The 53524-nt window shown below is 71.5% G+C and carries 43 protein-coding genes; 19 read left to right on the top strand and 24 right to left on the bottom strand.

All coding sequences use genetic code 11. From position 1 onward, the window contains the following. Nucleotides 1-90: 90 nt before the first annotated feature. The 6 genes from ACFWTE_RS15170 to ACFWTE_RS15195 form a co-directional block, all read right to left on the bottom strand. Nucleotides 91-1425 (bottom strand): M16 family metallopeptidase, encoded by a 1335-nt coding sequence (locus ACFWTE_RS15170; RefSeq protein ID WP_378779995.1) that lies wholly within the window; start codon nt 1423-1425, stop codon nt 91-93. A 118-nt stretch (nt 1426-1543) separates the two neighbouring features. Beyond that, nucleotides 1544-3859 carry a polyribonucleotide nucleotidyltransferase gene (locus tag ACFWTE_RS15175; protein ID WP_378779996.1) on the bottom strand — a complete coding sequence of 772 codons (2316 nt, stop codon included), beginning with the start codon at nt 3857-3859 and terminating at the stop codon, nt 1544-1546. A 309-nt stretch (nt 3860-4168) separates the two neighbouring features. Then, complete coding sequence (gene rpsO, locus ACFWTE_RS15180) at nt 4169-4438, bottom strand: 30S ribosomal protein S15 (protein WP_267948452.1); 270 nt, start codon at nt 4436-4438, stop codon at nt 4169-4171. Between the two features lie 274 nt (nt 4439-4712). Next, nucleotides 4713-5660 (bottom strand): bifunctional riboflavin kinase/FAD synthetase, encoded by a 948-nt coding sequence (locus ACFWTE_RS15185; RefSeq protein ID WP_378779997.1) that lies wholly within the window; start codon nt 5658-5660, stop codon nt 4713-4715. 169 nt (nt 5661-5829) lie between these two features. Then, nucleotides 5830-6114 (bottom strand): type II toxin-antitoxin system RelE/ParE family toxin, encoded by a 285-nt coding sequence (locus tag ACFWTE_RS15190; protein WP_378779998.1) that lies wholly within the window; start codon nt 6112-6114, stop codon nt 5830-5832. Next, nucleotides 6111-6401, bottom strand: a complete 291-nt coding sequence (locus ACFWTE_RS15195; RefSeq protein WP_378779999.1) for a type II toxin-antitoxin system Phd/YefM family antitoxin — start codon at nt 6399-6401, stop codon at nt 6111-6113. Before ACFWTE_RS15195 ends, ACFWTE_RS15190 begins: the two co-directional genes overlap by 4 nt. A 229-nt stretch (nt 6402-6630) precedes the next feature. Between ACFWTE_RS15195 and ACFWTE_RS15200 the strand changes: the two genes are divergently transcribed. Next, nucleotides 6631-7479 (top strand): alpha/beta fold hydrolase, encoded by an 849-nt coding sequence (locus ACFWTE_RS15200; RefSeq protein WP_378780000.1) that lies wholly within the window; start codon nt 6631-6633, stop codon nt 7477-7479. 13 nt (nt 7480-7492) lie between these two features. Here the strand turns inward: ACFWTE_RS15200 and truB are convergent, their stop codons facing one another. From truB to rimP, 7 genes are all read right to left on the bottom strand, one after another. Next, complete coding sequence (gene truB, locus ACFWTE_RS15205) at nt 7493-8380, bottom strand: tRNA pseudouridine(55) synthase TruB (protein ID WP_378780001.1); 888 nt, start codon at nt 8378-8380, stop codon at nt 7493-7495. A gap of 85 nt (nt 8381-8465) precedes the next feature. Further along, a complete protein-coding gene (gene rbfA, locus ACFWTE_RS15210; RefSeq protein WP_330091995.1) occupies nt 8466-8909 on the bottom strand; it encodes a 30S ribosome-binding factor RbfA in 444 nt (147 codons plus the stop codon). Nucleotides 8910-8911: 2 nt separating this feature from the next. Continuing rightward, nucleotides 8912-9208 (bottom strand): DUF503 domain-containing protein, encoded by a 297-nt coding sequence (locus ACFWTE_RS15215; protein ID WP_378780002.1) that lies wholly within the window; start codon nt 9206-9208, stop codon nt 8912-8914. A gap of 83 nt (nt 9209-9291) precedes the next feature. Further along, nucleotides 9292-12372, bottom strand: coding sequence for a translation initiation factor IF-2 (gene infB, locus ACFWTE_RS15220; protein ID WP_378780003.1), 3081 nt, complete (start codon nt 12370-12372; stop codon nt 9292-9294). Nucleotides 12373-12585: 213 nt separating this feature from the next. Next, complete coding sequence (locus ACFWTE_RS15225) at nt 12586-12909, bottom strand: YlxR family protein (RefSeq protein ID WP_378780004.1); 324 nt, start codon at nt 12907-12909, stop codon at nt 12586-12588. A 13-nt stretch (nt 12910-12922) separates the two neighbouring features. After that, complete coding sequence (gene nusA / locus ACFWTE_RS15230) at nt 12923-13936, bottom strand: transcription termination factor NusA (RefSeq protein ID WP_378780005.1); 1014 nt, start codon at nt 13934-13936, stop codon at nt 12923-12925. A gap of 24 nt (nt 13937-13960) precedes the next feature. Continuing rightward, nucleotides 13961-14443: a ribosome maturation factor RimP gene (rimP, locus tag ACFWTE_RS15235; RefSeq protein WP_378780006.1), complete on the bottom strand. Its 483-nt coding sequence runs from the start codon at nt 14441-14443 to the stop codon at nt 13961-13963. 359 nt (nt 14444-14802) lie between these two features. Between rimP and ACFWTE_RS15240 the strand changes: the two genes are divergently transcribed. Both ACFWTE_RS15240 and ACFWTE_RS15245 read left to right on the top strand, forming a co-directional pair. Next, nucleotides 14803-15315 (top strand): ferritin-like domain-containing protein, encoded by a 513-nt coding sequence (locus ACFWTE_RS15240; RefSeq protein WP_378780007.1) that lies wholly within the window; start codon nt 14803-14805, stop codon nt 15313-15315. Between the two features lie 93 nt (nt 15316-15408). Next, nucleotides 15409-15858 carry a ferritin-like domain-containing protein gene (locus ACFWTE_RS15245; protein ID WP_378780008.1) on the top strand — a complete coding sequence of 150 codons (450 nt, stop codon included), beginning with the start codon at nt 15409-15411 and terminating at the stop codon, nt 15856-15858. A 56-nt stretch (nt 15859-15914) separates the two neighbouring features. On the opposite strand, the gene ACFWTE_RS15250 is transcribed toward ACFWTE_RS15245, so the two are convergent. Beyond that, nucleotides 15915-17651: a proline--tRNA ligase gene (locus tag ACFWTE_RS15250; protein WP_378780036.1), complete on the bottom strand. Its 1737-nt coding sequence runs from the start codon at nt 17649-17651 to the stop codon at nt 15915-15917. A gap of 196 nt (nt 17652-17847) precedes the next feature. On the opposite strand from ACFWTE_RS15250, the gene ACFWTE_RS15255 reads away from it, so the two are divergent. The 7 genes from ACFWTE_RS15255 to ACFWTE_RS15285 all read left to right on the top strand — a co-directional run bounded on the left by ACFWTE_RS15255 (nt 17848) and on the right by ACFWTE_RS15285 (nt 25127). Further along, nucleotides 17848-18705 carry a spermidine synthase gene (locus ACFWTE_RS15255; RefSeq protein WP_378780009.1) on the top strand — a complete coding sequence of 286 codons (858 nt, stop codon included), beginning with the start codon at nt 17848-17850 and terminating at the stop codon, nt 18703-18705. Between the two features lie 823 nt (nt 18706-19528). Then, the gene (locus tag ACFWTE_RS15260; RefSeq protein ID WP_378780037.1) at nt 19529-19951 is read left to right on the top strand and encodes a pentapeptide repeat-containing protein; all 423 of its coding nucleotides are present in this window, start codon (nt 19529-19531) and stop codon (nt 19949-19951) included. Nucleotides 19952-19994: 43 nt separating this feature from the next. Further along, the gene (locus ACFWTE_RS15265; protein ID WP_378780010.1) at nt 19995-21218 is read left to right on the top strand and encodes a sensor histidine kinase; all 1224 of its coding nucleotides are present in this window, start codon (nt 19995-19997) and stop codon (nt 21216-21218) included. Beyond that, nucleotides 21215-21889, top strand: coding sequence for a response regulator (locus ACFWTE_RS15270; protein WP_378780011.1), 675 nt, complete (start codon nt 21215-21217; stop codon nt 21887-21889). Before ACFWTE_RS15265 ends, ACFWTE_RS15270 begins: the two co-directional genes overlap by 4 nt. Nucleotides 21890-22082: 193 nt before the next feature. Then, nucleotides 22083-23330 (top strand): cytochrome ubiquinol oxidase subunit I, encoded by a 1248-nt coding sequence (locus ACFWTE_RS15275; RefSeq protein WP_378780012.1) that lies wholly within the window; start codon nt 22083-22085, stop codon nt 23328-23330. 19 nt (nt 23331-23349) lie between these two features. Then, a complete protein-coding gene (locus ACFWTE_RS15280; RefSeq protein WP_378780013.1) occupies nt 23350-24282 on the top strand; it encodes a cytochrome d ubiquinol oxidase subunit II in 933 nt (310 codons plus the stop codon). A 494-nt stretch (nt 24283-24776) separates the two neighbouring features. Next, the gene (locus ACFWTE_RS15285) at nt 24777-25127 is read left to right on the top strand and encodes a hypothetical protein (protein WP_378780014.1); all 351 of its coding nucleotides are present in this window, start codon (nt 24777-24779) and stop codon (nt 25125-25127) included. A gap of 910 nt (nt 25128-26037) precedes the next feature. Here the strand turns inward: ACFWTE_RS15285 and ACFWTE_RS15290 are convergent. The 3 genes from ACFWTE_RS15290 to ACFWTE_RS15300 all read right to left on the bottom strand — a co-directional run bounded on the left by ACFWTE_RS15290 (nt 26038) and on the right by ACFWTE_RS15300 (nt 29523). Further along, nucleotides 26038-26307, bottom strand: coding sequence for a DUF6406 domain-containing protein (locus ACFWTE_RS15290; protein WP_378780038.1), 270 nt, complete (start codon nt 26305-26307; stop codon nt 26038-26040). Nucleotides 26308-26489: 182 nt separating this feature from the next. Further along, nucleotides 26490-28796, bottom strand: a complete 2307-nt coding sequence (gene secA2, locus ACFWTE_RS15295; protein ID WP_378780015.1) for an accessory Sec system translocase SecA2 — start codon at nt 28794-28796, stop codon at nt 26490-26492. Between the two features lie 112 nt (nt 28797-28908). After that, nucleotides 28909-29523, bottom strand: a complete 615-nt coding sequence (locus tag ACFWTE_RS15300; protein WP_378780016.1) for an ATP/GTP-binding protein — start codon at nt 29521-29523, stop codon at nt 28909-28911. Nucleotides 29524-30399: 876 nt separating this feature from the next. Between ACFWTE_RS15300 and hisS the strand changes: the two genes are divergently transcribed. The 4 genes from hisS (at nt 30400) to ACFWTE_RS15320 (ending at nt 38325) form a co-directional block, all read left to right on the top strand. After that, complete coding sequence (hisS, locus tag ACFWTE_RS15305; RefSeq protein WP_378780017.1) at nt 30400-31740, top strand: histidine--tRNA ligase; 1341 nt, start codon at nt 30400-30402, stop codon at nt 31738-31740. A 176-nt stretch (nt 31741-31916) separates the two neighbouring features. Continuing rightward, nucleotides 31917-34373, top strand: coding sequence for an ATP-binding protein (locus tag ACFWTE_RS15310; protein WP_378780019.1), 2457 nt, complete (start codon nt 31917-31919; stop codon nt 34371-34373). A 164-nt stretch (nt 34374-34537) separates the two neighbouring features. Further along, entirely contained in the window at nt 34538-37078 is a 2541-nt protein-coding gene (locus ACFWTE_RS15315) for a LuxR C-terminal-related transcriptional regulator (RefSeq protein WP_378780039.1), read from the top strand. Between the two features lie 398 nt (nt 37079-37476). Further along, on the top strand, nt 37477-38325 hold the full coding sequence (locus ACFWTE_RS15320) for an AMP-binding protein (protein WP_378780021.1): 849 nt from the start codon (nt 37477-37479) through the stop codon (nt 38323-38325). Nucleotides 38326-38414: 89 nt separating this feature from the next. Here ACFWTE_RS15320 and ACFWTE_RS15325 read toward each other — a convergent pair whose 3' ends face one another. After that, nucleotides 38415-38975, bottom strand: coding sequence for an ATP-binding protein (locus ACFWTE_RS15325; protein WP_378780022.1), 561 nt, complete (start codon nt 38973-38975; stop codon nt 38415-38417). A gap of 751 nt (nt 38976-39726) precedes the next feature. Here ACFWTE_RS15325 and ACFWTE_RS15330 point away from each other — a divergent pair. The 4 genes from ACFWTE_RS15330 to ACFWTE_RS15345 are packed head-to-tail and all read left to right on the top strand — an operon-like array spanning nt 39727 to nt 44860. Continuing rightward, nucleotides 39727-41319, top strand: coding sequence for an ABC transporter substrate-binding protein (locus ACFWTE_RS15330; RefSeq protein ID WP_378780023.1), 1593 nt, complete (start codon nt 39727-39729; stop codon nt 41317-41319). A 42-nt stretch (nt 41320-41361) separates the two neighbouring features. Next, on the top strand, nt 41362-42297 hold the full coding sequence (locus ACFWTE_RS15335; RefSeq protein ID WP_378780024.1) for an ABC transporter permease: 936 nt from the start codon (nt 41362-41364) through the stop codon (nt 42295-42297). Next, nucleotides 42294-43187, top strand: coding sequence for an ABC transporter permease (locus ACFWTE_RS15340; protein WP_378780025.1), 894 nt, complete (start codon nt 42294-42296; stop codon nt 43185-43187). Before ACFWTE_RS15335 ends, ACFWTE_RS15340 begins: the two co-directional genes overlap by 4 nt. A gap of 8 nt (nt 43188-43195) precedes the next feature. After that, nucleotides 43196-44860, top strand: coding sequence for an ABC transporter ATP-binding protein (locus ACFWTE_RS15345; protein ID WP_378780026.1), 1665 nt, complete (start codon nt 43196-43198; stop codon nt 44858-44860). Between the two features lie 75 nt (nt 44861-44935). Here the strand turns inward: ACFWTE_RS15345 and ACFWTE_RS15350 are convergent, their stop codons facing one another. From ACFWTE_RS15350 to ACFWTE_RS15360, 3 genes are all read right to left on the bottom strand, one after another. Beyond that, nucleotides 44936-46159, bottom strand: coding sequence for a Bcr/CflA family efflux MFS transporter (locus ACFWTE_RS15350; protein WP_378780027.1), 1224 nt, complete (start codon nt 46157-46159; stop codon nt 44936-44938). Between the two features lie 155 nt (nt 46160-46314). Further along, on the bottom strand, nt 46315-47157 hold the full coding sequence (locus ACFWTE_RS15355) for a GNAT family N-acetyltransferase (RefSeq protein ID WP_378780028.1): 843 nt from the start codon (nt 47155-47157) through the stop codon (nt 46315-46317). Between the two features lie 87 nt (nt 47158-47244). Continuing rightward, nucleotides 47245-48891: an alpha/beta fold hydrolase gene (locus ACFWTE_RS15360; RefSeq protein WP_378780029.1), complete on the bottom strand. Its 1647-nt coding sequence runs from the start codon at nt 48889-48891 to the stop codon at nt 47245-47247. Between the two features lie 143 nt (nt 48892-49034). Here ACFWTE_RS15360 and ACFWTE_RS15365 point away from each other — a divergent pair, with 143 nt between their 5' ends. Then, nucleotides 49035-49499 (top strand): Lrp/AsnC family transcriptional regulator, encoded by a 465-nt coding sequence (locus ACFWTE_RS15365; protein ID WP_378780031.1) that lies wholly within the window; start codon nt 49035-49037, stop codon nt 49497-49499. 271 nt (nt 49500-49770) lie between these two features. Here the strand turns inward: ACFWTE_RS15365 and ACFWTE_RS15370 are convergent, their stop codons facing one another. From ACFWTE_RS15370 to ACFWTE_RS15380, 3 genes are all read right to left on the bottom strand, one after another. Beyond that, nucleotides 49771-51486 (bottom strand): flavin monoamine oxidase family protein, encoded by a 1716-nt coding sequence (locus ACFWTE_RS15370; RefSeq protein ID WP_378780033.1) that lies wholly within the window; start codon nt 51484-51486, stop codon nt 49771-49773. A gap of 116 nt (nt 51487-51602) precedes the next feature. Beyond that, nucleotides 51603-52412, bottom strand: coding sequence for a carbon-nitrogen hydrolase family protein (locus tag ACFWTE_RS15375; protein ID WP_378780034.1), 810 nt, complete (start codon nt 52410-52412; stop codon nt 51603-51605). Nucleotides 52413-52772: 360 nt separating this feature from the next. Continuing rightward, a partial coding sequence (locus tag ACFWTE_RS15380; RefSeq protein WP_378780035.1) for an IS630 family transposase occupies nt 52773-53524 on the bottom strand: 752 nt, incomplete at its 5' end.

Raw genomic sequence — 53524 nt, forward strand, 5'->3', positions numbered from 1 at the left:
GGTCAGCCCGGGTCTGGCTGTCCAAGCGTGGTCGGCGCAGCGAGAGGCAGCCTGGCGGTTGCGAGCCCGGAATGATCCGCGGAACACGGCCTAGAAGACCCGGTCGGCCTCGTACGGGCCGATCACCGCGAGGGCGCGCGGCCGCGACAGCAGATCGGCGGCCACCTCGGCCACATCCGCCCCGGACACGGCGTCGAACAGCGCCAGGTCCTCGTCGATCGAGTAGTGGCGCGGCTTGTTCAGCTCGTGCGAGAGCAGCCGCCCCATCCGGGCGTTGGTGCCCTCGCTGCCGAGCACCATGGAGCCCTGGATCTGCCCCTTGGCGCGGGTCAGCTCCTCGGCGGTGATCCCCGACGCGGCGACCTTCTCCAGTTCGTCGCGGCACACGCCGATGACCTCGTCGGCCTTCTCCGGCAGGCAGCCCGCGTAGATCTGGAACATGCCGGTGTCGGCGTAACCCGTCTGGTAGGCGTGCACCGAGTACGCCAGCCCCCGCTTCTCCCGCACCTCCTGGAACAGGCGGGACGACATGCCCCCGCCCAGGGCCGCGCTGAGCAGCCGCAGCGCGTGCCAGCGCGGGTCGGTCCGGGTGATGCCCTCCGAGCCCAGGATGATGTGCGCCTGCTCGGTGTCGCGCGGCTGCACCACGGTGCCGCTGTTCGTGGCGACCGGGCCGCCCCCCGTGCGCGGACGGGCCGCACGGGCGTCACCGGCGGCGGCCGACTGGTCGGCGAACATCGCCCGGACCTGCTCCACCACCTGGTCGTGGTCCAGGCTTCCGGCCGCTGTCACGATCAGCTCGCCGGGCACGTACACGTTCCGGTACTGCTCGGCGATCCGGTCCCGGGGCAGTGCCCGGATCGTGTCGATGGTGCCCAGGATGGGGCGGCCCAGCGGGGTGTCGCCGTAGAAGTGCGCGGCGAAGACATCGTCCACCAGGTCGGCGGGCTCGTCCTCGTACATGGCGATCTCCTCCAGGATCACGCCCCGCTCCGTCTCCACCTCCCCCGCGTCGAGCACCGAGTTCGCGACCATGTCACCGACGACCTCGATGGCCAGCGGCAGGTCGCGGTCCAGCACCTTCGCGTAGTAGCAGGTGTGCTCCTTCGTGGTGTAGGCGTTGTGGTCCGCGCCCACACCGTCCAGCAGCGCGGAGATCTCCAGCGCCGACCGGGTCCGGGTCCCCTTGAACAGCAGGTGCTCCAGGAAGTGCGCCGACCCCGCGTGCGCGGAGTCCTCGTCACGGGAACCGGTGGTCGCCGAGATCCCGAACGCCGCGGACCGGCCACCCGGGATGTTCTCGGTGACCACGCGCAGTCCGCCGGGGAGGACCGTACGGCGCACCAGGCCGGAACCGCCGTCGGGCTCCAGCAGCGTCACGGTCGTGCCCGGATCCTGCTCGGCGGCGATGGGGACAGAGCTCATGAATCCTTCTTCTTCGCGTCGGAACATCGGCGGCCGGGCCACCGGGGCCCAGCCGAGAATACGCGCCGGGGGCGGCCGCACCCGTGGTGCGACCGCCCCCGACACGCGTCAATCAGGATCAGGTGTTCTCGGAACGCCCGCCCGAGCTGCGACGACGACGGCGACGCGGGGCGTCCCCGTCGGTGTCGCCACCGTTGTCCTCGCCCGCGGGGGCGTCGTCGGCCGGGGCCTCGGCCTCGACGACCGGAGCCGCGGAGGCGGCCTCGGCCTCGACGACCTCGACCGGGACCAGCGACAGCTTGCCGCGGTCGTCGATCTCGCGGATCTCGACCTGGACCTTCTCGCCGATGCCGATGACGTCGTCGAGGTTCTCGATCCGCTTGCCGCCGTGCAGCTTGCGGATCTGCGAGATGTGCAGCAGGCCGTCCTTGCCGGGCAGCAGCGACACGAACGCGCCGAACGTCGTGGTCTTGACGACGGTACCCAGGTACCGGTCGCCCACCTCGGGCATCGTCGGGTTCGCGATCTGGTTGATCGTGTCCCGCGCGGCCTCGGCGGACGGGCCGTCGGTGGCACCGATGTAGATGGTGCCGTCGTCCTCGATCGTGATCTCGGCGCCGGTGTCGTCCTGGATCGAGTTGATCATCTTGCCCTTGGGGCCGATGACCTCGCCGATCTTGTCCACCGGGACCTTGACGGTGAGGATGCGCGGAGCGTTCGGGCTCATCTCGGCCGGACGCTCGATCGCCTCCTGCATCACGTCGAGGATGGCCAGGCGGGCGCCGCGCGCCTGCTGGAGCGCGAGCGCCAGCTGCTCGGCGGGGATGCCGTCGAGCTTGGTGTCCAGCTGCAGGGCCGTGATGAGGTCACGGGTACCGGCGACCTTGAAGTCCATGTCGCCCATGGCGTCCTCGGCACCCAGGATGTCAGTGAGGGTGACGTACTCGTCGCCCTCGCTGATCAGACCCATGGCGATGCCCGACACCATCTCCTTGAGGGGCACGCCGGCCGCCATCAGGGACATGGTGGACGCGCAGACCGAGCCCATCGAGGTGGAGCCGTTGGACCCGAGGGCCTCGGACACCTGGCGGATGGCGTACGGGAACTCCTCGCGGGCCGGCAGCACCGGGAGCAGGGCGCGCTCGGCGAGGGCGCCGTGCCCGATCTCACGCCGCTTGGGCGAGCCCACCCGACCGGTCTCACCGGTGGAGTAGGGCGGGAAGTTGTAGTTGTGCATGTAGCGCTTGGTCTTGTCCGGGTTGAGCGTGTCAACCATCTGTTCCATGCGCAGCATGTTGAGCGTGGTGACACCCAGGATCTGGGTCTCGCCGCGCTCGAAGAGAGCGGAGCCGTGCACCCGCGGCAGGACGCCGACCTCGGCGCTCAGCCCACGGATGTCCTTGGGGCCGCGACCGTCGATGCGGACCTTCTCGCGCAGGACGCGCTCGCGCATGACCTGCTTGCTGAGCGAGCGGAAGGCACCGCCGATCTCCTTCTCGCGACCCTCGAAGTCCTCCGCCAGCTTCTCGCCGGCGACGGCCTTGACGCGGTCCAGCTCGGCGTCGCGATCCTGCTTGTCAGCGATGGTGAGCGCCTTGGAGAGCTCCTCGCGGACGGCGGCCTCGACGGCCGCGTACGCGTCGTCCTCGTAGTCGAGGAAGATCGGGAACTCGGTGACCTGGCGGCTCGCCTGGTCGGCGACGGCCTGCTGGGCCTTGCACAGCACCTTGATGAAGGGCTTGGCGGCTTCGAGGCCCTCGGAGACGGTCTGCTCGTTGGGGCCGACAGCGCCCTCGGCGACCAGCTTCAGCGTCCGGGGGGTGGACTCGGCCTCCACCATCATGATCGCCACGTCGCCGTCGTCGAGGACGCGACCGGCGACCACCATGTCGAAGGTGGCCCCCTCCAGCTCGGTGTGGGTCGGGAAGCCGACCCACTGGCCGTCGATCAGGGCGACGCGCACGCCGCCGATCGGGCCGGAGAAGGGGATCCCGGAGATCTGCGTGGACATCGAGGCCGCGTTGATGGCGACGACGTCGTACAGGTGCTCGGGGTGCAGGGCGAGGATCGTCTCGACGACCTGGATCTCGTTGCGCAGGCCCTTGCGGAACGACGGGCGCAGCGGCCGGTCGATCAGACGGCAGGTGAGGATGGCGTCCTCGGAGGGACGCCCCTCACGCCGGAAGAACGAGCCGGGGATGCGGCCCGCGGCGTACATGCGCTCCTCGACGTCCACCGTGAGGGGGAAGAAGTCGAGGTTCTCCTTGGGCCGCTTCGAGGCGGTGGTGGCCGACAGGACGACGGTCTCGTCGTCCAGGTAGACCGTCGCCGAACCGGCGGCCTGGCGGGCCAGGCGACCGGTCTCGAAGCGGATGGTACGGGAGCCGAACTTGCCATTGTCGATGACGGCTTCGGCTGAGTAAACGCCCTCCATGGGCGACCTCCTGCTACACGTTCGCGTTCGTCGCGCCGGGCACGGGTTTGTGCCCAGGGCGCTTCATGATTCGTATCCCGCGTCCGTGCCCCGGAGTTGATGACGGCCGGTCATCGATCGAAGCCCACGGCCCGCCCTGACGGGCGGTGTCCGGGGACCACTACCGAGGACCGGCCTCGACTCTGCGGCCGAGGGAGGGGCGCGGGTGATCTCTGTGAAATTAGGGCGAGCGGCGGTGTGTGTGACCGCCGTCGCGTCACACCTTACTAACAAAGCGGGAGCGGCCGAAGCCACTCCCGCCGATCACCTCTAGCGGCGCAGACCCAGACGCTCGATCAGCGAGCGGTAGCGGGTGATGTCCTGCTTGGCGATGTACTTGAGGAGGCGGCGACGGCGACCGACCATCAGGAGCAGGCCACGACGGCTGTGGTGGTCGTGCTTGTGGTCCTTGAGGTGCTCGGTCAGCTCGGTGATGCGGTGCGTGAGCAGCGCGACCTGGACCTCGGGGGAACCGGTGTCACCCTCGGTGGTGGCGTACTCGGCGATGATCTTCTCTTTGGTGGCGGTGTCGATCGACACGTCGCTCCTTCACTGGAAAGTCGGCACGCAGGGCGGATCCCGATACGAGACGGGGATCAGACGCGGTGACCGCGCGTGCGAACAGTCACCGTCGCGTGTGGTGCGCGCGGCCCTCCGCCGACGGCGTGGGTGCACCGCGCTCCCCACGGGAGCGGTCACCAGATTGTGACCGTCCGCGAGGCACACGTGGACGAACCCACCCTACCGCAGAGCACGAGGTGACGGGGCTGCCCCGCTGGTGCGCCCCGTCTCCCCGGGCCCCGCCCTCCGGAACTCAGGCCGCCCGGAGGACCTCGCGGCACAGGTCCACGTCCCTGCGCATGGCGACGATGAGCTCGTCGATGCTGTCGAAACGCTCCTGGCCGCGGATGCGGGCGGTGAAGTCCACGGTCATGTGGGCCCCGTAGAGCTCCAGGTCGTCGCGGTCCAGGGCGTAGGACTCCACCGTCCGCTCCGCACCGTCGAAGGTGGGGTTGCTGCCCACGGAGATCGCCGCGGGCCAGCGCGACTCGTATCCGGCCGGCGGTGCGACACGGCGCAGCCAGCCCGCGTAGACGCCGTCACCGGGGACCGCCGTGCCGGGCAGCAGGTCCATGTTGGCGGTGGGGAAGCCCAGCAGTTCGCGGCCGCGCGCCGCCCCGTGGACGATCTCGCCCTCGACCCGGTGCGGGCGGCCGAGCAGGTCGGCGGCCTCGGCCACGGCACCCTCGGCGAGCACTGAGCGCACCCGCGTGGAGGTGATGGCGTCGCCGTCCGCGACGAGCGCGACCCCGTCCGCGGTGAAGCCGTACCCGGCCCCGAGGTCCGCGAGCGCGGCGACGTCGCCCGCGGCGCGGTGCCCGAACCGGAAGTCCTCGCCCACGACCACGGCCGAGGCGTGCAGCCGGTCGACCAGCACACGGCGGACGAACTCCTCGGGGGTGAGGGAGGACAGGTCCTTGGTGAACGCCAGGACGCACACGGCGTCGGCACCGTGCTCCCCCAGCAGTTCCACCCGGCGCTCCAGCGGGGTCAGCACCGGAGGCGTGGTCCCGGTCAGCACCGCACGGGGGTGCGGGTCGAAGGTGACCGCGACCACCGGGAGGCCGAGCTCACGGCCGCGCCCGACGGCTGCCTCCAGGATGGCCTGGTGGCCTCGGTGCACCCCGTCGAACACGCCGACCGCCACCACGGAGCGCCCCTGCCCGGAGGGGATACCCTCCAGCCCGTCCCATCGCCGCACGTCCGACTCCCCTGCTCGTCGTTCCTCATGGCTCCGCGCCGAGCCCTGCCGCCATGGGCCACAGGGCTTTCAGGAACCAAGGGTGCCACGCCGGACGCACCCGCACCGACACGCGGGGTGTGTGGCCCGGCACACGCCCCGCACGCAGGCTTCGGTGGCTGCTCCCGGCTCAGCGTCCGCCTGAGTAATGGTAGGCATCGGCCCTGCCCTGTACATCGAGCACGGTGATTCGGCGCTCGGCCTCGTCGATCCGGTACCGCACGCGGTAGGACGAGCGCCTGGCGACCCACTGCCCGGAAAAGGGGGCGTTCAGGGGCTTTCCGACCGTGCGGGGTCTCTCGCGCAGGTCCCCGTTGACCAACTCCCAGACCGCCGAAGCGATCTTGAAGGGGAGTTCCTCGGTGAGCGCCCTGCGTGCGGGACGTGCGAGCACGAGGTCGTAGCGATCACTCACCCGGCATCCTCCAGCCTGGCCCGCTCGCGCATCAGGTCAGCCATCTCGTCCGCCGTTGTCAGGTCCCCTGCCCTCAGGGACTCCTCGGCCTCCCCCAGCCGCCGCTGCTCCTCAGGGCTGTCAAGGAGGGCGAAGGTCTCCGTCATCGACTCGTAGTCGTCCACGGAGATCACCACGACGCTGGGTCTGCCGTTGCGGGTGATGGTGACGGCGTCGTGGGTCCTCTCGACCTCGTCGACGATCTTGGACAGGTGGTTTCTGGCTTCGGCCAGCGGCATCATCGTCATGGCGAGAATTCTAGCCAATGAAACCCCTCCTGTACAGGATTCACGCCACCTTCCAACCTTGGGAGCAGCACGCGCAGGGGGCACAGGCCCGCGTGTCCTGCCTCGCGCTCCAGGAGGCGGGGCTCCGGCGGTCGTGAGCGCCGTGTGCGCGGGGCCGAGGCGCACGGCTCCGCTCCGCCGGTGGCGGACCGGGGTTGGCACACGGCCGGGCCACCGCTAACGTGCCCGGATGGCGATGATCGACACGGGTGGCACCCGACTCGCGTACGACGAGGCCGGCTCCGGCCCGGCCGTCGTGTTCGTACACGCGGGGGTGGGCGACCGGCGCATGTGGGACCACCAGTTCACCACGTTCGCGCGGACCCACCGGGTGGTCAGGTACGACTGGCGCGGGCACGGCGGTTCGGCCGACCACGAGGGGCCCGTCACCCACCACGAGGACCTGCTCGCCCTCATGGACGGGCTCGGGATCGAGCGCGCGACCCTGGTGGGTGCCTCCTACGGCGGCGCCTACTGCGCGGACGCCGCCCTGGCCGCACCCGACCGGGTCGAGGCCCTGGCCCTGGTGTGTCCGGGCATGTCGGGGCACGAGTGGCCCGAGGTGTTCGTACGCGAGTCCCGCAAGATGGCCCTGGCCGCGGTCCCCCACGAGCGCCTGGAGGTGTACCGGGCCGGCCGTGCCACGCCCGACCCCGCGGACGTCGCGGCGATGGCGCAGGCCCAGGCCCGCTTCGTGGTGCTGGGCCCCGGGCGGGACCCCGAGGACATGCCGCCGGAGGCATGGGACCTGTCCCTGCTGATGCTGCGGGAGCTGTTCGCGCGCCAGTGGTCGGGGCCTGTCCTCACGACCCGCCGGCCCGGCAGGCCCTCCAAGGCGCGGCTCGGCGACGTGGCCGCGCCCACCCTGGTGGTGAAGGGCCTGTCCGAGCCCGGCCCGGTCCAGGAGGTCGCCGACCTGTACGCGGAGGGGATCCCCGGCGCACGCCTCCTGGAATTGCCGGACACCGGGCACCTGCCGTCCGTCGAGCGCCCCGCGGAACTCACCGCCGCCCTCGCGGACTTCCTCGGCGCCCCCTGAGCCCGAAGCGGGATCAGGCGGGTTCGAACACCACCAGGGGCTTCATGTGGTCCCTGCGGTTCTCACCGAGCGCGATCACCCGGCCGTCGGGGGCGAACAGCCCGACGGGGCCGGAGCCCAGCGAGCTCGGTTCGATCCGGTTGCCGTTCTGGACACGACGGGTCTCGTCGTCGGTGAGCATGCGCACCGGGAAGGCGACCGCGACCGCGCGGGCCAGTGGCACCTGCGCGAACTCCACGGCCAGCTGGTCGAGCGTGCGGGCCTGCGACAGGTCGTAGGGGCCCACCCGTGTGCGGCGCAGCGCGGTCAGGTGGCCGCCCACGCCCAGTTCCCCGCCCATGTCGCGGGCGAGCGCGCGGATGTAGGTACCGCTGGAGCACGTGACCACGGCGTCCACGTCCACGAACACGCCGTCGGCGTCCTCCACCCGGCGGATGTCGGTGATCTCGAACCCCGCGACGGTGACCGTGCGGGGCTTGAGCACGACCTCCTTGCCCTCGCGCGCCGACTTGTAGGCACGCTTGCCGTCCACCTTGATCGCGCTGACCTGCGGCGGAACCTGCTGGATCTCACCGGTCAGCCCGGCCACCGCCGCACGCACCGCCTCGTCCCCGACCCCGGAGGCGTCCACCCGGGCCCCGGGCTCGCCCTCGGCGTCGTCGGTGTTGGTCACCAGTCCGAGCCGGATGGTGGCGTCGTACACCTTCTCCGTCAGCGTCAGGTGGCCGAGGAGCTTGGTGCCCTTCTCGATCCCCAGGACGAGGACCCCCGTCGCCATCGGGTCCAGGGTGCCCGCGTGGCCGACCCGGCGCGTGCGCGCCAGCCCGCGCGTCTTGGCGACCACGTCGTGCGAGGTCCAGTCGGCGGGCTTGTCGACGACGACGACGCCGCTCTCGGCCATGGGAATCCTCGGATCATCGGAAGGGGAAGGAAAAGGGGACGGCGGCGGCGCGACCGCGCCGCCGCCGGTGGTGCTCGGCGGGACTCTACTCGTCCTCGTCCTCGTCGTCCTCGCGGGGAGCCTTGTACGGGTCGGCCTCGCCCGCGTGCTGGGCGCCGGTGGCCTTCTCGGCCACCTCGGCGTCGGACTGGCGCGCCTTGACCAGCAGTTCCTCGATGTGCTGGGCGTTCTCCTGCACCTCGTCGATGACGAAGGTGAGGCTCGGCGTGTGCCGGATGCCCGTCTGGCGTCCCACCTCGCTGCGGATGACGCCCTTGGCGCTCTCCAGAGCGGCGGCGGAGGCGGCCTTCTCCTCCGGGCTGCCGAACACCGTGTAGTACACCGTGGCGTCCCGCAGGTCAGCGGTGATGCGCGCGTCGGTCACGGTGACGAATCCCAGGCGTGGGTCCTTGATCCGCCGGTCCAGCATCTCGGCGACGATGCGCTGGATGCGGTCGGCGATCTTCCGCGCGCGTGCGGCGTCAACCATCGTCAGTCTTCCTCTTCGTTGAAGAGCCGCTGCCTGGCGGAGAGCAGCTCCAGTTCGGGACGTCCCGCGACGAAACGCTCGCAGGTGTCCATCAGTTCACGGGCGTGCGCCGCCGTCGGCGCGACCACCGCCACGCCGATCTTGACCCGTCGGTGCAGGTCCTGGTCCCCGACCTCGGAGACCGAGACGGAGAACTTACGGCGCAGGTCGGCGATCACCGGCCGGACCAGCGAGCGCTTCTGTTTGAGCGAGTGGACGTCACCGAGAAGGACGTCCAGGGTCAGCGACCCGACGTACACATGATCACCTGTGGTGTTGTGCGGAATGAGTACGGGGCCCCGGCCTCACGGCCGGGGCCCCTTCGGATCAGGCTCCGCGAGGGTTAGTCGCGGGACTTCTCCTGCATCTCGTAGGTCTCGATGACGTCCGCGATACGGATGTCGTTGTAGCCGACACCGATACCGCACTCGAAGCCCTCGCGGACCTCGGTCGCATCGTCCTTGAACCGCCGCAGGGACTCCACGGTGAGGTTCTCGGAGATGACAACCCCTTCGCGGATGATCCGTGCCTTGGTGTTGCGGCGGATGAGGCCGCCACGGACGATCGAGCCCGCGATGTTGCCGATCTTCGGAACCTTGAAGACCTCGCGGACCTCGGCGCTGCCGAGCTGGACTTCTTCGTAGACCGGCTTGAGGAGGCCCTTGACCGCGGCCTCGACCTCGTCGATGGCCTGGTAGATCACCGAGTAGTACCGGATGTCGACGCCCATGCGGTCAGCCAGCTCGCTGTTCTTGCCCTCGGGCCGAACGTTGAAGCCGATGATGATCGCGTCGGCGGACGACGCCAGGTTGATGTCGTTCTGCGTGATCGCACCGACACCGCGGCCGATGACGCGGATGTTGACCTCGTCACCACCCGAGTCGATCTTGAGGAGCGACTCCTCCAGCGCCTCGACCGAACCGGACATGTCGCCCTTGATGAGGAGGAGCAGCTCGGAGCGCTCACCCTCCTTGAGGGCGTCCTGCCAGGTCTCGAACGTGACGCGGCGGGCCGAACGCGCCTGCTGGGCGAAGCGCTCGCGCGCCTCACGCTGCTGGGCGATCTGCCGGGCCACCCGGTCGTCCTTGACGACCAGGAAGCTGTCGCCGGCGCTGGGAACGTTGGTCAGACCCACCACCTGCACCGGGCGCGACGGCTCGGCGCTCTGCACGTTGTCGCCGTGCTCGTCGAGCATGGCGCGAACGCGGCCGTAGGCGTCACCGCAGACGATGGAGTCGCCGACGTTGAGCGTGCCTCGCTGGACCAGCACCGTGGCCATGGAACCGCGACCGCGGTCCAGGTAGGCCTCGATGGCCAGACCCTGGGCGTCCATGTCCGGGTTGGCGGTCAGGTCGAGCGACGCGTCGGAGGTCAGCACGATCGACTCGAGCAGGCCGTCGATGTTGTCGCCCTTGAGCGCGGAGATGTCCACGAACTGGACGTCGCCGCCGTACTCCTCGGCGACCAGGCCGTACTCGGTGAGCTGCGCGCGGACCCGCTGCGGGTCGGCGCCCTCGACGTCGATCTTGTTGACCGCGACCACGATCGGCACGTCGGCCGCCTTGGCGTGGTCGATGGCCTCTGCCGTCTGCGGCTTGACGCCGTCGTCGGCCGCGACCACCAGCACCGCGATGTCGGTGACCTTCGCACCACGGGCACGCATGGCGGTGAACGCCTCGTGACCGGGGGTGTCGATGAAGGTGAGCTTGCGCTCCTCGCCGTCCACCACCGTGGAGACCTGGTAGGCACCGATGTGCTGGGTGATGCCGCCGGCCTCGCCGCTGACGACGTTGGTCTTGCGGATGGTGTCCAGCAGTCGGGTCTTACCGTGGTCGACGTGACCCATGACGGTGACCACGGGCGGACGGGGACGCAGGTCCTCGGCCGTGCCGTCGTCCTCGCCGAACTCGATGGAGAAGGACTCCAGCAGCTCGCGGTCCTCGTCCTCGGGACTGACGACCTCGATGCGGTAGCTGAGCTCCTCGCCCAGCAGCTGGAGCGACTCGTCGGGCAGCGACTGGGTCGCGGTGACCATCTCACCCAGGTGCATCATGACCTGGACGAGCGACGCCGGGTTGACGTCGATCTTGTCACCGAAGTCCGACAGCGAGGCGCCGCGGGACAGGCGGATGACCTGGTTGTTGCCGCCAGGGATCTTGACGCCGCCGAAGGACGGGGCCTGGAGGTCGTTGAACTCCTGGCGCCGCTGCTTCTTGGACTTGCGGGCACGCCCGGGACGACCGCCCGGACGACCGAACGCACCGGCCGTACCGCCGCCGCGACCGCGACCGCCGCCACCGGGACGGCCACCGAAGCCACCCGGACGACCGCCACCGGCACCGCCGCCGCCACCGGGACGCGGACCGGCGCCCGCGGGGGCTCCCCCGCGGCCACGGCCTGCGCCGCCACCGGGACGACCGCCGCCGCCACCGCGACCGCCGCCCGCAGGCGAGGCCGGTCGGGAGGAGGGCATGTTCATCGGGCTGGGACGCGGACCGCCGGGACGGGGTCCGCCTGCGCCGCCACCGGGACGCGGGGGTCCACCCGCGGCACCACCCGGACGCGGGGCGCCCGCGGCGCCGCCGGGACGCGGGGCGCGCTGGTCGCCACCGCCCTGCGGGCCGGGACGCGGACCCGGGCGGGGACCGCCCGGACGCGGGGCACCGGCACCGGGAGCACCGGCACCCGGAGCGCCACCAGGACGCGGAGCGGGCTTGGAACCCATGCCGGAGGCGTTGGACGCGAACGGGTTGTTGCCCGGACGCGGACCGGACGTGCGCGGACCCGGACGGGCTCCGCCACGCTCGGGACGGTCGCCGCGCTGGGGACGCTCACCACGCTGGGGGCGCTCACCGCGCTCGGGACGCGCACCTTCGGAACGGCCGCCCTCGGGGCGCCCTCCCTCGGGACGCGCACCCTCGGGACGGCCGGTCTCGGGGCGCGCAGCCTCGGGACGTGCGGCCTCGGGGCGCGCAACCTCGGGGCGGGGCTCCTCGGAGCGCACACTCTCGGGGCGACCTGCGGGACCACCGGGCTTGGGCGCGCCGCCGGGGCGGGCACCTGCCTCACCGCGGGGGGCCTTGGGGCCGGGCTTGGGCGCACCGGGGCGCGGGGCGGACTCGCCCTGCGCGGCCGACGGCTTGGGCGCGGCGGGAGCCGGCTTCGGACCCGGCTTGGGGGCGGGACCCGGCTTCGGGGCCGCACCCGGCTCGGACGCGGCGCGCGGGCCGGGCTTGGGAGCCGGGCCCTTCTTGCCGCCGTCGGAACCGTTGTTGAAGGCTTCTTGGAGGCGTCGCACGACGGGGGCCTCTATCGTCGAGGACGCCGAACGGACGAATTCGCCCATCTCGTTGAGCTTGGCCAGCACGGCCTTGCTCTCTACACCGAACTCTTTGGCGAGTTCGTACACCCGGACCTTCGCCACTACTCTCCTTCAGCTTCGGTCCGGGACATGGGCTTATGCCGGACCGTCGTTAACTCGAGTTACTCATCGCTGCGTACTCATCAGGCGCTCATCGCGATCTCGACCTGCTTCCTCATCGCTACACAACAATGGGTCGGTACTCACGTGCCGACACAGCACTGGTACGCCGACCTCGGTTATGACAACCCAGAGACCGGCCCAGACATTCCAACCCTATCGGGAACGGTGACCCTGTCCGCCACGCGGGGCGGCATCGAACAGGGCCTCCACGGGTGAGAGGTCCCACCCGGCGTCACCCGCTCCCCTCCGGTAGGCGCGAGGCCAGACCCTGCGACGTTCGGCGAGCTCAAGGCACCGCCGGTCGTCGTGGAGGTAGGCGCCACGTCCCGGACGTCGACCCCGGGTGTCGGGCGTAATGGCCGTGCCCACAGCCACCAGCCGCACGAGGTCGGACTGGACTGCCCGTGACCGGCACCCTACGCAAGTGCGCACGGGGCCGTCGGGACCGTCTCCGGCCACCATATCGCGTCGGGACATCGCCGCGACCCGATCAACCGACCGCGGCGTCGCCGTCGCCGTCGGTTCCGTCACCGTCGACGGTACCGGCGACGGGCTCGGCGTCGGAGCGGATGTCGATGCGCCAGCCGGTCAGACGGGCGGCCAGGCGGGCGTTCTGGCCCTCCTTGCCGATCGCCAGGGACTGCTGGTAGTCGGGCACGATCACGCGCGCAACACGCGCGGCCATGTCAAGGATTTCCACAGAATTGACCCGCGCCGGCGAGAGCGCGTTGGCCACGAACACGGCCGGGTCCTCGGAGAAGTCGACGATGTCGATCTTCTCTCCGTGGAGCTCCGCCATCACGTTGCGGACACGGCTGCCGAGCGGGCCGATGCAGGCGCCCTTGGCGTTGACGCCGCCCCGGTGCGAGCGGACGGCCATCTTGGTGCGGTGGCCCGCCTCCCTGGCGATGGCCGAGATCTCGACGGTGCCGTCGGCGATCTCGGGCACCTCCAGCTCGAAGAGCTTGCGCACCAGGTTCGGGTGGGTGCGCGAGAGGGTGACGGACGGACCGCGGTGCCCCTTGCGCACCTGCACCACGTAGGCGCGCAGGCGCTCCCCGTGGGTGTAGGTCTCGGTGGGCACCTGCTCCTGCGGGGGAAGGATCGCCTCCAGCTTGCCGAGGTCGACCAGCACGTTGCGGGGGTCCCTGCCCTGCTGGATGATGCCGGAGACGATGTCGTGCTCGCGTCCGGCGAACTCGCCCAGGGTCAGCTCGTCCTCGGCGTCACGCAGACGCTGGAGGATGACCTGCTTGGCGGTGGAGGTCGCGATACGGCCGAAACCGGACGGGGTGCCGTCGGACTCGCCGACGACCCCGCCCTCCTCGTCCGTCTCGGACACCCACACGGTCACGTGTCCGGTCGAGCGGTTGAGCTCGACCCGGGCCTTCTTGTCGGGCCCCTCCTCGCGGTGGTAGGCGATCAGCAGCGCGTCCTCGATGGCCTTGGCGACCAGCTCGACCGCGATGTCCTTCTCGCGCTCCAGGCTGCGTAGGACACTCATGTCAATATCCACGGGGCTCCCCCTCTAGTCCGCCGCGTCGGTGTCGGCTTCGCGACGGAATTCCACCTGGACCCTGCCCGGGCCGAGCTCGGCGTGGGCGAGGGTGCGGGGCCGGCCCTCGACGTCGAGGGTGACGCCCTCGTCGTCGGCACCGGTGACCCGGCCGGTGACGTCGCCGCCCTCGGCGAGGGCGGCCTTGACCAGCCGGCCACGGGAGCGCCGCCAGTGGCGCGGCTGCGTCAGCGGTCGGTCCACCCCGGGCGAGGTGACCTCCAGGACGTAGGGCAGTTCGCCCATGACGTCGGAGGCGTCCAGGGTGGCGTTGACCTCCTGGCTGACCTCACCGACCCGGTCCAGGTCCACCCCGTCGTCGGAGTCGACGACGACGCGCAGGACCCGGCGCTTGCCCGCCGGTGTCAGCTCGACGGCCTCCAGGTCCAGTCCGGCCTCGGCCAGTACCGGCTCCAGCAGCTCGGCGATGCGCTCTTCGCGTGCCTGCGCTCCCATGTGGTGTGCCCCTCCAGCGGAGAAATCCCGCCCGTGCGGCCTCCGGCCGGTGTACGGGGCGGTCCAGCTCTGTACGTAGTTTGCGACTGAACGGCCCGCTCCCCTGAGGGACGCGGACCGGCCGCGCGTCGCGTGCGACGGCGGTTGTGCTGCAAGGGTATCCACACCCGGGCGCGGTCCAGGTCGCCGTCGGTGCCCGGAGCGCGTCACCGCGTGGCCTCCAGGACCGGGAAAGCCCGCGTGGCGGGGTGTGTCGGCGCGGGCAGCTCCCCGCGCGGACCGTGGAAAGATGGGGCCGTGGCCGTCCCGGACGGCCGCCGGGCCGACGAGGGACGGTCCGGGGTACGGAGGGAGAGCACGTGGGCCAGGTGAACGGCTGCGTCATCAGCCGCCGGACGGCGCTGGGCGCGGCGGTGGCCGGAGCGGCGGTCGCGGGTCTGGCCGGGTGCGGCGAGGCCGAGTGGTACCCCGCGGACATGACCCCGGACGAGTACGTCCTCCGGTCGGTGATCCGTGAGAAGGAACGGATGGTCGTCCGCTACGAGACGGCGATCGCCGAGGGGTCGGGGCCGGCGGAACTTCTGGAACAGCTGCTGGGCCACCACCTGACCCATATGGACGCGCTGGTGGAGTCGCTGCCCGCGGACGCCTCCCCCTCCCCGCCCGCCGACCTCGCGGCCGGAGAGGGCACCGCTCCCCCGGAGGCGCCCGACGCGGTGACGGACACCGCCGGGCTGCGGCTGCTGGAGTCGGCGGCGACGAGCGCCCGCCTCGACCAGGCCGGGGCCGTCTCCGACCCCGGACTGGCACAGCTGATCACCGGCATCGGCGCCTGCGAGGCAGGACACGCGTACCTGCTGGCCAGGGCCTAGGGAGAGTTTTTTTGGAAGGCTTCCGGGCCGGTCGGCGGCCGACCGGCCGGGCGATCTTCCGACCGGTCATCCACGAACGTGAAGGCGGTACTGGTGAGCGAGAGCCCCGCGTCCACCCCGGACGGGTCGGACCCCGGCCCCGAGGCGCTGGCCGAGGCGCTGAGCGCCGAGCACGCTGCGGTGTACGGATACGAGTTCGTCGGCGGAGCCGCCGGGGACGAGGACCGGCGCGAGCGGGCCCTGGAGGCGGCGCAGCAGCACAAGGCCCTGCGTGACGCGCTGCGCGCGGCCGCGGTGGAACGCGGCATCGAAGCGCCGTCCGCGCCGGCCTCGCACCCGCTGCCGGAGGAGCGCGGGGGCGAGGCCCTCGACGCCTTCGCGGTCGGGTTGGAGGAGACGGCCGCGCGCGCGTACCTGTGGCTGGCGGCGTCGGCCGACACCGGCCTGCGGCTGGAGGGCGCACGCGCCCTCCAGGAGACGACGCTGCGCGGCCTGGAGTGGGGCGGGGAGCTGGACGCCCTTCCCGGCTTCGAGAGCGCCTGAGGGCAGTACACGCGCGGGGCCGGGGATCCCTCCCCGGCCCCGCGCGGTCGTGCTCGCTAGCTACGGCAGGCGGCGACGGTGCGCTCCACGATCTCGGCCACGGCGACCTCCTCGCGGTCGCCCGTGGCGCGGTCCCGCAGCTCCACCAGCCCGTCCTTGAGCCCGCGGCCGACGATGACGCCGGTCGGAACACCCAGCAGCTCCGCGTCGGTGAACTTCACGCCCGGTGAGACTCCCTTGCGGTCGTCCACCAGGACGCGCAGGCCACGGGCCTCCAGCTCCGCGCCGATCCGCAGGGCCTCCTCGATCTGCTCACCCTTGCCGGTGCCGACCACGTGCACGTCGGCGGGGGCGATGGCGCGCGGCCAGACGATGCCCTTGTCGTCGTGGGACTGCTCGACGACGCAGGCGACGGCGCGCGAGACGCCGACCCCGTAGGAGCCCATGGTGATGCGCTTGGGTTTCCCGTCGGCCCCGAGTGCGTCCACCTGGAAGGTGTCGGTGTACTTGCGGCCGAGCTGGAAGATGTGGCCGATCTCGATACCGCGTGCGGTGTAGAGCGTGCCCCGCCCGTCGGGCGAGGGATCGCCGTCGCGGACCACGGCGACGTCGATGGTGCCGTCCGGGGTGAAGTCGCGCCCGGCCACCAGGTCGATGACGTGGTGGTCGGTCCTGTCCGCGCCGGTCACCCAGGCGGTGCCGGTGACCACGCGCGGGTCGACCAGGTAGCGGACCTTGTTGTCCAGCAGGGCCCGGGGGCCGATGTAGCCCTTGGCCAGGAACGGGTTCGCCGCGAAGTCGGCCTCGTCCAGGAGCGCGACCTCGGCGGGTTCCAGTGCGGCCTCCAGGCGCTTGAGGTCGACGTCGCGGTCGCCGGGCAGGCCGATGGCCAGCAGCTCCCAGTCCTGGGAGCCCGGTGCGCGGGTCTTGACGAGGAGGTTCTTGAGGGTGTCGGCCTCGCTGAAGTCGCGGCCCGTCCCGGCCCCGTTGAGGAAGTCCACCAGCGTCTGGATCGTGGCGGTGTCCGGGGTGTGGTGCACCACGGCCTCGGGCAGCCCCTCGACGGGCAGGGCGGGGGGCGACGGGACGGCGACGGCCTCGACGTTCGCGGCGTAGTCGGACTCCGTGCTGCGCACGAAGGTGTCCTCGCCGTTCGCGGCCACGGCCAGGAACTCCTCCGAGGCCGAGCCGCCCATGGCGCCGGACGTGGCGGAGACGATGACGTACTCCAGTCCGAGCCGGTCGAAGATCCGGATGTAGGCCGCGCGGTGGGCCTCGTAGGAGGCCTGGAGGCCCTCGTCGTCGATGTCGAAGGAGTAGGAGTCCTTCATGTGGAACTCGCGGCCGCGGAGCACCCCCGCCCGGGGGCGCGCCTCGTCGCGGAACTTCTCCTGGATCTGGTACAGGACGACGGGGAAGTCCTTGTAGGAGGAGTACTCGCCCTTGACCAGGAGCGTGAACAGCTCCTCGTGGGTGGGGCCGAGCAGGTAGTCGGCGCCCTTGCGGTCCTTGAGGCGGAACAGGGTGTCGCCGTACTCCTCCCAGCGGCCGGACGCCTCGTAGAACTCCTTGGGCAGGAGGGCGGGGAGGAGGACCTCCTGGCCGCCGATGGCGGCCATCTCCTCGTGCACGATCCGTGCGACGTTGTCCAGGACCATCTTGCCCAGCGGCAGCCAGCTGTAGATGCCGGGGGCGGCGCGGCGCACGAAACCGCCGCGGACGAGGAGCTTGTGGCTCGGCACCTCGGCGTCCGCCGGGTCCTCACGCAGGGTGCGAAGGAACAGGTTCGACATCCGCAGCAGCACGGCCACTCCTCGGTGAACACGCCCGTGGGGCGTGGGAACTCAACTATGGGGAGACCCAGGCTAGCGGTAGTGCGGACGCGTTCGCGCGTGGGTTGCGCGAGTGGTCCCGCCGCTACCTAGGCTGGAGGATCGGCGAACCGGGCGCGTGCGCGGCCGGCCGGCACGGCCGACGGACGGGGAGATCATGGGCAGACGCGGTACGCGGGAGTCGGAGCGCGACGGGGACGGGGAGCCGGCGGGTGCCCCGGGCACGGAGCTGCTCGCCGACGCCGACCGGTCCGACTCGTGGTTCCTCGTGGTGGAGGGCACCCCGCAGTCCCACGTGGACCTGGCCGACCCGTCCTACCTGGACTTCTCGTACATGCGCAGGATCGCGCACGCCGCCGACCTCGTCGCGCCCGCGGGCGAGCCGGTCGACGCGCTGCACCTGGGCGCGGGGGCACTGACACTGGCCAGGTACGTGGCGCACACCCGTCCGGGTTCGCGGCAGCGCGCCGTGGACGTCGACGCCCCCCTGGTGGAGATGGTGCGGCGGCGGCTGCCGTGGGACCGCCGCGCCCAGCTGCGGGTGGGCATCGGCGACGCACGGGAGTGGATCGCGGCCCGGCACGCCGACAGCGCGGACCTGATCGTCAGCGACGTGTTCGCGGGTGCCCGGACCCCCGCGCGCCTGACGTCGGTGGAGTACTACACGGAGACGGCGCGCGTGCTGCGCCCCGGAGGCCTGTTGGCGGTGAACATCGGCGACGGCCATTCCCTGGAACACACCCGGGCCCAGGCGGCGACCGTCCGTGCGGCGCTGCCGTACGTGGCGCTGACGGCGGAGCCGGGGATCCTGCGCGGGCGCCGGTTCGGCAACCTCGTCCTGGTGGCCGGCCACCGGCCGCTCCCCTCGGAGGAGCTGGGCCACCGTGCGCACCGCGACCCGGCGATGGCCCGGATGCTGGAGGGCGAGGACCTGGACCGCTTCACCTCCGGTCGCGCGCCCGTCCGCGACGCGGACGCGGTCGACTCCCCCGCCCCGCCGGACGACGTGTTCTGAACCCGCCACGAAATTCCGACACAAGTGGCCGGGACCGGACAATGATCTCCTCCGAGGCTCCCGTACCTCCTACCGTGGCCCCATGCGAGTCTCCCCCGAGCTTCACGTCGGCACCGAGGTCCCCCGAGCACGGAAGGCGGAGCGGCCTCCCCTGCTGTGGCTCCACATCGTCGGCGCGTGGACCGTCGCCGCCGTCGGGGTCGCACTGGTCGGGGCCGTGATCCTGTGGTTCCTGGGCTTCCCGGAGATCAACCGCCCCGAGGAGATCGCCGTATCCGCCCTGGACGGGATCGCGGCCCGCGCGTTCGCCGTCGTCGCCGGATTCAGCGGTATCGCGCTCCTGGTGATCGCCTACCACCGGCAGCGGAACAACGACCAGGAGAACCTGAGAGCCCGGAAGGCGGCCGAGCGGGAGGACCTCAAGCTCTTCAACGACCGCTTCACCGACGCCTACACGGAACTCGGCGGTGAGCAGGCCGCGGTCAGGCTGGGAGCCGTCCACGCCCTGGCCCACCTGGCCGACGACGCCCCCGACCACGCGCTCAGACAGACGTGCGTCGACGTCCTCTGCGCCTACCTGCGCATGCCCTACGATCCCGAGCCCCCGCCGCTCCCGGAGGACGCCCCCGAGTCCCTGGTCGAGGAGCACCACGCCAGGCGGGCGCGGTTCGCCTCCTTCCGGGAGGTCCGCCACAGCATCGTCCGCGTCATCGGTGGGCGCCTCCAGGACCCGGACGGGCCCTGGCAGGGCCACACCTTCGACTTCGGCGGCGTCGTCTTCGACGGCGGCAGCCTCCGGGGAGCGGTCTTCTCCCGGGGAACGGTGAACTTCAACGGCGCGCGGTTCGTCGGCGGGGAGTTCGACCTCCGCTACACGCGGTTCACCGGAGCCAGGGTTTCCTTCCGCAGGGCGGACTTCACCGGTGGAACGGTCAACTTCCGCCACGCGCGCTTCCAGGCGGGCAGGGCGGACTTCTACCGTGCGCGCTTCCGGGGGAGCCGTGTGCTGTTCCACGACGCCCTGTTCGGTGAGAAGACCTCCCTCTTCGTGGAGGCGAGATTCGACGGGGGGAGCGTGGAGTTCGCCAAGGACGGCGAGGAGGAGGCGGTCGGGGCGCCTCCCCCCGGGCTGTCGGACGCCGCGGCCCGGGGTGCCCCGGGGGTGGCGGTGCTCCCGGAGCCGTGGAGCCGCCCGGAGGGCGCGTACTCCGGAGGGAGTACGCCGACGGCCGAAGATCAGCCCTGAGGACGACGCGCTGCCCCGAGGTGCTGCCCGTACTGTCAGTGGTGTGGCAGCACTACTCCCGCGCCCCACGCGCACCGACTCCTGGATCACCCTGGCACTGCTGGTCCTGTCCATGGGCAGCACGCTCGTGAGGGAGTGGGTCGTTCCCGTCCCCACGGACCGCGAACTCTGGCCGTGGGGGTGCGTCCTGATCCTGGCGGCGTGCCTGCCGCTCCTGTGGCGGACCGCCTTCCCCCGCGCGGTGGGCCTGGTCTCGGTCACCTCCGCGACCGTCTACTACCCCCTGGGCTTTCCCGACGGCATGGTCATGGTGTGCACCGCCGTCACGCTCTACGCCCTGGTCCGCCGGGGGTACCGCGTGTTCGGGTGGACGCTGGGCATCGGCCAGTTCGTCGCGGTCAACGCCTACGAGCTGTGGGCGGTCGGCAGTTACCGCTTCGAGGCGGTCGGCATGGTGGCGTGGGTCCTGCTGCTGCTGTGCACGGGCGAGGTCGTGCGCTGGCGCCAGGAGTACCTGCGGGCCGACCGGGAGCGTGCGGCCGAGGCCGGCCGCACGCGGGAGGAGGAGGTGCTCCGCCGGGCGTCGGAGGAGCGCGTCCGGTTGGCCCGCGACGTGCACGACACCGTCGCGCACAACATCTCCCTGATCAACGTGCAGGCCGGCACCGCCCTGTACCTGATCGAGACCGAACCCGAGCTCGCCGCGGAGGCCCTGGCCACCATCAAGCAGACCAGCAAGGACACCTTGACCGAGCTTCGCGGGATGCTCGGCGTCCTGCGCGCCGTGGACGAGGCCGCGCCGAGGTCCCCGGTCCCCGGGCTCGACCGGGTCGGCGAACTGGCCGAGGGCACGCGGGGGGCGGGACTCGACGTGGACGTCGAGATCACCGGTGCTCACAGGCAGCTGCCCGTGAGCACCGACTCCGCCGCCTACCGCACCGTGCAGGAGGCGCTCACCAACGTGGTGCGCCACTCCGGTGCGACGAGCGTCCGGGTCCGGATCGAGTACGGGGCGTCGTCCCTGATGGTCGAGGTGAGGGACGACGGACGCGGCACGGTCGGACCGCCGGTACCCGGCAACGGCATCACCGGAATGCGCGAACGGGCCGCGCTGGTGGGCGGCACGGTGGACGCGGGCCCTGTGGAGGGTGGAGGATTCCGGGTGCGGGCGCGGCTGCCGGTGGGGCGCTCCGAGCCCGGCCGACCGGATGCCGCTCCGCAGGACGTGCGCGACACGTCCGGCACCGACGAAACGAGGACACCGTGATCAGGGTGCTGCTCGCCGACGACCAGGCCCTGGTGCGCGCGGGTTTCCGCGCGCTGCTGGACAGCGCACCCGACATCGAGGTGGTCGCCGAGGCCCGTGACGGCGAGGAGGCCGTTCGGCTGACCCGCGCGGAGCGCCCCGACGTGGTCCTGATGGACATCCGCATGCCCGGAGTGGACGGCCTGGCCGCCACCGAGCGCATCCTCGCGGACCGCGACCTGTCGGGGACCAGGATCGTCATCCTCACCACGTTCGACCTGGACGAGTACATCTTCGAGGCTCTGCGCGCCGGGGCCAGCGGGTTCCTGGTCAAGGACACCGAGCCCCGTGACCTGTTGCAGGCGGTGCGGGTCGTGCACGGCGGCGAGGCGCTGCTGTCACCGGGGATCACCCGGCGGCTGATCGCCGACTACGCCCGCCGCCCACCCGACGCGCCGGAGCCGTCGGTCCGCCTGAACGGGCTCACCGACCGCGAGCGCGAGGTGGTCGCGCTGGTCGGGGGCGGCCTGTCCAACGAGGAGATCGCCGCCCGCCTGGTGGTCAGCCCGGCCACCGCCAAGACCCACGTGAGCCGCTCCATGGTGAAGCTGGGCGTGCGGGACCGCGCGCAGCTGGTCGTCATCGCCTACGAGACGGCCCTGGTCACGCCGCGGTGGAGCCAGGGCACCTGACCGCGCCGACCCCGGCCTCCCCCCACGGGACGCCGGGGTCGCCCCGGGGTCCTCCCCTACACCCACGGAAGCAGCCACCGGACCGCGCGTACCCCCGAGGAGGGTCGCCGGGAGCCCCCGCCGGGACGATGTGCCGGCCGTGACCGTCGTCGGATGCTTGGCGTGTTCCCACCGCCGATCGCGAGGCCCGACGATGCTCGAAGACCCTCTTCTCCTTGCGCGGCTCCAGTTCGCGCTGACCTCCGCCACGCACTACATGTTCGTGGCGCTGACGCTCGGGCTGGCCCCGTACATCCTCACCACCCAGTTCCTGTCCGCCCTGCGCGGTGACCGTTCGCGGATGACCGCCGTGCGCTTCTGGGGCGGCCTGTACCTCGTCAACTACGGCATGGGCATCCTGTCGGGCCTGGTGATGGAACTTCAGCTCGCCCTCAACTGGAGCGGCCTCCACGAGACGTTCGGCTACACGTTCGCGGCGCCGCTGGCCCTGGAGACGATGACCGCGTTCTTCATCGAGTCCACGTTCCTCGGGCTGTGGATCTTCGGATGGGACCGGATGGGCCGGTGGACGCACCTCGCCTGCTTCGCCGTGGTCACCGTGACGGCGTACGCCTCGGCGTGGTGGGTGCTGGTCTCCAACGGGTTCCTGCGCAACCCGACCGGATTCGAGATGGTGGACGGTGTCGCGCAGCTGACCGACCCGGTCGCCCTGATGACGAACCCCGCCGCCACGATGGCGTTCGGGCACATCGTCAGCAGCGCCATGACGGTCGGCGCCCTGGTGGTCGCCGCGACCAGCGCCTACCACCTGGTGCGGCGCGACGACCCGCACGGGATCTTCCGGCGCGGCATCCGCTACGCCGCGATCGTCATGAGCGTCGTACCGATGTTCGTCGTGGTCTTCGGCGGCATCCAGTTCGAGCTCTTCGGACAGGCCCCGCCCACCAGCGGGCTCACCTACACCGCCGAGGAGATCGAGGCGATCGAGGCCGCCTCCCCCGGCGGCCCGCTCCTCAACGGCGTCAACGCGACCGCCGACGTGCTCATGATGGGCCTGTGGGCGGTGCTGTTCTTCCTCGGCCCGATCATGCTGCTGGTCTGGCCCTTCGGCGGACTCGACCGGTGGCGGTGGTTCCTCGCCCCGCTGGTCGTCACCCCCTTCGCCCCCTACCTGGCGAGCGTCGGCGGCTGGGTGTACCGCGAGACCAACCGGCAGCCGTGGACGGTGGTGCACCACCTGACCACCGCCGACGCGGTGACTCCCATGTCGCCGGGCGCGGCCGTCGCCTCCTTCACCTTCTTCACCGTCGCGTTCGCGGTCCTGGCGGCCGTCACCTACTGGCTCCTGGTGCGGTATGCCCGGCGCGGCCCCGGGGGCGGACCCCTCGCGGAGCGCCGCGAGGAGCCCGAGGAGCCCGCCGACCCCGTCCACACGTTCTGACACAGGGAGACTCTCAGCCATGGACGTCCTGTCCCTCGCATCCTCAGCGCTCCTCGCCGCGTTCGTCGTGGGCTACTTCGTCCTCGCCGGGTCCGACATCGGCCTGGGCATGCTGATGCCGCACGTGGCGCGCGGACCAGGCCAGCGCCGACACGTGGTCTCCGCGATCGCCCCCTACTTCCTCGCCTCGGAGGTGTGGCTGGTCGCCGCCGCCGGGGTCCTGGCCGGCCTGTTCCCCGTGTTGGAGCACCACGTGGTCGCCGGGCTGTGGCCAGTGCTCACCGCCCTGCTCGCCGGATGGCTGGTCCGCGACGCCGGGTTGTGGCTGCGCGCACGTGTGGACCGGGCCCTCTGGCGCCTGGTCTGCGACTCCGCGATCGTCGCGGGCAGCTGGACGGTCGCGGTGACGTGGGGTCTGACGGTCTCGGGGCTGCTCGCCGGCGGCCTCACGGCCAGTGCGTTCACCGTGCTGTGCACCGCCGTGGTGGTGGCCCTGTTCGCCCTGCGCGGGGCGGCCTTCGGTGCGGAGCGGCTGGTGGGCCCCGTGGACGCGGAGAGCGCGGACGTGGCGGCCCGGGTCACCCGACCGCTGGCGCGGACGGCTCTGGGCGCGACGGTGAGCGCCGCTGCCGCGGCCCTCCTCCCCGGCGGTCCGGAGCCCTCGTCGGCGGCGCTCGCCGTGGTCCTCGCGGTGGTGCTCGCGGCAGCGTTGGCGGCGACCAGCGGACTGGCGGGGCCGATGCTGTCGCGCCACACGTCGGCACTGGCCATCGCCGTGCCGGGGCTCCTGGTCGCGGTGGCGGCGCAGCTCCCGTCGTCCCCGGTGCCGGTCGGGACCGGGGCGTTCGTCTGGATGACCCTCCTGCCCGCAATTCCGGTCATGCTCATAGGCCAGGTCTGGCTTTACCGAATAACACGCCGCCCAGCGGTCGAGGCGACCTTCTTCGCCTGACCCTGTGAGCCGCGGCTTCCCAGTTCGACCCGGGTGGGCCGGCCCGGAACGCAGACGGAGGGCGCCCGGTCACGTGTTGGCAGGGTTCTCGTCGCGGATTGGGAAAGCCGTGGACGGGGCACGCCAGGTTCCGGGAAGCACGCCCGCGGCGCCCCTCCTGTCCTGGGAGGATTCCCGGCGTGATCGCGCGCGGGCGCTGCCGAGCCCCGAGGAGTGACTGTGACCCACCCCCTGATCACCGTCCCTGACCTGAGCGGATGCAGCTGCGGTTCGGGCTGCGGCTGTGGCTGCCAGAGCGGCGGATCCTGCAGCTGCGGCGGCAACTGCTCCTGAGTCCCACCCCCCGCCGACGGGCCGCCCCTCCCCTTGGGGGCGGCCCGCACCTTTCGCTTCCCCTGGCCCCACACCCCGAGAGATCGCGACAAGGCGCGACACCGGGTATACGCTGTGTCACTACGTGAGGCTGCGTATCCACCCATCGGGGGAGATCAGCGATGTCGCCGTTCGCCAGACCAGCGCCACGGAGGGGAAACCTCTCAGAGCACGCGCGGCTGCTCCAGTGCGTGCAGGGCATCCAAGAGCGCTCCGTCCGAGCGGTCCCCTGGGAGCCGGACACGGTCGGCATCCCGGACGCCGGCTCCGACAGCGCCCTCGCCCGGATCAACGACGTCGCCTTCTACGCCAACGCCCGTGCCGAGGTGGCCGCGCTGGCGGGCGTCTGCGCCGGCCTGCTGCGACTGCACCGACCCGAGGAGCGGGACGAACCGGGCCGGCACCACTGCCGGGCCTGCCGCCTGCCCTGGCCCTGCCCCACCTTCGGCGAACTGGCCCGCCTCCTGAGCTGACCGGGGCCGAACGGGCGTCGCCCGCCGACGCCGGGGCGCGATCCGACGTCGACGGGCGACGGTCCTCTCACCTGCCGTCCGCTGACGACCGGCGACCGAACCGCCGGACGCCCTCACCGGGCCAGGTATAGGCAGAGGTTAATACTGGAACACGTTCTACCGCAAGCCCTGAATGCAAGACACCTACAGACAGGACCGGCCTCTCGACCAATCCCTGCCACGGTGGAACATGATCTACCCAAGGGCGCGTCGACGGCAGGGGCGGGTACCCAACGGATCAGGGGACCACGGCAGACCCCTTCCGGGGCGGCACAGGAAACGGGGCGGAACCCGGTGGAGGCGAGGGCGCCGGGGCGACGCGGGCCCGGCAGGGGCCGAAGATCCACAGGGCCGTCGAGGGGCGCGAACGCGAACCGGCACCGCGACGGTGCCGCTCCCCCGCCGAACGCGGGGGGCGGCCAGGCCCAGGGGCGGGGGACAGCCCCTGGGACCGACCGCGGGGGCGGCAAGGCGCAGCGACCCGGAAACCGCCGAGAGTAGTGCCCTCCCCGTGCGCCGAGGCGCGCCCTGCACCACTGACGTTAACGATTCAGCGGTAACACCAACAACCTCCATCAGATAACCGGAACGTCTCGATTTTTTCCGGCCATATCAGGAGGCACACGCTGAACTGCGGTGACACAGAGCCACACCTCCGTTTCGCTCCCGAAACCCCAGAAATCACAGAGCTAACGGGAGCCCCAGTGGGGGCCGCCACGATCCCACGAGGCGGGCCCCACCGACAAAAGGCCGACATCCACAAAACCGGGAATGGAAACAATCCGTGACTTCTCCCGGAAAGGTTGCACGGGGTTGCGTTTCCCGGTCCGGGCAAGTCGAATGCGTCCCGGGGCAGCCGCCCGGGGCGCGCTCAACTTATTCGCATGGCCAGCAGATAGGCGGAGGGGCTGTCCGCGTCAACGATATCGGTGACTCTCCACACCTGCCCTCCCACACTGAAGACATCTCCCACGTGGACGTCGATCATGGGCGTGGGGCGCCACTCCTTCGGGCCGCCGATCTTGGCCACCGGTCGGCCGTCATCGTCGATCCAGAAGCTCCCCCCACCGACCGGACCGCCCGCGAAGCGGTCGTTCCGGCCGTAACTGATCTTCTCCTGCGCGCCGACTTCGTGAACCACAGTGGATTCAGTCCCAACCGTCTCGGATTCTGTTGAAAACGCAGCCATGTTAACGCGGCCAGGGCAATTGCGCATGGCGATTTCGCGTCCGGCCAACGCTTCAGAAGAATAGCTGACAAAGGTAATGCGCGGGCCGGGACCAAAGTCCCGACCCGCGCAGGAAACCGTCCCCGCCTGAATTCTCAGTCCCGGTCGGCCGTACCCCGCCCGCCCTTGAGCCGGCCCACCAGCGTCTCGAACGCCGAGCTGAAGGGGTGGTCGTGCACCATGTACGTCCACGTCATCGACGGGCGCTTGACGCCGACCCCGCTGACGTCGAGCTCGCCGTCCTCGGCCTCCAGCCCCTCGAAGCTCTCCGCCGCACGGGCGCGCGCTTCGTCCAGGAACCCCTTGAACACCGGCACCGCGTCGCGGTTGAACTCGTCCAGGGGGTCGCGGCGTCCGAGGAACCGGAGGTGGATGCCCTCCCGCAGCTCCGCCAGGAACGCGTTGTGGTCGGTCCAGCCCCGGTCCAGGTGGTAGAGGGTGATGAGCCTGGCCGCCTGGGCGACCTTCTGCTCGCCCACCTCGTCCACCAGCTCCGCGTGCTGCTTCTTGCGGTCCAGCCTGACGTGCCGGTCGCCCTGGTCCCCGGTCAGGACCATCTCGCGGTGTTCCAGGACCACGTCGCGCTGGACGTCGATCAGCTGGTTGTACCGCCAGGTGTTGCGGTGGATCTCCAGGAGCTGGCCCTCGGCGATCCGCTGGGCGTGGTCGACCATGTGCAGCCAGCCCGCGTCGGTGATCTCGCCCTCGGCCGTGGTCTCGTACCCCGTCGTGTCGGGGGCGTTGTTCACCACCAGGTCGTCGTCCATGCTGACGAAGAAGATGGAGTCGCCGGGGTCGCCCTGACGGCCCGCGCGCCCGCGCAGCTGCCCGTCCAGGCGGCTGCTGGGGTAGCGGCCGAAGCCCATCACGTACAGGCCGCCGGTCTCCACGACCCGCTCGCGGTCACCCATGTCGCTGCCGCCCAGCCGGATGTCGGTTCCGCGACCTGCCATCTGGGTGGACACGGTGACGGCGCCGTGGGTGCCCGCCTCCGCGATGATCGACGCCTCGTCGGCGTCGTTCTTGGCGTTGAGGACCACGCAGTCCAGACCGGCGTCGCGCAGGCGACCGGCGAGCAGTTCGGACTCCGCCACGTCCTGGGTGCCGATGAGGATCGGCCGGCCGGTCTTGTGCACCTCCTCCGCCTTCGCGATGAGGGCGTCCTCCTTCTCCTCGCGCGTGGCGTACAGGCGCGTGCCGTGGTCCTCCCGGACGTTCGGCTTGTTGGAGGGGATGACCGCCACCTCCAGCTCGTAGAACTCGCGGAGCTGCTCGGCCACGGCCATCGCGGTACCGGTCATTCCTCCGCGCGTGGGATAGCGGAGCACGAGCGACTGGACAGTGATGGAGTCCAGGACCTCGCCGGTCTCGCTGGCGGCGACCTTCTCCTTGGCCTCGACCGCGGCCTGGAGCCCGTCCGGCCAGCGCTGGAGCAGGGCGATGCGGCCCCGGGACTCGTTGATGAGCCGGACCTCGCCGTCGCGCACCACGTAGTGGACGTCGCGCTGGAGCAGGACGTGCGCGTGCAGAGCCAGGTTGACCTGGGGGAGGATCGACGTGTCGTCCTCGGAGTACAGGTCGACCCCGCCCAGTGCCTTCTCGACCGCGTCGATGCCGGTATCGGTGAGCTGGACGTTGCGTCCCTCTGCGTCGATCTCGAAGTGCAGGCGGGGCTTGAGCGCGCGGACGACGTCCGCCATCTCCACGTCGGCGGCCACGCTCTCGGCGGCCCCGGCGAGGACCAGCGGAACGCGGGCCTCGTCGACCAGAACCGAGTCGGCCTCGTCGATGATCGCGATGTTGGGCGGCGGTACGACCCGGTCGTCGATGTCGGTGACCATCCGGTCGCGCAGGACGTCGAAGCCCAGCTCGCTGACGGCCGCGTAGGTGACGTCGCAGGTGTAGGCGGCGCGGCGCTCCTCCGGGGTGGAGTCCTCGGTGATCCACCCGACGGTGACACCGAGCATGTCGTAGACGGGGCGCATCCACTCGGCGTCGCGCCGGGCCAGGTAGTCATTGACGCTCAGGAGGTGCACGCGCTGGCCGCGCAGTGCGAACCCGGCCGCGGCGAGGGTCCCGGCGAGTGTCTTGCCCTCACCCGTCGCCATCTCCGCGACGTGGCCGTCGAGCAGCGCCATGACACCCAGGAGCTGCACGTCGAAGGGGCGCTCGTCCAGTGTGCGCCGGGCGGCCTCGCGGCCGACGGCGCACAGCGACACGAGGTCGTTGCGATCGTAGGGGAGTTCGGCGTTGCCGAGTTCGATGGCCTTCTCCGTCAACTCGGCGTCGCCGAGCTCACGCAGACCATCCTCCTCGGCCTCGATCGCCGACAGGAGCTTGGTATAAGGCCGCAGGTCCACCGCACCGGGCTTGCCCAGTAGGCGGCGGACGCTTTCCGCCATTCGTCCGAACACCACCACAGGGTAACGCCGCACACAACCCCTCGGAGAACCCCGGGCGCCCGTATACCGGGCCGGACGGGTCGATCCGGCTCTCGGACGGGTCGCCCGGACCTCAGACGAGCTGGCGCTTCGTGCGCTGGCGGGCCTCGACGGCCATGGCGTGCTTGACGAGGGTCACCAGCACCCGGACGACGGACTGTTTGTCGCGGGCGTCGCAGTAGACGACGGGGACCTCCGGGGGCAGGTCGAGTGCGTCGCGCAGCTCCTCGGCGGTGTAGGGGGCCTCGGGGTCGAACTCGTTGACGGCGACGACGAAGGGCAGCCTGTACTGGCGCTCGAAGTAGTCGAGTGCCTGGAAGGTGTCCTCCAGGCGGCGCGTGTCGGCCAGGATCACGGCGCCCAGCGCACCGCGGACCAGGTCGTCCCACATGAACCAGAAGCGCTGCTGTCCCGGGGTGCCGAACAGGAACAGGGTCAGGTCGGTGTCCAGTGAGATGCGCCCGAAGTCCATCGCGACGGTGGTGCTCGTCTTGTTCGGGGTGTGGGAGAGGTCGTCGACACCGGCGCTGGCGGCGGTGACCGCGGCCTCGGTACGCACGGGAGGGATCTCCGAGACAGCGCCGACGAACGTGGTCTTCCCGACCCCGAAGCCCCCGGCGATGATGATCTTGGTGGACAGCTCGGTGGGTGCGTGGACGTTGTTCGTGCTGTTGGCTGGATCGATCACAGTTAGTCCTAGCGAGAGTGCCGGGCCAGTACGGACGATGCGGCTCACAGGGCCCGGTCCTGAGGGGTGCGGCACTCCCGGGGTCCGAACCGTCACGGGAGGTGTCGCTCCTGGAACCTAACACCGCAAGGGCACCGGAGACGGCGTTTCGGGACAGTGGTGCAAGAGACCACATTCCCGACGGTGCAGGCCCTGCCGTCGCCAAGGCAGCAGGAACGGCCACGGGCGCTCGGGGCTCCCCGTGGCGGTGAGTCTTCTTCCCGAAACTCACCGTGATCAGGTAAGCACAGACTTCTACCCCGGAAGGTCGACTTTACGACATTGCGAGCGGCCATTTTCGGCCGCTTTCGGCCGCGTCGATCCCTGTGCGGCACCGCCCCCGGAGTCTACGGTGGAGGGCAGGGCCCCCGCGCCACAACGCGGTCGCGGTACGGACTCCTGGCACGAGGACGCGACCGCCCGCGGGAGCCCCCGCGGCGCCCCGGGGCGGGCGACCACGCACCGACGTCCCGCTCTTCGACGTCGGTCCGGTCGACACCTCAGGTCGGCGTTCCGGCGCCCCACCGGCCCACAACCGTCCACGTGGGCCGGTGGAGGCTGGCTGCCCCGCCCACGCGACCCCGCCGGCCCTGCCGTGAACGGGCTCCGCGGACCCCGGCGCCTCCCACACGCCGCGGGACCGGGTACGGGCACGGCGCGGGCCGACCACGGCTTCCCCACGGTCCTGCCAGGGCCGGGGCCGGGGCCCCTCCCCCGGGTTGGCCGTAGGATGGGCTCGCCCTCCCCGCGCCGGACCAGCACGTGCGCACACGCGCCCGCGTCCGGCCGAGGGCGAGCCACCCGAAACGACCCTCCCAAGGGAGCCGAGAACCCCACATGTCCGATCAGCGCGTCGTCCGTCCCACTCCCATCAGCGGTTTCCCCGAGTGGACCCCACAGGTCCGGGCCGTGGAGCAGCGCTGGCTGGACCATATCCGCGCCGGGTTCGAGTCCTTCGGCTTCGCGTCGGTGGAGACCCCCTCGGTGGAGAACCTGGACGTGCTGACGGCCAAGGGCGAGACCTCCCAGGAGGTCTACACCCTGCACCGGCTCCAGGCCGACGCCAAGGACGACTCCGACTCGCGGCTGGGGCTGCACTTCGACCTCACCGTGCCGTTCGCCCGGTACGTCGCCCAGCACTTCAACGAGCTGACGTTCCCGTTCAAGCGCTACCAGATGCAGCGCGTCTGGCGGGGTGAGCGGCCGCAGGAGGGGCGCTTCCGCGAGTTCACGCAGTGCGACATCGACGTCATCAACGTCGACTCCGTCCCCCTGCACTTCGACGCCGAGCTCCCCCGTATCGTCCACCGGGTGCTCAGCGGGCTCGACATCCCCGCGTGGACGCTCAACGTCAACAACCGCAAGGTGCTCCAGGGCTTCTACGAGGGGCTGGGGGTCAAGGACCCGGTCGCCGTGATCCGCGCCGTCGACAAGCTCCACAAGATCGGTGACGGCGGCGTGCGGGACATCCTCCTGACCGAGGGCCTCAGCGGGGAGCAGGCCGACGCGTGCCTCGCCCTGGCGCACGTCAAGGGGTCGGGCGAGGACGTCGCCGCACGCGTGCGGGAGCTCGGCGTCGCCTCCGACCTGCTCGACGAGGGCCTCGACGAACTCGTCTTCGTCATGGACGACCTCGCCGACCTGCCCGAGGGCGCCGTGGTCGCCGACCTGTCCATCGCCCGCGGTCTGGACTACTACACCGGCACCGTCTACGAGGCCTCCTTCGACGACGACCCCGGTTACGGCAGCATCTGCGCGGGCGGGCGGTACGAGAACCTCGCCGGACAGTTCATCCGCCGGAAGCTGCCCGGGGTCGGTATCTCCATCGGCCTCACCCGCATCTTCGCCAAGCTCGTCGCCGAGGGGCGGATCGGGGAGGGGCGGACCTGCCCCACCGACGTGATGGTCGTGGTGCCCGACGCCGAACGCCGCCGGGACGCCCTGCGCACCGGTGAGCAGCTGCGCGCCCGCGGGTTCAACACCGAGGTGTTCCACTCCACCGCCAAGGTCGGCAAGCAGATCCAGTACGCGTCCAAGAAGGGCATCCCCTTCGTGTGGTTCCCCCCGTTCGACACCGACGGCGGCCACGAGGTGAAGGACATGGGGTCGGGCGTCCAGGGACCGGCCGACCCCGGCACCTGGTCCCCTGAACCCTCCGTGTCGGACAGCGCAGGGTAGTCGACCCGTAGCACCTGATCGACCGTCATGGGCGGTTTCCGGCTGCTCGTGCCGGAACCGGCCATTGGCGAGACAGCCCTGGCCGCCGGGTGCCAGACTGGGAACGGCTTTCTCCGCGTCGACGCGCCCCCCGGGCGCGGCCCGCGGGCCGATTCGGAGTCCTACTGATCGAGGCCATGTCTCATCCTCGCCACAACCTGCCCCTGTCCGCCGGCGAGTTCATCAGGTTCGTCGGACGCGAGCGCGACATCGTCGACCTGAGCCGTCTCCTCAACACCGCCAGGATGGTCACCCTGACCGGAACCGGCGGCATCGGTAAGACGCGCCTCGCCCTGCACCTGGCCGAGCGCGTCATGCGCCGGTTCCCCGACGGCGTCCGCTTCATCGACCTCAGCGAGGCCTCCACCCACGACCAGGCGCTGCGCACGGTGGCCAACAGCCTCCAGGCGGTGGAGGACGACGAGCGCACGATGACCGACGCCATCATCACGTCGCTGCGCACCCGCGACCTCCTGCTCCTCCTCGACACCTGTGAGCACGCCGTGGGGCCGATGGCCCAGCTGTGCCAGGCGGTTCTGCGCGACTGCCCCCGGGTGCGGATCCTGGTCACCAGCCGCCAGCCCCTGCACGTGGCCCAGGAGAGCATCTGGCGGGTGCCCCCGCTGTCCCTGCCCGCACGCGCCACGCCCACCGACCCGTACGCGGCCGATCCGGCTCCCATCCCCCGCCGCGACACCCAGCGCTACGAATCGGTGCGCCTGTTCGTCACCCGCGCGCACGCCGCCCGCGCGGGGTTCGAGATGACCAGGGAGAACTCCGGCTACATCGCGGAGATCTGCCGGATGCTGGACGGTATGCCCCTGGCGATCGAACTGGCGGCGGCCAGGGTGCGGGTGCTGTCGGTCCAACAGATCCTGCGGCGGCTCGACGACCGGTTCCAGCTCCTGACCAGTGACGGCTCCGGGGACCTGCCCCCGCGCCAGCGCACCCTGCGCGCGGTGCTGGAGTGGAGCCACGACCTGCTGTCCGAACCGGAGCGGCTCCTCCTGCACCGGCTGTCGGTCTTCTCCACCTGGTACCTGGAGACCGCCGAGGACGTGTGCTCCGGCGAGGGCGTCGACTCCGCCGACATCCTGCCGCTGCACTTCTCCCTGCTGGACAAGTCGCTGGTGGTGATGGACACCGAGATCGACGGCACCGCGCACTACCGGCTCACCGAGACGGTGCGCGCCTACGCCGCGGAGCGCCTGGCCGAGGACGGCGACCTCGACGCGCGCTGGGAACGCTACCTCCGCTTCTCCGTCGCCCGCCTGGAGGAGTGGGCCAAGAGCTTCTGCGCGCCGCTGGCGTGGGGTGAGCGGCTGTCGTACCTGAGGTTGCTCGACCACCACCGGGAGAACCACGCCCGGATGGTGGAGTGGGCGCTCTCGCAGGGACGCGTGGACGACGCCCTGAGGGTGTGTGTGGCGCTCCGCCCGTACTGGATGGTGCGCGACCTGGCCTCCGAGGGGAGCCGCGTCCTGGTGCGGGTCCTGGCCGCGGACCCCGACGCCCAGTCGCCGGCCCTGCGGGCACGCGCCCTCGCCCTCCACGCGGAGCTGCGTCTGGACCTGGACCCCGCCCCGCGCGTGTCCACACTCGCCCAGTGCGCGCTGGAGGCGGCCCGGGCCTGCCGGGACGCGGGGGGCGCGGCCTCCGCCCTCACGACCATGGCCGCACTGGCCCTGCGGACGGGCCGTCTGGAGGAGTCGCTGGAACACGCCGAACGCGCCGGGGGGTGGGCCGAGCGGATCGACGACCCGATCACCGAGGGGACGACGCTCGGTGTGCTGGCACAGGTGGCCCGGCGCAACGGGGAACCCGACCTGGCCGTCGCCCACCTGGAGCACGGCATCACGTTGGCGGAGAGCCTGGACGACCGCTGGAGCGTGGCCCGCGGCCTGCACGGGCTGGGCACGATCGCCGCGGAGCGCCGGGACTTCGCACGGGCGCGCGAGCTGTTCACCGAGGCACTGTCGGTCTTCGGCGAGTTGGAGGCCGCTCCTGCCACCGCGCACTGCGCGCGGGACCTGGGCCGCCTGTTCCTGGCCGGGGGCGAGCCCCTCCGTGCGCGTGAGCCGCTGTCGACGTGTCTTCGGGTGAGCTTCACGTCCGGGCAGCGGATCGCGGTGGCCCGTGCGCTGGAGGCGCTGGCCGAGCTGGCCCTGGCCGAGGACGAGGCCGAACGGGCCGCCGCCCTGGCGGGTGTGGCCGCCGGCCTGCGCACCTCCCTGGACCGGCCCTCGGCGGAGACGCTGCGGCTCCGCTCCACCGTGGAGCGCCTCGTGGGCGGGGCCCGGACGTCCGAGGCCTGGAACGCCTGGCGGTCGCTGCCCCTGGAACAGGTGCGCGACCGGGCGCTCGCCTTCCCCCGGCCGCCGACCCCGTCGGCGTCGGGGCCGGAGTCGCTGACACCCCGGGAGCGCGAGATCGCCGATCTCGCCGAACGCGGCCTGTCCAACCGGGAGATCGCCGAACGGTTGACCATCAGTCAGGCCACAGCAGCCCGACATATAGCGAACATCTTCAGAAAACTCTCCATTTCGTCCAGGACGCAGTTGACCGGTTGGGCTGCTCCCCTGGACGGTGGCTGAGAGGGCTCCGATCGCCCGGTAGCACTTGCACAGTGCGCGTGCACCCGCTAAGACAGAAACCCCGACCACCACCACCCTTCTCGATGACGCACCCCTTGCCTACCGCCCCCTCAGCCCTGGTGAGGAACCCCCGACCGCCCCTACCTGTGAAGGCCATGGCACCTTTGACCGCGCCCGCGCGGCACAACCTCCCACGACCGGGCACCGGCTTCGTCGGCCGCGAACGGGACCTGAGCGACCTGCTCCGCCTGCTCGGCTCCAGCAGGTCCGTCACCCTGTGCGGAACCGACGGCATGGGCAAGACCCGGCTGGCGCTGCGCGTGGCCGAGCAGTCGACCGTCTCGTTCCCCGACGGGGTGTGGCTCGCCGACCTCACCGACGCGCACACGACGCTGGAGGTCTACGCGCGGGTCTGCGCCGCGGTGGGCGTGATCGAGGAACCCGGACAGCCGCTGTCGGCCACGGTGGCCGAGGCCCTGCGCTCCCGGCGCCTCCTGCTGGTGCTGGACTCCTGCGAACACGTCCCTGGCCAGGTGAAGGAGGTCGGCGAGGCCCTGCTGGCCGCCTGCCCGGCGCTCTGTATCCTCCTCACCAGTGAGGAACCCGTCCGCCTCTCGGGCGGGACCGTGTGGCGGATGACCCCGATGGCGCTCCCGGTGGCCGCGCGCAACGCGCCGCCGCCGGATCCCGCGACGTCCGACGCGGTCCGGCTGTTCCTCGACCGCGCCAGGGCACGGGACCCCCGCTTCTCGGCCACGCCGGAGGAGCTGGAGACCGTGGCGGTGGTGTGCGACCTGACGGGCGGGGTGCCGCTGGGGATCGAGGTGCTCGGCGCCCTCGCACCCGTCGTCGGTCCCGATGCGCTCGCGGCGGGCCTGCGCGCCCACCTGGCCTCGCCCGAGTTCCAACCGGGTCCCGGACAGGCGATCTCCCGCAGCCAGGTGCTGCCGCTGGTGCTGGACTACGTGTACCGGAACCTGTCGGAGGCCGAGCAGGTGCTGCTGCGCCGCCTGGCGGTCTTCCGGGGCTGGGACCTCGAACTCGCCGAGCAGGTGTGCGCGGACGACTCCCTGCCGGAGTCGGCCGTCCTGGACCTGCTGACGTCGCTGCTGGACCGCTCGCTGATCACCGTGACCGGCGAGTTCGAGGGCCGTGTGCGCTACAGGCTCCCGGAGGCGGTGCGCAGCTTCGCCGCCGGGCGCCTGGTCGCCGCGGACGAGGCCGACCTCTACCACGAACGCCTGCTGGACCGGATGCTGCGCCTGGTCGAGGACCTGGGCCGCAAGCTGGAGTCGAGCCGGCCGATGCCCTGGAGCGAGCGCGACGCGGGACGCCAGAGGGTGATCGCCGAGTACGACACCCTGCGTTCGCTGTTGCGCTGGACCCTGTCGCGCGGTGCGGCGGAGTCCGGGCTCCGGCTGTGCGTGAGCCTGGTCGCGCACTGGGTGAGCCACCAGTCCCACGCCGAGGGCGCGCACTGGATGGACCGGCTGCTGGAACTGGAGGAGTCGGGCAAGGCCCCCTCACGGGCGCGGGCCCTCGTCGCACGGGCACAGCTGGCGCGGGTGCGGCGCGACCACGGTCTGGCCGTGTCGCTGGGCGAGGAGGGGCTGCGGCTGTGCCGCGAGGCCGGGGACGACGCGTTCGTGCGCACCGCTCTCAACCTGCTGGCCCTGGTGGAGGTGCGCGACCACGTGTCGGACCAGGCCGCGGTGCGGGTGGAGGAGGCGCTGAGACTGTGCCGGGAGACCGGTGACCAGTGGGGCGAGGCGATCGCCCTGGGCACCCGTGCCGCCCTTGTCGCCCAGCAGGGCGACTATCTGACGGCGGACCACCACTACAACGCGGCGCTGACCCTCCTGCGGGGTATCGACCACCGGTGGGGTGTAGGTGTCACCCTCATCGGCCAGGCACGGGCCGCGGAGGCCAACCACGACCTGATCACCGCGGACCGCTGCTACCGCGAGGCCCTGGACACCCAGCGGATGATCGGGGCTGCGGCCGAGGAGGCGCGCTGCCTGGCCGGGATCGGGCGGGTGGCGCACGCGCAGGGCTCCACGGGCCAGGCCTACGACTACCTGAGCGAGGGGCTGCTGCTGAGCCACTCGACGGGGCAGCGGGCCGAGGCCGCGCGGGCGCTGGTCGCCATCGCCCGCGTGGTGTTCGGCGCCGGGCTGCGCGAACCCGCCTGCAGGCTGGCGGGCGCCGCGGTGGGCGTGCGCGAACAACTGGGCCTGTCCGTCCACGGAGCGCCATGGCCCTTCGCCGACGTGGAGCGGGCCCGTCGGCAGCGCCGGCACATGGTGACGTGGTGGGAGCAGGGCCGCGGACTGGAACTGTCGGAGGTGGTCCGCGAGGCCGAGCGCCTGGCGGAGGAGGGGCGGCGTCCCCCGACGCGGCGGAGCGCGCCGCCGGCGCAGGCCGCCACCCGCAAGCCCGCGGCGGCGCGCGGGCGAAGGCGTCGGCCCGTGGACGGCCCCGTACCGGCACCCGGGTCGGTCACCCCCCAGCAGCGGTTGACCAAACGGGAGCTGGAGATCGCGAGGCTGGTGAGTTCGGGACGGAGCAACCCGGAGATCGCGCGGACCCTGTTCATCACGCCGTCGACGGCCGCCAGGCACGTCGCGAACATCAACCGCAAGATGGGCTTCCACTCGCGGACGCAGATCACGGCGTGGATGGAGCAGCACAGAGCCGCGGACTGATCGCCCGGTCTGCCCGTTTACGCCCCTCTCGCACGGGCGTTCCTTCCCCGTCGGCCAGAATCTACATATGCATCTGCATAGCAATATGCATGTGCATCTGACTGTGAACGCGCTAGGCTTCAAGCCATGGGACACCACGTTCGTGGCACCGCGGTGACACGGTTCCGTGGGTCCTCGAAGCGGCCGCCGGAGCCCGATCCGAACACGGGATTCCGACGGACCGTCAGCCCCGGGAAGCTTCCCGGGGCCGGTGGAGAACCGCACCGGAGCGGGGTGCGTCCTGGGGAGGGACACCGCACCGACCGCCCGGCGCGGCGCTGGCCGGGCTCGCCACGTGGAGGGGGCGCGACGAGCCCGGTCAACGAAACCACCGCCGGATGGGCCGACTGGGGGTACGTATGGGGGTAGGGCTGTCTTCAGGAACCGGACGACCGGGGCGACACCTGCCGCGGCGGGACGACCCGATCGGATCACTGACCGGCGGCCTCTGCGAGCGGCTGCGGTTGCGCTCCACGCGGCCGGGAACGCTGCGGGCCGTCGGACACCGCGTGGACGCGCTGACGTTCGCCGCTACCGTCGAGCAGGCCGCCGCGGGGCTCAGCCGTCGGGGCATGTGCTTCGGTGACGTCGTGGGGGTCCTCGCGCCCGTCTCGCCCGACCGGTTCCTGGCCACCTACACGGTGATGGCAGTGGGCGGCCGGGCACTGCCCCTCTCGACCTCGTCGGACCTGGACACCCAGTGCGCGGTCCTGGCCGAGACCGACGCGCGGCTTCTCCTGGTCAGCCCCGAGCTGGCGCAGACCGCCCTCGAACTGGCGGAGCGCTCGCGGGTGCGGCAGATCATCTCGTTCGGACCGGCGCTGGGGACGACACCCTTCGACGACCTCTTGCAGCCCAGCCCCGACGGCAACGGGTACAGCCCGGCGCGGGGCCTGTTCGACAACGGCATCCTGGGCTACGAGAGGACCAGCGGCGGGCTGCTGACCACCCTCTACCCGCACAACGACCTGATGGTCCGCTTCTCCGAGCTGCGGAACCTGCTGGATCTGACCGCGGACGACGTCGTGGCGGTGGACGAGCGGGGCGACGAGGCGACGCGGGTGGCGCTGGTGGCACTGGCACTGTGGACGGGGGCCTGCGTGGTCACCGGAGCGGACTGCCCCCCGCCCGAGGGGCGGCAGGTGACCGTGCTCTGCGCGCCCGAACCGACGCGGGTCGCCTTCCCGCACCACGACAGCGTGCTCTGACGCACCGAACGGGGTACCGGGGCCGGAAAAGCGGCTCCGGGTCCTCGCCGTGCGCGGACCCGGAGGAGGGGTGCGGGTCCGTCCGGGGGTCAGTCCCCGGGCTCGGCGAACTCCGTGGACGCGGGCTCCCCGTCGAACGCGGAGACCGGTACGTGGCCCTCCTCGATCTCGAACCAGGCCACGTGGGTGGCCTCGCTCCAGTACTCGCCGCTGCGGGTGGCGCAGCTGTCGACGATGAGCTTGCCCCGGCCGAAGTCGTCGCCGTCCTCGCGCGTGTGCACGCCCTCGCCGTCACGCTCTCCCTGGTCGGCCACGGCGACGCGGAGCCGGCCGGCGTCGGAGCGGATGAACAGCGTCATGACGCCTCCGCTCTGCCCGGAGCGGGAGTGCAGCAGCGCGTTGGTCGCCAGCTCGCTGACGGACAGCTCGGCGTCGTCCAGGGTGCCCTCGGCGTGCCCCATGCGGGTGAGGAACTCCCGCACGCGCGCACGGATCGACCGTACTGCCGTGAGGTTCCCGGCACAGCTCCAGACCGTGTGGTCCGTGGACCCTCCTGTGAGGTCGCCCGCCTCGAACCCCGGTGTCGTGGGAACCGTGCTCTCCGGTACCTCCGCGGGCACGTATTCCCGGAGTTGCCTCGCCTCAGCCATCCGGTCACTCCAATCACCCGCGACGGGCGCGCGGGTTGCGCCGCCTGCACTCACCTTAGACAAGGGTGTGCTGGGTCCAGAACAGCACACCTGCGTTGCCCCCGCCTTGTATTGGCCACAAAACCCCGTCACGTGTCATCCCCGATGAGGACAAAGGAAACAGTCCGGACCCCAGAGTCCTCCATGTGAGGTGTAACACGTTGGCAATGCACGCCCCGGGCGGGCGGATTTCCCGACGGCGGCAGGGGCGGAACCGGCCCCCGTTCCCGAGCACCCCACCTGGCCGCCCGCCCTGGGTCGCTTGCGCCGACTCGGACCGCACCCGGCCCGGCCCGCACCCATCTAAAAAGACATATAGCTCACTACGACCACAAAACGGATATTTCTCGCATTAAACGCCACGGTTTCGCTTCCCCCCGACATCGATTGGGGCACAACCCGGGCGACCCCCGGAGCGTCGTTCGCCGCGAACGGGCGGTGGGCGCCACGCGCACACGGCCGCGTGGGGAAGCCGCCGAACAGCGCGCAAAACCGCAGGCCAGAGCGGGTTCGGGCGGACCTCCCGCTCCTTTCCCCGTTACCGTGCCGCAACACCGTGTTCACGATCCACACCCCTTCCGACCTCGTTTGACGCTCCGTGAAGGGCGAACAAGTATCGATCAGGTCCGATGCCGGGCCGCGCCCGTACCCCGAGCGCCGCCCCTTCCCGGCCTCGGACGCCCCGCGGTTCCCGTCCCACACGAGGTGTCCCTTGTCGTCCCTGTCCGAAGGCCCCCGCTTCTCCGCTCCCAGCCGCCGATCCCTCCTCAAGGTCTCCGCCGCCGGTGCCGTGGTCGCCCCGGTCCTGGCCGCCTGCGGGTCGGAGTCCGACTCCGGGGGTTCGGGCGGGGGTGAACCCCAGCAGGGCGGGCGTCTGCGCGTCGGCGTCGCGGGCGGCGGTGTCAACGACACACTCGACGCACACGACCCCACCGACAACGTGGACATCGCCCGTAACTACGCGCTCTACGCCGGGCTGCTGCGCTACGCCAACGACGGCACCATCGAGAACAACCTGGCCGACTCCGTCGAGCCCAACGAGGACGCCACCGAGTGGACCGTGGTGCTCAAGGAGGGCCTCACCTTCCACGACGGCTCCCCCGTCACCGCGGACTCCGTCATCTACTCCCTCCAGCGCATCCTGGACCCGGACAACCCGCTGCGCGGCGCCGGCGACATGGCGGGCGTCGACGTGGACGGGCTGGAGGCGGTGGACGAGCGCACGGTGGTCATCCGGTGCGACGATCCCACGGTCACCCTCCCCGAGGCCCTCGCCGAGTACTACAACTGCGTCGTCCCCGAGGGGTACGACCCCGCGGACCCGATCGGTTGCGGCCCTTTCCGCAGCGTCGAGTTCGTGGCGGGCGAGTACAGCCTCTTCGAGCGGCACGAGGGCTACCACGAGGAGGGCCTGCCCTACGCGGACGAGCTGGAGATCGTCGACTTCCCCGAGGACGACGCGCGCGTCAACGCCCTCAACAGCGGCAGCGTGGACCTCATCACCCAGGTCCCGCACGCACAGGTGGCGGTGATCGAGGGCAACCCCGACCTGGCGATCATGGAGTCCGAGACCGGCATGTGGCTGCCGTTCACCATGCGGGTGGACCAGGCGCCCTTCGACGACGTCCGCGTCCGTCAGGCGTTCCGGCTCATCGTGGACCGCCAGGAGATGATCGACCAGGCCCTCTCCGGGTACGGCCAGGTCGGCAACGACATGTACGCGCGGATGGACCCGTCCTACCCGGACGACTTCGAGCAGCGCGAGCAGGACATCGACGAGGCCAGGCGCCTGCTGGCCGAGGCCGGGCACGAGGACGGCCTGGAGGTGGAGCTGGTCACCTCCGACATCAGCGCGGGCGTGGTCGCCGCCGCCGAGGTCTTCCAGGAGCAGGCCCGCGAGGCCGGGGTCACCGTCGAGCTCCGCCGCGTGAACCCCAGTGACTACTGGAACGAGGAGGAGGGCTTCCCCTACGCCTTCGGCCAGGACTTCTGGAGCGCGCGCAACTACATCACCCAGGCCGCGCAGGGCTCGGTGGTGGGCGCTCCCTACAACGAGACCATGTGGGGCGAGAACGAGGAGTGGCTCGGCCACCTGGAAGAGGCCCGCCGCACCGCGGACGAGGACGAGCGCAACGAGCTGATCCGTCAGGCCCAACAGGTCGAGTACGACGAGGGCGGCTACATCGTGTGGGGCTTCGTGAACCTCCTCGACGGCCACAGCACCGCGGTGCACGGCCTGGAACCCGCCGTGTCGGGCCACCCGCTGGGCTCCTACGCGTTCCACCGGGCCTGGCTGGAGCAGTAGCGGTTCCCCCAGGACCCGACCGACCGCTACCGAAAGCGCACCATGTTCCGACTCATCGTCGTCCGCCTCCTCTTCGGCGCGCTGACGCTCTGGGCGGTGTCCCTCGTGGTCTTCGCGGCCACGCAGGCACTGCCCGGTGACGCCGCCCAGATGATCCTGGGCCGCGACGCCACGCCCGAGCGCGTGGAGGTCCTGCGCGACCAGCTCAACCTGCACGAGCCGGTGGCCGTGCAGTACCTCCACTGGCTGCAGGGCCTGCTCCAGGGCGACCTGGGCACCTCCTACTCCAACCGGTTGGAGGTCACCGAGGTCCTCGCCAAGCCGGTCCTGAGCTCGCTGACCCTGATGGGGCTGGCGGCCCTGGCCGCCACCCCCCTCGCCCTGCTCGTGGGCGCGGTCAGCGCGCTGCGGCGGGACCGCGCCTTCGACCACACCTCGTCCATGGGGACCCTGGTCGTGGCGTCCATCCCCGAGTTCGTGGTCGGCATCCTGCTGATCCTGCTCCTGGGACCCGGCGGACTCGGGTGGTTCCCGTCGGTGTACTCCCGCGTGGGCGGACCCGACCAGTGGGTGCTGCCCGTGCTGACGCTGGCTCTCGCGGTGGCGCCGCCGATCATCCGGATGATGCGGGCCACGATGATCGAGGTCCTGGAGAGCGAGTACGTCCAGCAGGCCCGGCTCAAGGGCGTGGACGAGCGCGCGGTCCTGTGGCGGCACGCCGCCCCCAACGCCATCGGGCCGGTGGCCCAGGTGGTCGCCCTCCAGCTCGCGTGGCTGGCGGGTGGCGTGGTGGCCATCGAGTTCCTGTTCAACTTCCCCGGTGTCGGCAAGGTCCTGATGGACGCGATCGAGAACCGCGACGTGCCCCTGATCCAGGCCGTGGTCCTTCTCATCGCCGGCATCTACATCCTCGTCAACCTGCTCGCGGACGTGATCGGGCTGGCGGCCAACCCGAAGGTGAGGGTGGCGAACCGATGAGCGCTCCCGTGAACGCGGGCGTGGAGCCCGTGACCGTCGTACCCCGGAGCCGCGGAGCCGGACTGTTCCGGACCGCCTGGGGCTTCGGCCGGACCAGGGTGGGCGTCGCCCTGACGGGCCTGGTCGTCCTGGTCGCGGTGGCGGGCCCCTTCGTGGCCCCGTACACACCCACCGAGTTCGTGGCCAAACCGTACGAGACCGGCGTGGACGGCACGCTGTTCGGCGGCGACAACCGGGGCCGCGACGTCCTGACCCGCTTCCTGTGGGGCGGGTGGACGCTGCTGCTGCTCGCGGGCGCCTCCGCGGGGATCGGTGTGGCGGCGGGGACCGTCGTCGGCATCATCGCCGGGTACCGGCGCGGCTGGCTGGACGACGTCCTCATGCGCGTCAGCGACGTTCTGCTGGCCTTCCCGCAGCTGATCGCCGCCCTGCTGGTGATGTCGATCATCGGCCCGAAGGTGTGGCTGATCGTGGCCGTCATCGCGGTGTCGCACATGCCCCGTGTGGCGCGGGTGATCCGCGAGGCGACCCGCAAGGTCATCGAGCAGGACTACGTGAAGGCGGCGGAGGCCATCGGCCTCCCGCGCTGGCGGATCATGGCGGTGGAGATCCTGCCGAACGTGACGAGCCCGCTGCTGGTGGAGCTCGGCCTGCGCCTGACCTACTCCATCGGGGTGGTCGCGGTACTGGGCTTCCTCGGCATGGGGCTCCAGCCGCCGACGGCGGACTGGGGGCTGATGATCAACGAGAACCGGCAGGGCATGGCCGTGCAGCCGTGGGCGGTGGCACTGCCGGTGACGGCGATCGCCGTCCTGACCATCGGCGCCAACCTGATCACCGACGGGCTGTCCCGGGCGGCGATCGGCATCGACCGGGGGGTGGAGAAGTGACGCGGGACGTGACACCGGACGCGGGCTCCGGAGACGACCGGGACACCGGGGCCACCGTGCTCTCGGTGGAGGGCCTGACCGTGATCGGCCGCCCCTCGGACGTGGAGATCATCAGCGGGGTCTCGATCACGGTGGGGCGGGGGGAGATCCTCGGCCTGGTCGGCGAGTCCGGTTCCGGGAAGACCACCCTGGGGCTGTCGCTGCTGGCGCACTGCAAGCGGGCCACGGAGATCTCCGCCGGACACGTGGAGGTGTCCGGGAAGGATCTGGCCTCGCTGACCGAACAGGGCGTGCGCGAGCTGCGCGGGCGGGCGGTGGCCTACATCCCCCAGTCGCCCGCCTCGGCTCTGAACCCGGCCCTGCGCCTGCGCACCCAGCTGCGCGAGGCCCTGCACGACACCTCCGTGTCGGCCGCCGGGGCCGACGCCCGGGTCCGGGAGGTCCTGGGCGAGGTCGCGCTCCCCGACGACGACGCGTTCCTGGCCCGCTACCCCCACCAGCTCTCCGGCGGACAGCAGCAGCGGGTGGCGATCGCGATGGCGTTCGTCGGCCGCCCCGACGTGATCGTCCTGGACGAGCCGACCACCGGCCTGGACGTGACGACGCAGGCGCACGTCCTGGAGACCATCCGCCGGATGACCCGCGACTACGGGACCGCGGGGGTGTACATCAGCCATGACATGGCGGTGGTCGCCGACCTGGCCGACGAGATCGCGGTGATGTACCGGGGCGAGGTCGTCGAGCGGGGACGCACGGACCGGGTCCTGTCCGACCCCCGCCACGCCTACACCAGACGGCTGTTGATGGCGGTGCCGCTGCTGCGGACCTCCGGACACGAGGAGGTCGGCGAGCCGGAGGGCGAGCCGCTGCTGCGGGTCGCGGGACTGAACGCGGGGTACGGGCGCACCACAGTCCTGGAGGGGATCGACGTGTCGGTCCACCGGGGCGAGTGCGTGGCCCTGCTGGGCGAGTCGGGTTCGGGCAAGACGACCCTGTCGCGCTCGGTCGCGGGGCTGCACCAGCAGTACACCGGCGAGGTGGTGTTCGACGGGAGCAGGCTGGCCGCCGGCAGCTACCGGCGCACGGCCGAGCAGAGGCGCCGGGTGCAGTACGTCTTCCAGAACCCGTACGAGGCGCTGAACCCGCGCAGGCGGGTGCGCGACCAGATCCTGGGCCCCTACCGGCACCTGGTCGGCCGGCCGAAGGACCCCGACGCGGTGGTGTCCGAGGCGCTGGAGCGCGCGGCCCTGTCCTCCTCCTACGCCGACCGCTACCCGGAGCAGTTGAGCGGCGGTGAGCGGCAGCGGGTGTGCATCGCCCGTGCCGTGGCCACCCGCCCCGACCTCCTGGTGTGCGACGAGATCACGTCGGCGCTCGACGTGTCGGTACAGGCGGAGATCGTCAAGCTGCTGCGCGGGCTCCAGGACGAGGGGATGGCGCTCCTGTTCGTCACCCACAACATCGCCCTGGTGTCCAACATCGCGCAGAGGGTGGCCGTGCTCCACCAGGGCGCGATCGTGGAGCAGGGGCCGGTCGGACGGGTGATGTCGGCGCCGGAGCACGAGTACACACGGGCGCTGATCGCGGACACCCCGGACTTCGAGCTCTCCTTCGCGGGGACCCCCGAGCGCCTGGGCATGGCTGTGGAGGACCGGCCCGTCACGGACGCGTAGGCCCGTGCCCGCGGCAGGGTGGTGGCGCGCCGCCCCCTTCCGCGGGCGGGGTGGTCCGGGCGGGCGGACCCGTCCTCACCGGCCGGGTTCGGCCGCCGGTTGGCGCCTGTGTTCGGAGGTCATGCCCACCAGCACGACCAGGCCCAGCGCCGCGGTGGCGAACAGGACCGCACCCATCGGCACCGCGGTGCCCTCGTCCAGTCCGACGAGGGGCGCCGCCCCGGCACCGATCAGCATCGGCAGCGCGCCGAGCAGGGAGCCCGCGCTCCCCGCCCGCCCTTCCTGCCCCTCCATCGCCAGGGCGAAGGAGCTGGTCAGGATCATCCCCATGCATGTCATGTAGACGAAGAGCGGGACCACCAGGGCGGGCAGCGGACCGTCGACCAGGGTCACGGCCAGCAGTACCCCGGTGGCCAGGACCGCGGTGACCACGGCGATCCTCAGCAGCGCTCGCTCGGTCACCCGTTCGCTGAGGCGCCCCACAGCGGCGCTGCCCAGGATGATGGCGATCCCGTTGACGCCGAACAGCACGCCGAACACCTGGGGGGACACTCCGTGGAGGTCCTGGTAGACGAACGGCGTCCCGGCGACGTAGGCGAAGCTGCCGCCGTGGAGCAGGCCCACGATCAGTGCGTACCCCATGAAGGAGCGGTCGCGCAGGAGCACGGCCATGGTGCGCAGGGAACCGCCGAGCGAACTGGGGATGCGCCGTTCGACGGGCAGGGTCTCGGGGAGCCTGAGCATGACGACCAGGACGATCACGGCGCCGAGCAGGGCGAGGAACAGGAAGATCGTCTCCCAGGTTGCGAAGGGCAGCGCCAGGACGGCGCCCCCGGCGACCGGCGCGGCCATGGGGGCGACGGCGGTGATGACCATCAGCAGTGCGAAGAAGCGCGTCAGCGCGGGTCCTTCGAACACGTCGCGCACGACGGCCCGGGAGAGGACGATTCCGGCCGAGGCCGTCAACCCCTGGAGGAAGCGGCCCACCACCAGCGTCGCGATGTCCGGCGACACGGCGCACAGCAGCGAGGACAGGACGAAGAGCAGGAGCGATACGGCGAGGGGACCGCGGCGCCCGCGTGCGTCGCTGACGGGGCCGACGACCACCTGGCCGACCGCGAGCCCGATCAGGCAGGCGGTGAGGCTCAGTTGGACCTGTGAGGCCCCGGCGTCGAGGTCGGCGGCGATCTCCGGGAACCCCGGCAGGTACATGTCGATGTTGAGGGGGCCGAGAACGGCCAGGAGGCCGAGGAGGAGGGCCAGGCCCAGGCGTGCGCGTCCGGTCGGGTTGTGCCGCATGTGGCTCTCTCGTGGGTGGTGGGGGCGCGCGACACGGCGCGCGAGCCCGCCCACGCTACCGGTGCCGGGGCACCGGGACAGGGCCATGGGGGGCGATGTGACGGAAGTCCACCGGAAACGGGAGGTAACGGCCGCAGGGCCTGCCCCGAGGGGGTTCAGAAGAGGACCGACATGACCTCGCCCACCTGGCGGAAGCCGACCCTCTGGTAGGCGGCTCGGGCCGGGGCGTTGAAGTCGTTGACGTAGAGGGTGACGCGGGGGGCGATCTCGGCGAGCGCGTACTCGACCACCGCCGCCATCCCGGCGGCGGAGTGGCCGCGGCCCCGCAGGTCCGGGTGCACCCACACGCCCTGCACCTGGCACGCGTGGCGGGTGACCGCGCCGATCTCGGCCTTGAACACGACCCGGCCGTCCTCGATCCGCGCGAACGCCCGGCCCGTGCGCACCAGTTCCTCCACCCGGGCCCGGTAGAGGGCGCCGCCGTCACCGGAGTCCGGTGGAACGCCGACCTCCTCGGTGAACATGGCCACGCAGGCCGGCACCAGGGTGTTGAGCTCGGAGAGCCGGACCCGGCGCACGAGCGGGTCGGCGGCCACGGCGGGCGGCCCGACGATCTCCAGGACGGGCTGGCTGCCGCGGATGGCGCGAGCGGGTCCCCACACGGGGGTGACCTGCTCCCAGAAGTCGCTGACCGCCTCGACCGGACCGACGATGGACGAGCACCGGCGGCCCCGCCAGCGCGCGTGGTCGGCGAAACTGCGGATCGCGGCCGGTCCGGCGTTGACCGGGACCAGGTTGGCCCCGGAGTAGCACATCGCGGTGAGGCGGCCCCTCTCGACGTGCCCCCACACCTCGGGGCCGTGGGCGCCGGCGGTGAGGCCGCCGGCCATCAGCCGCGAGGCGACGAAGACGTTGCCGACGGGGTCGGCGTCCAGGAGCGCGCGAACGGCGTCCCGGTCCCGCTCTCCGAGTATCCGTAACGGCGAGGTCCGCAGCATCGCATCTCCTCCCTCTGCCCGGAGCCCGTAAGAGCCCTGGGACGACTGGCCGAGCCTGTTCGCACCGATTCCAGCCTATGGGACCGGTTACTCGGATGACCCGGGCTTTTCGGGGCTTTCCAGACCGACCGGACCGAGGCGCTCGACCATCGTCTCAGGTGCGGTCCGGGACGTACTCGGCCGGGGCTCGGGACGTCCCTCGCAGGTGAGGTCGGCCTTCCCGCCCTCCTCGCGTGCGGGTAGGACCCCGTCGCGCAGGTAGGCGGTGACGACCTCGTCCACGCACGTGTTCCCGGTGAGGGAGACCCCGTGGGTCAGTCCGCCCTCCTCGATCACCAGGGCCGCGCCGGGAAGCCGGTCGCGCAGGGAGTAGGCGCCCTCGACGGGGGTCGCACCGTCCTCGGTAGCGTGCACGACGAGCGCGCCCCCGTCGTAGGCGGGGTGCTCGCCGTAGCCGTCGCCGACCTGGAACCAGTCGCCGGAGTCGGCGTCCCAGGTCGCGCACGGGGCGTTGTACCACATGTTGTGCCACCCCATGAAGGGCGCGTCCGCGTGGAGCTCCACGGCGTCGTCGTGCCAGGTGGACCAGTCCTTGGGCCACCGGGCGTCGGTGCACTGGACGGCGAGGTAGCCCCCGTAGCCGCGGTCGGAGTCCGCGTCGTCTCCGTAGTCCTCGTGCAGGGAGACCAGCGGGGCGTCGTCGCCGTCGTTGATCCGGGCGGAGAGCGCCTGCGCGACCCTCGGCCAGCTGCCGCCGCTGTAGGAGACGACGATGACGGCGCCCTCCAGCTCGGTGGGGCCGACCGTGCCTGCCGCGGGTGCCGCCGCCAGGTCCGAGCGCAGTGAGTAGTAGGCGTCGGCCACCTGGCCGGGGTCCGCGCCGAGCCCGTAGGCGCCGTCATGGCGGGAGACCCAGTCGAAGAAGCCGTCCGCGGCCCTCTCCAGGGCGCGGCTCTGCGTGAGGTTGCTCTCGTACCAGGGGCTGTCGGGGTCGACGACGCTGTCGAGGACCAGTGCGCGGACCCGGTCCGGGTAGAGCGCGGAGTAGACGGTGCCCAGGTAGCTGCCGTAGGAGTAACCGAGGTAGTCGACGGTCTCCTCGCCGAGGGCGGCGCGGATGGCGTCCATGTCGTGGGCGGTGTCCTCGGTACGGACGTGGTCGAGGAGGGGACCGGTGTTGTCCGCGCACGCCCGGGCGTGGTCCTCGGCTCCGGCGCGCAGGGCGGCCTCCGCGTCGGCGTCCGCCGGGACGGTGTCGCGGCGGACGGGTGCGAAGAAGCCGGGGTCGCACGTGATGGAGGGGGTGGACGCTCCGACTCCGCGCGGGTCGAACGAGACGACGTCGTAGATCTCGCGGAGTTCCGGGGGCATGCGGCGGTGGGTGTGCGCGGCCCACGTGCGTCCCGCGCTTCCGGGACCGCCGGGGTTGACCAGCATGGTGTGCTCGGCCCTGCCGGTGGCGGGGACCCGCGACAGAGCGAGCTCGACGGTGCCCTGGAGGCCGTTGGCCCTGGTGCCGTCGGCGCTGCGGGCGAGGGGGACGGTGAGGGTCGCGCACTCCAGGTCCTCTTCGCCGACGGGGGCGATGTCCTCGCAGGGGCCCCACGCCAGGCCCCCCGGGTCGGCGCGGGTGGTCTGCGACTCCCCGGTCCGCTCCGCCAGGGCGGGGGCCCCCGAGACCAGGGAGACCAGGACCGCTCCCGCCGAGAACGCGGCCAGGGTTCGTGCTCGCACTCGTCCACTCCCTCACGCTGCCTGGATGACCCCCTGCATTGTCACCGCTGTGCAACGTGACAGTGGGAAGCGACACGGACCCCACGCGGGCACGCCCCGGTAACATGTGCCCTGCCTGGATCAGACGTGGACAAAGGGGCACAATGCGGCTGGATCGTGTCGATGAGCGGATCATCGCGATTCTCGGCGCGGACGCGCGGATGAGCTTCGCCGAGATCGGCGGCCACGTCGGGCTGAGCCCCTCCGCGGTGAAGCGTCGCGTGGACCGCCTGGTGGACTCCGGTGCCGTGCGCGGGTTCACCGTCGTCGTCGAACCGCAGGCCGTCGGGTGGACCACCGAGGCCTTCATCGAGCTGTACTGCCGCGCCCGGACCTCCCCCGGAGAGATCCGGTCCGGGCTCGCGGCCTACGCCGAGATCACGTCCGCGTGCACGGTCACCGGCGAGGCCGACGCCATCGTGCAGGTGCGCGCCCGCGACACGCACCATCTGGAGGAGGTCATCGAGCGCCTGGGCGCCGAGCCCTTCGTGGTGCGGACCAAGAGCACCCTGGTCCTGTCCCGGCTCGTGGACCAGCCGATCCTCGCCGGGACCGCCGACCTGCCCTGAGGCGCCGGGCCCCGGGTGCGGGCCGGGCGGACCGGGGCGGCGCGGCGTGTCACCCCGCGCCGCGGAAACACTCAGCCCCCTCCGTTTGTTGCAGGGGGTGGTACCCCCTGCCCCCGGGTACCGACGGGGCCGTTCGCCGAGAGGCGGGCGGCCCCTCCCCCGTCCGGGCCGGAAGCGCGGGCCCCGGAAGGAACGGGCCGGGTCAGGACACCTGGGTCAGGGCCTGTGCAAAGAGCCGGAGGGACCGGCCGGGAACATCCGCCGGCGGAGCTCAGTCCTCGGGGAGCTCCACGGGGGCGAGGTCGTCGAACAGGTCGCCCGGCCCGGGGTTGGAGGCGTCGGTACCGCCCCCGAAGTGGTGGGCCACGCCCCACACCGCGTTGAGAGCGGTCTGTACCGCCCCCTCCGCCCAGCCCGCCGTCCAGGAGACGTCGTCCCCGGCCAGGAACAGCCCGCGGTGGCGCTCGGCCAGGCCCTCCTGGTGGAAGTGGGTGAACAGGCGGCGCTGGTAGCGGTAGTGGCCCGGCAGGTTCGCCTTGAACGCGCCCATGAAGTAGGGCTCGTCCTCCCACGACACGGTGACCGGGTCACCGGTGATGTGCGAGCGGATGTCCACCCCCGGGTAGATCTTGGACAGCGACGACAGCATGACCTCCAGGCGCTCGTTGGCGGACAGCGGCAGCCACTTGAGCGAGTCGTCGCACCAGGTGTACGACATGCAGATCGCCGCGGGGCCGTCCGGGTCGGAGCCCTCCAGGAGGTAGGTCCCCCGGGTCATGCGGTCGGTGAGCGTCATGCTCATGACGTCCCGGCCCGTCCGGGGGTCCTCGTCGCGCCAGAAGGCGCGGTCCACCGGTACGAACAGCTTCGAGGACTCCATGTAGTGGGTCCGCTCGATCGCCGTCCAGTGGTCGATCGGCAGCAGGTCCTCGTCGCAGTCGATCTTGGACAGCAGCATCCAGCTCTGCGCGGTGAACACGGCCGCCGCGTAGGTGCGGGTGGAACCCGAGGCGTCGGTGACCGTGATGTTCCCCGAGGGGGAGCCCTTCGCCGCGGTGCGGCGCAGGGCGGTGACGGCCGGGCGCGGTCCGCCTCCGTGCAGCGTCCCCAGCGTGGTGCCCTGCGCCCAGTGGACGAGCTTGTCCGGGGTGTCCTCCCAGAGCCGCCGGGGAAGCTGCTGGGCACCGCCGAGAATGCCCATGTGGTCGTCGTCCGCACCCGTGTAGGTGACCCGGAGGATCTCCAGGATGGAGTTCGGGAAGTCGGTGTCCCAGCCTCCCGTGCCGAACCCGACCTGCCCGAAGATCTCACGGTGGCGGAAGGACGCGAACGCCGGCGACTCGCACAGGAACCCGTAGAAGGTCTGGTTGTCCAGTCCCGCGACGAGATCGTTCCAGATCTCCTTCTGCGTCGCGACGTCGCGTTCGCGGATCGCCTGCTGCATGCGGCTGTGCTGGGCGCCGTCCTCCAGGGTGCGCTCCCAGGCACGGGCCACCTCGCGGTAGACCTCGGGCAGGTCGGCGAGGGTCGTGGCGTAGTGGGACTCGCCCTTGAGGTCGACCACGGTGCTCGGGGTCACCGGGGAGAGCGGGTTGGGGAACGGCGCCGTCTCCAGACCGACCCGGTCCACGTAGTGGAGGAACGCGGTGGAGGAGGGCGGGAAGCGCATCGCGCCCATCTCGGCGACCACGTCGTCGGGGCAGCCGGGGAGCTTCTCGGTGCGCAGGCGCCCGCCGATCCGGTCGGCCTCGTACACGACCGGGCGCAGCCCCATCCTCATCAGCTCGTAGGCGGTCACGACCCCGGAGAGCCCGCCGCCGATGACCGCGACCTCTGTGCCGTGGCGCTCAGGCGGGACCTGGCCGAGCCCGGCGGGGTGCTCCAGGTAGGAGTCGTAGGCGAACGGGAAGTCCGGCCCGCACATGGTCAGCGGCGGTGTGCCGGGGGCGGGCGCGGTACCGGCGGCTGTGGGCACGGCAGACGTCATGGAGCCACTCCTTCGGGTGGTCGGTGGTCGGACGGAAGGGGCGGCGGTGCCGGTGGCGGCCGTGCGGCCGGACGTCCCGGCGGGCGTGCCGGACCGGGGAGGCCGTTCGGGGCCGGTCAGCCGGTGAGCGCGCGGTACAGGTCGGGTCGGCGGTCCTCCAGGTAGGACTGGTCCCGGCGGGCGCCGGCGATCGCGTCCGGGGCGATGTCGCCGACCAGGAACTCCTCTCCCGGCCCGGCGCGCAGCGTCTCCGACCCGTCGGGCGCGACGAGAACGCTCATGCCCGCGTAGACGAGGTCTCCCTCGGTGTCGCACCGGTTCACGTAGGCCAGGTGGAGCTGGTTCTCCAGTGCGCGCACGGGCACCACCCTGGTGGGGACCCCGGTGAAGGGCAGCATCAGCGCGGTCGGGACGACGAGGAGTTCGGTACCGGCCAGGGCGTGCGCGCGCACGGCTTCCGGGAACTCCACGTCGTAGCAGATCAGGAGGCCGAGGCGGAACCCGTCGAGGTCGGCCTGGACGACCGGTTCGGTTCCCGCGGCGAACGCCTTCCGGTCCGGGTCGCCGAACAGGTGTGTCTTGCGGTAGGAGGCCAGGCGCGAGCCGGTGCCGTCCACGAGCTGGACGGTGTTGTACACGGCGCCGTCGGCGCGCTCCGGGAACCCGTAGACGAGGGCGACGCCCGTGGCGGCGGCGATCCCCGCGACGGCGTCCGCGAGGGGGCCGTCCGCCGGTTCGGCGATCCTGGCCACGGTGTCGGCTCCGAGGGCGTAACCGGTGAGTGACATCTCGGGGCCGACGAGCAGGCGCGCCCCGGCGTCGGCGGCCCGTGCGGCGCGGTCGGCGAGGCGGCCGAGCGCGTCGGCGACGTCACCGCTGCGTCCGGTGCCCTGGTCCAAGGCCACGCGCAGTGGTTCGCGCGTCATGGGCCGCCCCCTCCTCGGTCGTTGTCGGGCCGCGTCCACTCTAGGTGGGCGATCGTGCCGAAACAGTGCGCCGGATCGGTGGAAACACGCGTCTTTCGTCTATCCCGACGTGGTTCTTTGCGTGTCCCGGTGTTTTCGTGCGCGTATACGCGCACGACCCCCGTGCCGTGCCCTCTAGGGCGTGTTCCGTGGATGCTTTCGGTTGATTCGGCGCTTGCGCCGATCGCCGCGAGCGGCCTCCAGGCAATCTCTCGCAAGACGAGTAGCGCAGGTCAGCCCGGGTCTGGCTGTCCAAGCGTGGTCGGCGCAGCGAGAGGCAGCCTGGCGGTTGCGAGCCCGGAATGATCCGCGGAACACGCCCTAGTGTCCTGAGTCGTTAATTCGTCGGCAGTACGCTGCGAGGGATTCGAGGATCTCCTCGGCCGTCTTGTGCCATACGAACGGCCGGGGATCCTCGTTCCACCCCCTGACCCAGGAACGAATGTCCTTTTCCAGGGCCTGGACCGACTTGTGCACCCCACGGCGCAACCGCTTCGCTGTGAGCTCGGCGAACCAGCGCTCGACCAGGTTCAGCCAGGAAGCACTGGTCGGGGTGAAGTGCATGTGGAACCGGGGGTGGGCCAGCAACCACCGCTTGATCGCGGGCGTCTTGTGCGTGGCGTAGTTGTCGCAGATCAGGTGGACCTCAAGATCCGAGGGCACCTGTAGGTCGATCTTGTTGAGGAACTTCCTGAATTCCTCGGCCCGGTGGCGGCGGTGCAGCGAGCCGATCACCCGGCCGCTGGCGGTGTCCAGCGCCGCGAACAGGGTGGTGGTGCCCGCCCGCACGTAGTCGTGGGTGGCCCGCTCGGGCACCCCGGGCATCATCGGCAGCACCGGCTGGGAGCGGTCCAGCGCCTGGATCTGGGACTTTTCGTCCACACACAGCACCAGCGCCCGCTCGGGCGGGTCCAGGTACAACCCGACCACGTCGTGCACCTTGTCGATGAAGAACGGGTCGGTGGAGAGCTTGAACGACTCGGCCCGGTGGGGTTGCAGGCCGAAGGCGCGCCAGATCCGGGAGACCGTGGACTGCGACAGGCCGGTGCGGGTGGCCATGGCCCGACTCGACC

This window comes from Nocardiopsis sp. NPDC058631 (genome assembly GCF_042716955.1).
GTDB lineage: Bacteria > Actinomycetota > Actinomycetes > Streptosporangiales > Streptosporangiaceae > Nocardiopsis.

Excerpts from the sequence above, each read along its gene's own strand:
- ACFWTE_RS15170 (WP_378779995.1), bottom strand. The coding sequence starts at position 1,425 with ATGAGCTCTGTCCCCATCGCCGCCGAGCAGGATCCGGGCACGACCGTG.
- ACFWTE_RS15175 (WP_378779996.1), bottom strand. The coding sequence starts at position 3,859 with ATGGAGGGCGTTTACTCAGCCGAAGCCGTCATCGACAATGGCAAGTTC.
- ACFWTE_RS15195 (WP_378779999.1), bottom strand. The coding sequence starts at position 6,401 with ATGACGATGATGCCGCTGGCCGAAGCCAGAAACCACCTGTCCAAGATC.
- ACFWTE_RS15200 (WP_378780000.1), top strand. The coding sequence starts at position 6,631 with ATGGCGATGATCGACACGGGTGGCACCCGACTCGCGTACGACGAGGCC.
- truB (WP_378780001.1), bottom strand. The coding sequence starts at position 8,380 with ATGGCCGAGAGCGGCGTCGTCGTCGTCGACAAGCCCGCCGACTGGACC.
- rbfA (WP_330091995.1), bottom strand. The coding sequence starts at position 8,909 with ATGGTTGACGCCGCACGCGCGCGGAAGATCGCCGACCGCATCCAGCGC.
- ACFWTE_RS15225 (WP_378780004.1), bottom strand. The coding sequence starts at position 12,909 with ATGTCCCGACGCGATATGGTGGCCGGAGACGGTCCCGACGGCCCCGTG.
- nusA (WP_378780005.1), bottom strand. The coding sequence starts at position 13,936 with ATGAGTGTCCTACGCAGCCTGGAGCGCGAGAAGGACATCGCGGTCGAG.
- rimP (WP_378780006.1), bottom strand. The coding sequence starts at position 14,443 with ATGGGAGCGCAGGCACGCGAAGAGCGCATCGCCGAGCTGCTGGAGCCG.
- ACFWTE_RS15250 (WP_378780036.1), bottom strand. The coding sequence starts at position 17,651 with ATGTCGAACCTGTTCCTTCGCACCCTGCGTGAGGACCCGGCGGACGCC.
- ACFWTE_RS15255 (WP_378780009.1), top strand. The coding sequence starts at position 17,848 with ATGGGCAGACGCGGTACGCGGGAGTCGGAGCGCGACGGGGACGGGGAG.
- ACFWTE_RS15275 (WP_378780012.1), top strand. The coding sequence starts at position 22,083 with ATGCTCGAAGACCCTCTTCTCCTTGCGCGGCTCCAGTTCGCGCTGACC.
- ACFWTE_RS15280 (WP_378780013.1), top strand. The coding sequence starts at position 23,350 with ATGGACGTCCTGTCCCTCGCATCCTCAGCGCTCCTCGCCGCGTTCGTC.
- ACFWTE_RS15285 (WP_378780014.1), top strand. The coding sequence starts at position 24,777 with ATGTCGCCGTTCGCCAGACCAGCGCCACGGAGGGGAAACCTCTCAGAG.
- secA2 (WP_378780015.1), bottom strand. The coding sequence starts at position 28,796 with ATGGCGGAAAGCGTCCGCCGCCTACTGGGCAAGCCCGGTGCGGTGGAC.
- hisS (WP_378780017.1), top strand. The coding sequence starts at position 30,400 with ATGTCCGATCAGCGCGTCGTCCGTCCCACTCCCATCAGCGGTTTCCCC.
- ACFWTE_RS15310 (WP_378780019.1), top strand. The coding sequence starts at position 31,917 with ATGTCTCATCCTCGCCACAACCTGCCCCTGTCCGCCGGCGAGTTCATC.
- ACFWTE_RS15320 (WP_378780021.1), top strand. The coding sequence starts at position 37,477 with ATGGGGGTAGGGCTGTCTTCAGGAACCGGACGACCGGGGCGACACCTG.
- ACFWTE_RS15325 (WP_378780022.1), bottom strand. The coding sequence starts at position 38,975 with ATGGCTGAGGCGAGGCAACTCCGGGAATACGTGCCCGCGGAGGTACCG.
- ACFWTE_RS15335 (WP_378780024.1), top strand. The coding sequence starts at position 41,362 with ATGTTCCGACTCATCGTCGTCCGCCTCCTCTTCGGCGCGCTGACGCTC.
- ACFWTE_RS15340 (WP_378780025.1), top strand. The coding sequence starts at position 42,294 with ATGAGCGCTCCCGTGAACGCGGGCGTGGAGCCCGTGACCGTCGTACCC.
- ACFWTE_RS15350 (WP_378780027.1), bottom strand. The coding sequence starts at position 46,159 with ATGCGGCACAACCCGACCGGACGCGCACGCCTGGGCCTGGCCCTCCTC.
- ACFWTE_RS15355 (WP_378780028.1), bottom strand. The coding sequence starts at position 47,157 with ATGCTGCGGACCTCGCCGTTACGGATACTCGGAGAGCGGGACCGGGAC.
- ACFWTE_RS15365 (WP_378780031.1), top strand. The coding sequence starts at position 49,035 with ATGCGGCTGGATCGTGTCGATGAGCGGATCATCGCGATTCTCGGCGCG.
- ACFWTE_RS15370 (WP_378780033.1), bottom strand. The coding sequence starts at position 51,486 with ATGACGTCTGCCGTGCCCACAGCCGCCGGTACCGCGCCCGCCCCCGGC.
- ACFWTE_RS15375 (WP_378780034.1), bottom strand. The coding sequence starts at position 52,412 with ATGACGCGCGAACCACTGCGCGTGGCCTTGGACCAGGGCACCGGACGC.